This window comes from Nonomuraea sp. NPDC003560, assembly GCF_042878785.1.
GTDB lineage: Bacteria > Actinomycetota > Actinomycetes > Streptosporangiales > Streptosporangiaceae > Nonomuraea.
In genome coordinates this window covers 113,223-168,584 of record NZ_JBIAOF010000013.1, presented here as the reverse complement: position 1 = coordinate 168,584, position 55,362 = coordinate 113,223, and the positions used below count along the sequence as shown (strand labels likewise).

The 55,362-nt window shown below is 72.7% G+C and carries 56 protein-coding genes (2 of these 56 running past the window's edge); 27 read left to right on the top strand and 29 right to left on the bottom strand.

Going from position 1 to position 55,362, the window contains the following annotated elements:
* The 6 genes from ACFYUV_RS40325 to ACFYUV_RS40300 all read right to left on the bottom strand — a co-directional run.
* On the bottom strand, positions 1–57 hold the start of the coding sequence (locus tag ACFYUV_RS40325) for an FtsX-like permease family protein (RefSeq protein WP_387678734.1). 2,163 nt of this gene lie to the left of the window's left edge; only the first 57 of its 2,220 coding nucleotides appear in the window; the start codon lies at positions 55–57; its stop codon lies beyond the left edge, outside the window.
* Positions 54–734, bottom strand: a complete 681-nt coding sequence (locus ACFYUV_RS40320) for an ABC transporter ATP-binding protein (RefSeq protein WP_387678731.1) — start codon at positions 732–734, stop codon at positions 54–56. The genes ACFYUV_RS40325 and ACFYUV_RS40320 overlap by 4 nt, the downstream gene beginning before the upstream one ends.
* The gene (locus ACFYUV_RS40315; protein WP_352355886.1) at positions 731–1,261 is read right to left on the bottom strand and encodes a PadR family transcriptional regulator; all 531 of its coding nucleotides are present in this window, start codon (positions 1,259–1,261) and stop codon (positions 731–733) included. The genes ACFYUV_RS40320 and ACFYUV_RS40315 overlap by 4 nt, the downstream gene beginning before the upstream one ends.
* Positions 1,262–1,326: 65 nt before the next feature.
* Positions 1,327–1,974 carry a hypothetical protein gene (locus ACFYUV_RS40310; protein WP_387678728.1) on the bottom strand — a complete coding sequence of 216 codons (648 nt, stop codon included), beginning with the start codon at positions 1,972–1,974 and terminating at the stop codon, positions 1,327–1,329.
* 112 nt (positions 1,975–2,086) lie between these two features.
* Complete coding sequence (locus ACFYUV_RS40305; protein WP_387678726.1) at positions 2,087–4,324, bottom strand: immune inhibitor A domain-containing protein; 2,238 nt, start codon at positions 4,322–4,324, stop codon at positions 2,087–2,089.
* Between the two features lie 70 nt (positions 4,325–4,394).
* Positions 4,395–4,805, bottom strand: coding sequence for an organic hydroperoxide resistance protein (locus ACFYUV_RS40300; protein ID WP_387678723.1), 411 nt, complete (start codon positions 4,803–4,805; stop codon positions 4,395–4,397).
* A gap of 94 nt (positions 4,806–4,899) precedes the next feature.
* On the opposite strand from ACFYUV_RS40300, the gene ACFYUV_RS40295 reads away from it, so the two are divergent.
* The 4 genes from ACFYUV_RS40295 to ACFYUV_RS40280 all read left to right on the top strand — a co-directional run bounded on the left by ACFYUV_RS40295 (position 4,900) and on the right by ACFYUV_RS40280 (position 9,266).
* Complete coding sequence (locus tag ACFYUV_RS40295; RefSeq protein WP_387678720.1) at positions 4,900–5,472, top strand: TetR/AcrR family transcriptional regulator; 573 nt, start codon at positions 4,900–4,902, stop codon at positions 5,470–5,472.
* A 363-nt stretch (positions 5,473–5,835) separates the two neighbouring features.
* Entirely contained in the window at positions 5,836–7,401 is a 1,566-nt protein-coding gene (locus ACFYUV_RS40290; protein ID WP_387678718.1) for a sulfatase, read from the top strand.
* Positions 7,402–7,523: 122 nt separating this feature from the next.
* The gene (locus ACFYUV_RS40285) at positions 7,524–8,777 is read left to right on the top strand and encodes an alpha/beta hydrolase (protein WP_387678716.1); all 1,254 of its coding nucleotides are present in this window, start codon (positions 7,524–7,526) and stop codon (positions 8,775–8,777) included.
* 54 nt (positions 8,778–8,831) lie between these two features.
* Positions 8,832–9,266, top strand: a complete 435-nt coding sequence (locus ACFYUV_RS40280) for a hypothetical protein (protein WP_387678713.1) — start codon at positions 8,832–8,834, stop codon at positions 9,264–9,266.
* A gap of 24 nt (positions 9,267–9,290) precedes the next feature.
* On the opposite strand, the gene ACFYUV_RS40275 is transcribed toward ACFYUV_RS40280, so the two are convergent.
* Both ACFYUV_RS40275 and ACFYUV_RS40270 read right to left on the bottom strand, forming a co-directional pair.
* Positions 9,291–9,785: a hypothetical protein gene (locus tag ACFYUV_RS40275; RefSeq protein WP_387678710.1), complete on the bottom strand. Its 495-nt coding sequence runs from the start codon at positions 9,783–9,785 to the stop codon at positions 9,291–9,293.
* The gene (locus ACFYUV_RS40270; RefSeq protein ID WP_387678707.1) at positions 9,782–10,087 is read right to left on the bottom strand and encodes a hypothetical protein; all 306 of its coding nucleotides are present in this window, start codon (positions 10,085–10,087) and stop codon (positions 9,782–9,784) included. The genes ACFYUV_RS40275 and ACFYUV_RS40270 overlap by 4 nt, the downstream gene beginning before the upstream one ends.
* 350 nt (positions 10,088–10,437) lie before the next feature.
* Between ACFYUV_RS40270 and ACFYUV_RS40265 the strand changes: the two genes are divergently transcribed.
* A complete protein-coding gene (locus tag ACFYUV_RS40265; RefSeq protein ID WP_387678704.1) occupies positions 10,438–10,968 on the top strand; it encodes a hypothetical protein in 531 nt (176 codons plus the stop codon).
* 161 nt (positions 10,969–11,129) lie between these two features.
* A complete protein-coding gene (locus ACFYUV_RS40260; RefSeq protein ID WP_387678701.1) occupies positions 11,130–11,714 on the top strand; it encodes a phospholipase in 585 nt (194 codons plus the stop codon).
* Here ACFYUV_RS40260 and ACFYUV_RS40255 read toward each other — a convergent pair.
* Positions 11,634–12,299, bottom strand: coding sequence for a TetR/AcrR family transcriptional regulator (locus tag ACFYUV_RS40255; protein ID WP_387678698.1), 666 nt, complete (start codon positions 12,297–12,299; stop codon positions 11,634–11,636). The genes ACFYUV_RS40260 and ACFYUV_RS40255 overlap by 81 nt on opposite strands.
* Before the next feature lie 71 nt (positions 12,300–12,370).
* Positions 12,371–13,594 carry a cytochrome P450 gene (locus ACFYUV_RS40250; RefSeq protein ID WP_387678695.1) on the bottom strand — a complete coding sequence of 408 codons (1,224 nt, stop codon included), beginning with the start codon at positions 13,592–13,594 and terminating at the stop codon, positions 12,371–12,373.
* A 199-nt stretch (positions 13,595–13,793) separates the two neighbouring features.
* Here ACFYUV_RS40250 and ACFYUV_RS40245 point away from each other — a divergent pair, with 199 nt between their 5' ends.
* From ACFYUV_RS40245 to ACFYUV_RS40220, 6 genes are all read left to right on the top strand, one after another.
* On the top strand, positions 13,794–14,126 hold the full coding sequence (locus ACFYUV_RS40245; protein WP_387678692.1) for an ArsR/SmtB family transcription factor: 333 nt from the start codon (positions 13,794–13,796) through the stop codon (positions 14,124–14,126).
* Positions 14,127–14,245: 119 nt separating this feature from the next.
* Positions 14,246–15,148 (top strand): TIGR03620 family F420-dependent LLM class oxidoreductase, encoded by a 903-nt coding sequence (locus tag ACFYUV_RS40240; RefSeq protein WP_387678689.1) that lies wholly within the window; start codon positions 14,246–14,248, stop codon positions 15,146–15,148.
* A 76-nt stretch (positions 15,149–15,224) separates the two neighbouring features.
* Positions 15,225–15,590 carry an antibiotic biosynthesis monooxygenase family protein gene (locus tag ACFYUV_RS40235; protein WP_387678686.1) on the top strand — a complete coding sequence of 122 codons (366 nt, stop codon included), beginning with the start codon at positions 15,225–15,227 and terminating at the stop codon, positions 15,588–15,590.
* A gap of 96 nt (positions 15,591–15,686) precedes the next feature.
* The gene (locus ACFYUV_RS40230) at positions 15,687–17,687 is read left to right on the top strand and encodes a sensor histidine kinase (RefSeq protein ID WP_387678683.1); all 2,001 of its coding nucleotides are present in this window, start codon (positions 15,687–15,689) and stop codon (positions 17,685–17,687) included.
* Between the two features lie 81 nt (positions 17,688–17,768).
* On the top strand, positions 17,769–17,975 hold the full coding sequence (locus ACFYUV_RS40225; RefSeq protein ID WP_352355921.1) for a hypothetical protein: 207 nt from the start codon (positions 17,769–17,771) through the stop codon (positions 17,973–17,975).
* Between the two features lie 96 nt (positions 17,976–18,071).
* On the top strand, positions 18,072–18,689 hold the full coding sequence (locus tag ACFYUV_RS40220; RefSeq protein WP_387678680.1) for a MaoC family dehydratase N-terminal domain-containing protein: 618 nt from the start codon (positions 18,072–18,074) through the stop codon (positions 18,687–18,689).
* Positions 18,690–18,731: 42 nt separating this feature from the next.
* Here the strand turns inward: ACFYUV_RS40220 and ACFYUV_RS40215 are convergent, their stop codons facing one another.
* Positions 18,732–19,295 carry a TetR/AcrR family transcriptional regulator gene (locus tag ACFYUV_RS40215; protein ID WP_387678677.1) on the bottom strand — a complete coding sequence of 188 codons (564 nt, stop codon included), beginning with the start codon at positions 19,293–19,295 and terminating at the stop codon, positions 18,732–18,734.
* 90 nt (positions 19,296–19,385) lie between these two features.
* On the opposite strand from ACFYUV_RS40215, the gene ACFYUV_RS40210 reads away from it, so the two are divergent.
* On the top strand, positions 19,386–19,769 hold the full coding sequence (locus tag ACFYUV_RS40210) for a nuclear transport factor 2 family protein (protein ID WP_387678674.1): 384 nt from the start codon (positions 19,386–19,388) through the stop codon (positions 19,767–19,769).
* An 8-nt stretch (positions 19,770–19,777) separates the two neighbouring features.
* Positions 19,778–20,782 carry an NAD(P)-dependent alcohol dehydrogenase gene (locus ACFYUV_RS40205; RefSeq protein ID WP_387678671.1) on the top strand — a complete coding sequence of 335 codons (1,005 nt, stop codon included), beginning with the start codon at positions 19,778–19,780 and terminating at the stop codon, positions 20,780–20,782.
* A 76-nt stretch (positions 20,783–20,858) separates the two neighbouring features.
* Here ACFYUV_RS40205 and ACFYUV_RS40200 read toward each other — a convergent pair whose 3' ends face one another.
* Complete coding sequence (locus ACFYUV_RS40200; protein WP_387678668.1) at positions 20,859–21,089, bottom strand: DUF6289 family protein; 231 nt, start codon at positions 21,087–21,089, stop codon at positions 20,859–20,861.
* Positions 21,090–21,279: 190 nt separating this feature from the next.
* Between ACFYUV_RS40200 and ACFYUV_RS40195 the strand changes: the two genes are divergently transcribed.
* The gene (locus ACFYUV_RS40195; protein WP_387678666.1) at positions 21,280–23,568 is read left to right on the top strand and encodes a polysaccharide lyase 8 family protein; all 2,289 of its coding nucleotides are present in this window, start codon (positions 21,280–21,282) and stop codon (positions 23,566–23,568) included.
* A gap of 16 nt (positions 23,569–23,584) precedes the next feature.
* Here the strand turns inward: ACFYUV_RS40195 and ACFYUV_RS40190 are convergent, their stop codons facing one another.
* The 3 genes from ACFYUV_RS40190 to ACFYUV_RS40180 form a co-directional block, all read right to left on the bottom strand.
* Positions 23,585–24,844 carry an NAD(P)/FAD-dependent oxidoreductase gene (locus ACFYUV_RS40190; RefSeq protein WP_387678663.1) on the bottom strand — a complete coding sequence of 420 codons (1,260 nt, stop codon included), beginning with the start codon at positions 24,842–24,844 and terminating at the stop codon, positions 23,585–23,587.
* 71 nt (positions 24,845–24,915) lie between these two features.
* Complete coding sequence (locus ACFYUV_RS40185) at positions 24,916–26,526, bottom strand: multicopper oxidase family protein (RefSeq protein ID WP_387678660.1); 1,611 nt, start codon at positions 26,524–26,526, stop codon at positions 24,916–24,918.
* Positions 26,519–26,947, bottom strand: coding sequence for a hypothetical protein (locus tag ACFYUV_RS40180; RefSeq protein ID WP_358294998.1), 429 nt, complete (start codon positions 26,945–26,947; stop codon positions 26,519–26,521). Before ACFYUV_RS40180 ends, ACFYUV_RS40185 begins: the two co-directional genes overlap by 8 nt.
* 105 nt (positions 26,948–27,052) lie before the next feature.
* Here ACFYUV_RS40180 and ACFYUV_RS40175 point away from each other — a divergent pair, with 105 nt between their 5' ends.
* The 3 genes from ACFYUV_RS40175 to ACFYUV_RS40165 are packed head-to-tail and all read left to right on the top strand — an operon-like array spanning position 27,053 to position 31,001.
* Positions 27,053–27,952 carry a LysR family transcriptional regulator gene (locus ACFYUV_RS40175; protein ID WP_387678657.1) on the top strand — a complete coding sequence of 300 codons (900 nt, stop codon included), beginning with the start codon at positions 27,053–27,055 and terminating at the stop codon, positions 27,950–27,952.
* 59 nt (positions 27,953–28,011) lie between these two features.
* Positions 28,012–29,430, top strand: a complete 1,419-nt coding sequence (locus ACFYUV_RS40170; protein ID WP_387678654.1) for a hypothetical protein — start codon at positions 28,012–28,014, stop codon at positions 29,428–29,430.
* Between the two features lie 11 nt (positions 29,431–29,441).
* Positions 29,442–31,001 (top strand): hypothetical protein, encoded by a 1,560-nt coding sequence (locus ACFYUV_RS40165; RefSeq protein WP_387678651.1) that lies wholly within the window; start codon positions 29,442–29,444, stop codon positions 30,999–31,001.
* Positions 31,002–31,005: 4 nt separating this feature from the next.
* Here ACFYUV_RS40165 and ACFYUV_RS40160 read toward each other — a convergent pair whose 3' ends face one another.
* Positions 31,006–32,421 carry an SDR family NAD(P)-dependent oxidoreductase gene (locus ACFYUV_RS40160; protein WP_387678648.1) on the bottom strand — a complete coding sequence of 472 codons (1,416 nt, stop codon included), beginning with the start codon at positions 32,419–32,421 and terminating at the stop codon, positions 31,006–31,008.
* 59 nt (positions 32,422–32,480) lie between these two features.
* Between ACFYUV_RS40160 and ACFYUV_RS40155 the strand changes: the two genes are divergently transcribed.
* Positions 32,481–32,639: a hypothetical protein gene (locus tag ACFYUV_RS40155; RefSeq protein ID WP_387678645.1), complete on the top strand. Its 159-nt coding sequence runs from the start codon at positions 32,481–32,483 to the stop codon at positions 32,637–32,639.
* A 100-nt stretch (positions 32,640–32,739) separates the two neighbouring features.
* Here the strand turns inward: ACFYUV_RS40155 and ACFYUV_RS40150 are convergent, their stop codons facing one another.
* Positions 32,740–33,765, bottom strand: coding sequence for a threonine/serine dehydratase (locus tag ACFYUV_RS40150; RefSeq protein WP_387678642.1), 1,026 nt, complete (start codon positions 33,763–33,765; stop codon positions 32,740–32,742).
* Between the two features lie 155 nt (positions 33,766–33,920).
* On the opposite strand from ACFYUV_RS40150, the gene ACFYUV_RS40145 reads away from it, so the two are divergent.
* The 4 genes from ACFYUV_RS40145 (at position 33,921) to ACFYUV_RS40130 (ending at position 37,784) form a co-directional block, all read left to right on the top strand.
* Positions 33,921–35,105: a hypothetical protein gene (locus tag ACFYUV_RS40145; protein ID WP_387678639.1), complete on the top strand. Its 1,185-nt coding sequence runs from the start codon at positions 33,921–33,923 to the stop codon at positions 35,103–35,105.
* 48 nt (positions 35,106–35,153) lie between these two features.
* A complete protein-coding gene (locus tag ACFYUV_RS40140; protein WP_387678636.1) occupies positions 35,154–35,567 on the top strand; it encodes an SRPBCC family protein in 414 nt (137 codons plus the stop codon).
* Between the two features lie 195 nt (positions 35,568–35,762).
* Entirely contained in the window at positions 35,763–36,455 is a 693-nt protein-coding gene (locus tag ACFYUV_RS40135) for a GNAT family N-acetyltransferase (RefSeq protein ID WP_387678633.1), read from the top strand.
* A gap of 102 nt (positions 36,456–36,557) precedes the next feature.
* Positions 36,558–37,784, top strand: a complete 1,227-nt coding sequence (locus ACFYUV_RS40130) for an MFS transporter (protein WP_387678631.1) — start codon at positions 36,558–36,560, stop codon at positions 37,782–37,784.
* A gap of 14 nt (positions 37,785–37,798) precedes the next feature.
* On the opposite strand, the gene ACFYUV_RS40125 is transcribed toward ACFYUV_RS40130, so the two are convergent.
* Together ACFYUV_RS40125 and ACFYUV_RS40120 are read right to left on the bottom strand one after the other, a co-directional pair.
* Complete coding sequence (locus tag ACFYUV_RS40125; protein ID WP_387678628.1) at positions 37,799–38,128, bottom strand: DUF3140 domain-containing protein; 330 nt, start codon at positions 38,126–38,128, stop codon at positions 37,799–37,801.
* The gene (locus tag ACFYUV_RS40120) at positions 38,125–38,364 is read right to left on the bottom strand and encodes a DUF2945 domain-containing protein (RefSeq protein ID WP_358295020.1); all 240 of its coding nucleotides are present in this window, start codon (positions 38,362–38,364) and stop codon (positions 38,125–38,127) included. The genes ACFYUV_RS40125 and ACFYUV_RS40120 overlap by 4 nt, the downstream gene beginning before the upstream one ends.
* 168 nt (positions 38,365–38,532) lie before the next feature.
* On the opposite strand from ACFYUV_RS40120, the gene gdhA reads away from it, so the two are divergent.
* Positions 38,533–39,876 carry an NADP-specific glutamate dehydrogenase gene (gene gdhA, locus ACFYUV_RS40115; RefSeq protein WP_387678624.1) on the top strand — a complete coding sequence of 448 codons (1,344 nt, stop codon included), beginning with the start codon at positions 38,533–38,535 and terminating at the stop codon, positions 39,874–39,876.
* Between the two features lie 68 nt (positions 39,877–39,944).
* Here the strand turns inward: gdhA and ACFYUV_RS40110 are convergent, their stop codons facing one another.
* The 8 genes from ACFYUV_RS40110 to ACFYUV_RS40075 form a co-directional block, all read right to left on the bottom strand.
* Positions 39,945–40,358, bottom strand: coding sequence for a cytidine deaminase family protein (locus ACFYUV_RS40110; protein WP_387678621.1), 414 nt, complete (start codon positions 40,356–40,358; stop codon positions 39,945–39,947).
* 24 nt (positions 40,359–40,382) lie between these two features.
* Positions 40,383–41,129 (bottom strand): alpha/beta fold hydrolase, encoded by a 747-nt coding sequence (locus tag ACFYUV_RS40105; protein ID WP_387678618.1) that lies wholly within the window; start codon positions 41,127–41,129, stop codon positions 40,383–40,385.
* A 323-nt stretch (positions 41,130–41,452) separates the two neighbouring features.
* Positions 41,453–43,114, bottom strand: a complete 1,662-nt coding sequence (locus tag ACFYUV_RS40100) for a bifunctional metallophosphatase/5'-nucleotidase (RefSeq protein ID WP_387678615.1) — start codon at positions 43,112–43,114, stop codon at positions 41,453–41,455.
* Positions 43,115–43,247: 133 nt separating this feature from the next.
* Positions 43,248–44,057 carry a carbohydrate ABC transporter permease gene (locus ACFYUV_RS40095; RefSeq protein WP_387678612.1) on the bottom strand — a complete coding sequence of 270 codons (810 nt, stop codon included), beginning with the start codon at positions 44,055–44,057 and terminating at the stop codon, positions 43,248–43,250.
* Entirely contained in the window at positions 44,050–44,982 is a 933-nt protein-coding gene (locus ACFYUV_RS40090) for a carbohydrate ABC transporter permease (protein WP_387678609.1), read from the bottom strand. Before ACFYUV_RS40090 ends, ACFYUV_RS40095 begins: the two co-directional genes overlap by 8 nt.
* Positions 44,983–44,985: 3 nt before the next feature.
* Positions 44,986–46,233 (bottom strand): sugar ABC transporter substrate-binding protein, encoded by a 1,248-nt coding sequence (locus tag ACFYUV_RS40085; RefSeq protein WP_364336591.1) that lies wholly within the window; start codon positions 46,231–46,233, stop codon positions 44,986–44,988.
* Positions 46,234–46,302: 69 nt separating this feature from the next.
* Complete coding sequence (locus tag ACFYUV_RS40080; protein WP_387678606.1) at positions 46,303–48,675, bottom strand: phosphatidylserine/phosphatidylglycerophosphate/cardiolipin synthase family protein; 2,373 nt, start codon at positions 48,673–48,675, stop codon at positions 46,303–46,305.
* Complete coding sequence (locus ACFYUV_RS40075; protein WP_387678603.1) at positions 48,672–50,381, bottom strand: beta-N-acetylhexosaminidase; 1,710 nt, start codon at positions 50,379–50,381, stop codon at positions 48,672–48,674. The genes ACFYUV_RS40080 and ACFYUV_RS40075 overlap by 4 nt, the downstream gene beginning before the upstream one ends.
* 131 nt (positions 50,382–50,512) lie before the next feature.
* On the opposite strand from ACFYUV_RS40075, the gene ACFYUV_RS40070 reads away from it, so the two are divergent.
* Genes ACFYUV_RS40070 through ACFYUV_RS40060 form a run of 3 tightly spaced genes read left to right on the top strand, consistent with a single transcriptional unit; the run spans position 50,513 to position 53,441 of the window.
* Positions 50,513–51,688: an ROK family protein gene (locus tag ACFYUV_RS40070; protein ID WP_358295041.1), complete on the top strand. Its 1,176-nt coding sequence runs from the start codon at positions 50,513–50,515 to the stop codon at positions 51,686–51,688.
* Positions 51,689–51,736: 48 nt separating this feature from the next.
* Positions 51,737–52,195, top strand: a complete 459-nt coding sequence (locus tag ACFYUV_RS40065) for a MarR family winged helix-turn-helix transcriptional regulator (protein WP_387678599.1) — start codon at positions 51,737–51,739, stop codon at positions 52,193–52,195.
* A gap of 13 nt (positions 52,196–52,208) precedes the next feature.
* Positions 52,209–53,441, top strand: coding sequence for an epoxide hydrolase family protein (locus ACFYUV_RS40060; protein WP_387678596.1), 1,233 nt, complete (start codon positions 52,209–52,211; stop codon positions 53,439–53,441).
* Between the two features lie 179 nt (positions 53,442–53,620).
* Here ACFYUV_RS40060 and ACFYUV_RS40055 read toward each other — a convergent pair whose 3' ends face one another.
* Complete coding sequence (locus ACFYUV_RS40055; RefSeq protein WP_387678594.1) at positions 53,621–54,520, bottom strand: aminoglycoside phosphotransferase family protein; 900 nt, start codon at positions 54,518–54,520, stop codon at positions 53,621–53,623.
* A 179-nt stretch (positions 54,521–54,699) separates the two neighbouring features.
* Positions 54,700–55,362, bottom strand: the 3' portion of a protein-coding gene (locus ACFYUV_RS40050) for an oxygenase MpaB family protein (protein WP_387678592.1). It continues 561 nt past the right edge of the window; only the last 663 of its 1,224 coding nucleotides appear in the window; the start codon falls outside the window, past its right edge — the gene reads right to left on this strand; its stop codon occupies positions 54,700–54,702.

The following is a 55,362-nucleotide window of genomic DNA, read 5'->3' as shown; positions in this document are numbered from 1 at the left end:
CCGGGCGGCCGCCTCCCTGCCTCCGGCCAGCGACAGCCGCAGGCCGAGGGCGATCACCGTGCGACCTGACCGGCGAAGGGGTCGGTGAGCCGGCCGTCGCGGACGATGACCTCCCGGTCGGCGCAGGAGGCGACGCGGGCGTCGTGGGTCACCACGAGCACGGTCGTGCCCTCCTCGCGCGCCAGGCCGACCAGCAGTTCCATGACGTGCTCGCCGGTCAGCGAGTCGAGCGAGCCGGTCGGCTCGTCGGCGAACAGCACCCGCGGCCCGGTCGCCAGCGCCCTGGCGATCGCCACCCGCTGCGCCTGCCCGCCGGACAGCTCGCCGATGCGCCGCCCGCCCAGCTCGGCCAGCTCCAGCCGCTCCAGCCAGCCCGCCGCCCGCCGGTACGCCTCCTTGCGCCCGGTACGCGCGAGCAGCAGCGGCAGGGCGACGTTGTCGGCCGCGGTGAGCTCCGGCACGAGCTGCCCGAACTGGAACACGAAGCCGAACGCGGTGCGCCGCAGCCGGGTGCGCCGGTCGTCGCTCATGGTGTCCAGGCGGCTGCCGTCGAACCACACCTCGCCGCTGTCGGGGGTGAAGATCCCGGCCAGGCAGTGCAGCAGCGTCGACTTGCCCGAGCCGCTGGGGCCCATGACCGCCACGATCTCCCCCGCCGCCACCTCCAGGCTCGCCTCCCGCAGCGCCGGGGTGCGACCGAAGGAGCGGCTGACCCCGCGGGCCTCCAGGATCACGACGACCCCCGCACCAGCTCGGCCAGCGCGTCCAGCCGCGCCTGGGTGACGTCGATCCAGCGCAGGTCGGCTTCCAGGTGGAACATGCCGTGGTCGGCCAGCAGCGCGTCGGCCAGCGAGTCCCCCCGCTTGATCTGCGCGAACTCGCGCATGCGCCGCAGGTGGGTGGCGCGCTGGAGGTCGAGGTAGGCCGCCGCGTCGCGGCCCAGCATCAGCGCCAGCACGACCTTGGTGAACAGCACGGTCTGCAGGTACGGCTCGGCCGCGACCGGCTCGCTCAGCCACGCCTCGACCTCACGCGCGCCGATGGGGGTGATGGCGTAGCGCTTGCGCTCGGGGCCGTCGCCGGGCTCGCTCTCCCCGGCGGTGACCTTGCCGTCCCTGGCCAGCCGGCCGAGGGTGGAGTACACCTGGCCGAAGGGCAGTGACTTGCCGCGGCCGAAGTAGGTGTCGTAGTCGCGCTTCAGGTCGTAGCCGTGGCTCGGCTCCCGCTCAAGGAGGCCGAGCAGCGCAAGAGGGACGCTCATGCCCCCGCACTATATACCGAGGGTATATACGGGGGGCATAACCGCGTGAATTGGGCCGGCGTCCCTCAGGAGGTGGCGCTGGGTGACGGCGTCGGCTGGTGGTCGCCGTGCCGGGGGCCGCCCATGTCGCCATCCCTGTCGCCCCAGTGGTCGTCGCCGTGGGGGTGCCGGCCGCGGCCGTCGCGGGCGGTCACGTCGTGGACGGTGACGGCGGTGGCCGTGCCGCCGGTGACCTTGGCGCCGACCATGACCTTCTGGCCGCTCTTGATCGCGTCGATGCCCTGGTCGCGGTTGACCCGGGTGTCGGCGTTGACGGCGTACTGCTTGGTGTAGCCGTCCTCGCTCTTGACCGTGACGGAGTCCTGGCCGACGGCGGTGACCTCGCCGTACTGGGTGGCCACCGTCACGTACGCGCCCTGCCCGTCGGGGACGACGAACTCCCCGTGGACGGGCGGGCCGCCGAACCCGCGCCCCCAGCCGCGTCCCTTGTCGGACGGTGAGCCCGACGGGACGGCCGACGGGCTCGCGGCGGACGGTGGCGTCCCGGTGGGCGACGGCGCTGGCGAGAGCGCCGAGGCGGCGGCCACGCCGGCGCCGGTGGCCAGGACGACCGCGGTGGTCGCGGCGAGCAGTACGGAGCGCGGGAATCGGCGCCTGGGCGGTTCGTTCTCCAGGGTCTCCGCCTTGCCGAATCCGTCAGGCCCAGAGGTCATGATCTTTCCTCTCCATGGGAGACAACACCACAACCCTGCCCAGAACCACCTAAAACGGTCGTAAACGCCCATCGACCTGCGGCCCGCGCCCCCGCGCGGGCCGCAGGTGCCGCTAGGACGCCGAGACGCGCACCAGGGCGCGGTCCCCGTCACGCAGGACGGCGATCCGGGTGCCGGTGTCCGGCACCTTCACGCCGAGCTGCGGCAGATCGGGGTGCCAGTAGACGCCACGGTGGTCGTCGAACACCGGCACGCCCGGACGCGCCGGGAACACGGCGGGCACGCCCGCCGAGTGCAGCCGCAGCCGGTCCGTGCGCGCGTTGCCGAACGGCGCGTCGAACACCTGCAGCCGCGCCCCGGCCGCCGCCCCGCTGGCCCAGCGCAGCGGCTCGGGCCGGGCGTCGACGGGCAGGATCATGCCCTCGCCGGGGTGGTCGCGGGTGGTGTTGTCGCCGTACCAGGCGTCCCAGAGCCAGATGAGCACGCCCTGCTGGTACGGGTAGTGCTCGACCCGCTGGCTGCCGGTCCACCCGAAGTTGTACGGCCCGGTCCGCAGGTAGGCGTTGTACCCGGTGTAGCGCCGGTTCTCGGCGAGGTAGGCCCGGGAGAAGCGCTGCACGCCCACCTCGCCGCTGCGGGCGAAGCCCACCGCCGTCCACTCGCCCTCGCCCTGCTCGACGTCGTCGGCGAACACCCCGGGCACCTGGACGTCGTCCAGCCGGAAGCCTGACTCGGAGGTGTTGGAGTCGGTCGAGTAGCGGAAGCGGAACCAGATCCTGCCGCCCGCGTACGGGCTCAGGTCGTAGGCGATCTCCCGCCAGTCCGAGCCTCCGGTGAGCGGCTGCCCGACCGGCGTCCAGGCCGCGCCGTCGCGGGAGACCTCGGCGTACAGGAAGTCGTAGCCCTGCTCGATCGCGTAGGCCGCGTGCGCCTTGAGCGTCGGCTCCGTGGCCCGGGAGAGGTCGATCTGCCGGGTGAGCGTCTGCTCAAGGTTGTCGCCCTTGCCGCTCCACCACTGCCACTCCCCCTGGTACGGCCTGCCCAGCGGAGTGCTGATCTCGCGCGCCGGCAGGTCCACCACGAGCGCCTGCGGATCCCGGGTGTTGTAGGAGCCGACGCCGAGGGTGTGCGTGGAGGGAGTGGCCGCGCGCGCCCGGTCGTAGGCCAGCCAGCCGAGCTGGAGCTTGCTCCAGGCGTCCAGGTCGCCGGCGTACTCGCCGAGCGGGCCGGTCCGCGAGCTCAGGTAGGAGCCGGACGACATCAGCGACCAGAAGTTGACCGAGTTGTCCCCGCCGCCCGCGTACAGGTCCGGCAGGCCGAGGTCGTGGCCGAACTCGTGGGCGGTCAGGCCGACGCCGCTGTTCTCGCCGACCGTCAGGTAGTCGCCGACCCAGATGCCGGTGTCGCCGATCTGGGTGCCGCCGTTGCGGTTGCCCTCGGGGCCGGCCTGGCCGCGCTCGGGCCAGTAGGCGAAGTAGCGGTGGGCCCAGACGGCGTCCGCGCCCTGCGCGCCGCCGCCCCAGGTCTCGTCCACGCCGGCGTGCACGACCTGGTAGTGGTCCAGGTAGCCGTCGGGCTCGTCGAAGTCGCCGTCGTTGTCGTGGTCGTAGCGGTCCCAGACGTCATACTTGGCCAGTTCGGCGCGGATCTGCTCCACCGTCCTGCCCTTGGCCTTCTCGGCCTCGTACCAGGCGTTGGCCGAGTCGCGTACCAGGTCCCAGTTGTTCCAGCAGATGCCGCCCTCCTCGGGGGCGCACCGGTCGCTGCCGTAGCGGGCCTCGTTGTACGGCACGCGTACCCAGTCGCTGACGTAGCCGTCGAGGTCGTAGCGGCCGGAGGACTGGAGGCGGTAGTAGTCGCGCAGGGAGTTGCCGCCGGTCGCGAAGTAGGACTTCGCGTAGGAGGCGCGGTCGAAGTCCGGGCGCCAGAGGGTGTGGTTGTCGTCGGTGCCGCGCGGGTCGGGGATGGCGTTGTGGCGGGGGCCCGGCTGTCCGCCGTACTTGATCTGGCCGTCGATCTTCGTCTCGTTGTCCACCTTGTCGCCGAACTCGGCCAGGACGACGAAGACCTGGTCCTTGCGCTCCTGGGCGAGCTCGACGTAGCGGTGGCCGACCTTGGCCGAGCGGCCGGGCCGCGCCTTGGCCGCCGTCGCGTCCGGGGATAAGACGCCTTCGACGGCCTGCCTGCGCAGCGCCGCCTGCTCGCGTTGCTGCGGGCTGAGCGGGGAGATCTCCCTGCTCACCTTCTTCGCGGGCGGCGCCGCGGTCTCCGCCGCCGCTGCGGAGACGGAAGGGACGCCGAGCGCGGCGATCGCCAGGAGGGCGGCCGCCGCGGAGAGAGTGATTCGCATGGCATGTAACATGTCACACTCCAAGTCTCCCGTCTCTACCTCCGGCCGATCTTCCGGGACGCGGATCCCGTCACTCGACGATCAGGTTGACCGGGATGTTGCCGCGGGTGGCGTTGGAGTAGGGGCAGACCTGGTGGGTGGCCTCGACCAGCTCGCGGGCGACCTCGGGGGCGATCTCGTCGGGCAGCTCGACGCGGAGCGTGGCGTCGAGCTGGAAGCCGCCCGCGCCGTTGGACGACAGGCCGACCTCCGCCGTGACGGAGGCGTCGGAGACGTCGATCCGCTTCTGCCCGGCCACCAGCCGCATGGCCGAGGCGAAGCAGGCCGCGTAGCCGGCGGCGAAGAGCTGCTCGGGGTTGGTGCCCTCGCCGTCGCCGCCCAGCTCCTTCTGCAGGGCCAGCTTGACGTCCAGCCTGCCGTCGGAGGAGACCGCGCGCCCGTCGCGGCCCGCCGAGGTGGCGATGGCGGTGTACATGCTCATGACCGGTTGCCCTTCGTTGCGCTTCACCAGACAGACCTGTCTGTCTGGTTTGTCGAGCATGAGACTAGACAGGTCTGTCTGGTAGCGTCAAGGGGTGAGCGCAGAGACGGCGAAGGAGCCCCGCCCGAGCCCGGCCCGCACCCGGGTCCTGGAGACGGCGGCGCGGCTGTTCTACGCCGAGGGCGTGCACGCGGTGGGGATCGACCGGATCATCGCGGCGGCGGGCGTCGCGAAGGCGACCTTCTACCACCACTTCCCGAGCAAGGACGAGCTGGTCCGGGCGTACATCGCCGAGCAGGGCGCGGTGCAGCGGGCCATGGTGGACACGCTGCGCGCTGACTCACCCCGGCAGACGCTGGCGGCCGTCTTCGCGTTCATGTGCGAGTTCGGGTCCGGCTCCGGTTACCGCGGTTGCCCGTTCGTCAACACGGCGGCCGAGTACCCGGATCCGGCGCATCCCGTACGGCAGGCCATCGCCGAGCACCGGCGCTGGCACCGCGACCTGTACCGCGACCTGCTGGCCGCCGACGGCCACGCCGACGCCGAACGCACCGCCGACATCCTCCTCCTGGTCAGGGACGGCCTGGTGGTGGGCTTCGACCTGGACGACCCGGCCACCGTCCGCGCCACCGTCCAGGAAACCCTGACCCGCGTCCTCACCCCCTGACCCGCCCCACCCCGGAACGGCGACCACAGACCGCCCCTTCGCCTTCGGCGACCCGCAGCTTCCGCACCCTCTGCACCTTGCGAACCTTCCCCTCTTCGCCCCCTTTGCGCCCTCCGCACCCCTCGCACCCTCCGCGCCCCTAGCGCCCCTAGCGCCCCTAGCGCCCCTAGCGCCCCTAGCGCCTTCCCCCTCCCCCCTTCGCTCTTCGCGCCCGAGGCTGCTGAGCTGCGGTGATGGGTGGGGTGGGTGTGGGAGGTTTTGTGCTTTGTGGGTAGTTTGTCTGGTATTAGTGGGCAGCGCCGTTGCTCCCCTACCACCGCTTACGAGGCAGTCATGTCGTTGTCCCGAAATATCAGGAGAAGCTTGGCTGCGGCGGTGGCCGCGATCCTCGCTCTGCTCATCGCCTCCCCCGCGCCCCCGGCGTCCGCCGCCACCCCCACCCGGCCGAACATCATCTTCTTCCTGGTGGACGACCTGTCCGCCGACCTGCTGCCCTACATGGACACGGTCCGCGGGCTCGCCGAGGGCGGCACCACGTTCACCGACTACTACGTGTCCGACTCGCTCTGCTGCCCCTCCCGCGCCTCGATGTTCACCGGCCAATTCCCCCACAACACCGGCGTACGGACCAACCAGGGCTACGACCGCGGCGGCTACGAGGCGTTCGCCCGGCACGAGGGCCGCACCTACGCCGTCCCGCTCCACCAGGCCGGCTACCGCACGGGCTACCTGGGCAAATACATCAACGAGTACCCCGCCCGCCCCGGCTACCAGGTGCCGGACGGCTGGGACGAGTGGCACGTCTCCGCGGGCGGCGGCTACAACGAGTTCAGGTACCAGCTCACCCGCTACGTCACGGAGGAGTCGGGCGACCGGCGCCCGATCGCCCCCTCCAAGGGCGACTACCTGGTCGACGAGCTGGCCCAGCGGGCGACCGGCTTCATCGAGCGCTCCCGCGAGCACGCCCCCGGCCGGCCGTTCTTCCTCCAGGTCTCGCCCTTCTCCCCGCACAACCGGGTGGACGTCCGGCCCGGCGACACCGAGCCGCGTTTCCCGCCCGCGCCGCGCGACCGTCCGAAGGACCGCTTCCCGGACGGCGAGTTCCCGCACGGCGACTGCGGCGGCCCCGACTGCGCCGGCATCGACGTGACCACCCTGCCCTCCTACGACGAGGACACCGCCGACAAGCCGTCCTGGGTGCGCCGGGCCCCGATCGAGGCGAAGCGCGCCGAGGAGCTGCGCGAGGACTTCCGTGACCGGATCCGCATGGTCCAGTCGGTCGACGACATGGTGGGACGGGTGCTGTCCACGCTCACCGAGCCGGAGCGCCGCAACACCTACGTCGTGTTCGCCAGCGACAACGGCTTCCACCTCGGCCAGCACCGCCTGGTCCGCGGCAAGTCCACCGCCTACGACCACGACGTCCGGGTTCCGCTGCTGGTCAGGCGGCCGGTCACCGGCGAGCGCGAGCGGCTGGTGACCGGCGCCATCGCCCAGAACGTGGACCTGTTCGCGACCTTCCTCGACATGGCCGGCGTCGCCCCGGCGATCCGCGACAGCCGGGACGGCCGCAGCCTGCTCCCCCTCGTCCAGGGCCGGCAGGTCGCGGACTGGCGGCAGGCGGCGCTGGTCGAGCACGTCAAGCCCGACCCGCGGACGCCCGGCAGGCCCGACCCCGACGCCGACCGGCTGAGGCAGGGCAACGCGCAGCCGCCCACCTACAACGCCGTGCGGACCGCGGGAGAGCTGTACGTCGAGTACGAGAACGACCCGAAGCCCGAGTACTACAACACCGTCACCGACCCCCGCCAGGAGTCCAACGACCCCGGCAACGCCCGGACGGCGTCCCTGGCCGGGGTGCTGCGCGGGCTGACGACGTGCGGAAAACCCGGCGCGCCCGACTGCTGGACGGCCGCGCACCTGCACTGAGTCGTACGGCAGAAGCCGGGTCGTACGGCAGAAGTTGACCTCTTTCGGTCCGGCGGTTGACGCGCCGGCCGCCGGTCCCCCCGTAAGTTGGGGCGGTCGGGAGCCCGAACCGAAGGAGAGCGATGCGGTTCACCTCAGCCCTTGCCGGATTACTGGTGGTCGCAGGCACGTTCGCAGGCCCGGGGGTGGCGCAGGCGGCGCCCACACAGGCGGCCGGGTGCGCGGCCGTGCTGCCCCGGCCCGACGGCCATGGCATCACCTGCGTCGACGTACGACGTCGCCCGCAGAGCGACGGCTCGGAGCTGCGGGACGTCACGATGACCTCGACGGCGATCTTCCAGGCGTCCGGCGGCACCCCGGTCATCGACCCGCTGACGCGCCCGATCACCGTCCGCGTCTACCTGCCGAAGGACTACGACCCCTCGCGCGCCACCCCCTACCCGGCGCTCTACCTGCTCAACGGCGGCGGCGACAACTACGACTCGTGGACCGTCAAGGCCGACCTCGTCTCCCTCGTCCGTGACGCGGGCTCCTTCGACGGCATCGTGGTGATGCCGACCGGCGGGATGACCGGCTGGTACGCCGACTGGGCCGGCCGTACGGACGGATATTTCGCACCGAAGTGGGAGACGTACCACATCGACCAGCTCATCCCATGGATCGACAGCAACTTCAACACCGTCGCCGACCGGTCGGGACGCGGTCTGGCGGGCCTGTCCATGGGCGGCTACGGCACCCTGCGGTACGCGGCCGCGCACCCCGGCGTCTTCTCGGTGATCGGCGCCTTCTCGCCCGGCATCGACCTGCGCGCCAGGCCCGCCCAGCGCACGATCTCCGACTCCATGTGGCAGTCGGGCGCGGCGATCGAGCTGACCGACCTGGGCGAGTTCCGCGTCAACAAGTACGACAGCGGCAGCCCGCTGCCCGTCCTCGACCAGGAGGTGCAGCGCCGCTACCGCCTGGACACCCTGTTCGGCCCGCACACCACCACGGTCTTCCACGGCCGCACGGTCGACGACTGGCCCGCCGCCAACCCCGCCGACCTGGTCACCCAGGGCAGGTACGCCCCCTATGACGGACGGCTGGCCCTGTACGCCGGCGGCTGCGCGAGCCTCCCGAGCGTCCCGGACGGCGCCGAGCCCGCCCCCGCCGCGTGCGGCTACGACACCAGGGCGAGCGACGACGCCGCGAGCGTCAGCGAGCCCATCCTCGGCGCGTACGCGAGCGAGTTCGACGCCACGCTGACCGGCCTCGGCGTCGGCCACCGCTACTGCTACAGCAGGGGCGGCCACGACTGGAACGCCTGGTCGGCCTACCTGGTCGACTTCCTCCGGTACGCCTACGGCACCGCCCCCGCCCGCTGCCCCGCACTCTGACGCCGCAGCCCGCTTCCAAGTCGGCCACAAGTACCGGCCGGTAGTCCTGGACCGGTGACGAACCATTTTCCGACCCGCGTCCTGACCGCCCTGGGCGCCGCCGTCCTCACGCTGACCGCGCTGAGCACGGCGGCCGCCGCCGACACCGCCGCCGACCCCGCGAGCTGGAGGTGGGGCGCCCTGCACTCGACCGACGGCCTGGCGACCGCCCGGGGCAGGGTCGTGGTCGGCCAGTCGGGGCTGGCCGTGACCGGCACCCTCGACGACGACCGAGGCAAGGGCTGCTCGTGGGTCCTGATCAGGTACCAGAGCGCGAGCAACGGCCGCTGGCGCACGCACGGCGTCTACAACTGCCTGCCGGGCACCGGCTCCTTCCGCAAGAACGTCGGCGGCGCGCTGCAGATCCGGGCGCAGGTGTGCCGCGGCAACGGCGCGCGGCCCGTCGGCCGGTGCTCGCGGTGGCGGACGATCTACACCCAGGGCGGCTGACGCCCGTCCCGCCGTCCCCGGGCGTCAATCGGCGCGCTTCTTGCTGGCGATGATGTAGAGCACCAGCTCGCCGCAGGCGCGGCAGACCGTCCTGTCGCCGTCGGCGCCCAGGTGGGCGGGCACGGCCCGCGCGCCGCAGAACGCGCACGGCCGCTCCACCGGCTCCCGCTCGCCCCGCACCGCCCCGGCCGTCGCCAGCAGCGCGCATCCCAGGCAGATCGAGACCGACTTGCCGACGACGAGATCGGCGGGGTCGGGCGCCGAGCCGCAGAAACCGCACTGGAACACCGCCGTCACCCCGATCCAGTCGCTCGGGCGCGCGTGCTCGCCGGACAACACCATCCGCAGGACGCGCAGGCAGCGGCCGGCGACCTCGTCCGTGACGCCCGCCCCTTCGAGTTCGGCCCGGAGCTCCGCCCGCGCGCCGGGGTCCTCGGGCGGGAGCGCCTTCAGCAGGCCGAGCAGCGCCTCGTCGAGCGCGCGCAGGGCGTCGGCGGCGGAGGCGACGAGATCGCTCATGCCGCGCCGCCGATGAGCGGCGGGCCCGGAATGCCACGCGCTTCCTCGTACCCCCACTCGGCGCGGCCGGGCCATTTGCACTCGGGGCTTGTGCGTAATATCGCGATCCGCATCCGCCGCGCGTTATCACCGGCCGCGTCGGAAACGCTTCCCGGCGATGACCGTTCTAGAATTCTGCACCACCCCGAGTCAATGGACCGGGCCTCCGGGCCGAAGGGCATGAATTCATGCGCCCGGAAATCGACGGCGAACTCAGGCCGGCCGGCGCGCAGCAGCGCCGTGGCGCCGGGTGTGGGCTTCATCTGCTCAGCCCCTGCCACCACCCGCCAAGAACCCGCAGCTCACAGCCGCGTTCCGGCGCTCCGCGGGCACGCCGGCAGGCGTCCCGGGGTGTCGAGTATTCGCATCCTTAAGCAGGGTCACGCATTCCCTCATTTCCGGCGGAGGCGCGGGCGCCCCTTTCGCGGCCATCATCGCCCCGGCCCAATAAAGCGTCAACGGGCGGCGGCCCTACATTTTCCCTATATTGCGGCGTGGCGCCGTCTTGCGCGCCCCGGGTTGTCCCGGCACGCTGGCAGACGTGGCGGATAACCGTACTGGAAAGGGCCGCGCGCGAGCGGCGCGCAGATGGTCGGCCGCGCCGCGCAGCCAAATGTTCAGCCTTCCGGAAATCCTCGCCAAGCTCGCCGACCCCGACCCCGACCGCGAGGCGCCCGGCGATCCGGAGCTGCGTGACTTGTTCGACCGCGACCAGGACGACCGGCGCGACGGCGTGCCCGGCGACGGCGGCGAGCGCGGCCTGGCCCGGCGGGCGCGCTGCATGGAGAAGTTCGCGGCCGGAGAGGTGCGCTCGCCGGGCGACTACTACCACCTGGCCGCGGTGATGCAGCACGGCGGGCTGGCCGAGCACTACCACCTGGCCTTCGAGCTGGCGCGGCGGGCGGCCGACGCCGGTTGCCGGCCCGCCCGCAGGCTGGCGGCCTCGGCCCTCGACCGGTGGCTGATGCAGATGGGCCTGCCCCAGCGGTACGGCACCCAGTACGTCGACATCGGCGGCCGCTGGTCCCTCTACCGCGTCGACCCCGTCACCACGGACGCCGAACGCACGGTCTGGGACGTCCCGCCCCTGGCCGAGGCGCTGGCCCAGGCCGAGGAGATGAACCACGCCGACGGTCTGGGCTGACGCCCGCGCCTGAACGCCGGACGGGCCGCCGGCGGCGTCCCTCGTCGGAAACCGGACACGACCTTTGCCACGGGTTTTCCCGGAACTCCCAGGTCGCGGCGGGCCGGCGGGCGAACCTGGCCATGACATGTTCCCGTCCCGGTCGAAACAGGCAGGTTCCCATGGTCAGACGGGCTCTCGGGGCGCCGGTCCCGCTCGCTCTCTCGCTGGTCGCCGTTCTCGCGGTCGCGCCGCCGGCCCAGGCGGTGACGCTGGAGGAGAAGCTCGCCGCGCTCTCGGGGTTCACGCAACCCACCGCGTCCAGCGCCGCGGCCTGGCGGGACGCCTGGGCCGACCGGGGGTCGTGGTCCGACTTCGACTTCGACTGGTCGAGCGACGGCTGTACGAGCAGCCCCGACCAGCCGCTCGGCTTCGACTTCTCGATCCCGTGCCGGCGGCACGACTTCGGCTACCGGAACTACCAGGCCGTCGGCGACTTCCCGGCGAACAAGGAGCGCATCGACAAGGCGTTCTTCTTCGACCTCAAGCAGGTGTGCACCCAGTACTCGATCTTCCGTCAGCCGAGCTGCAACGCGCTGGCCAAGCTGTACTACCAGGCGGTCCGCCACTACGGCGCCCCTCGCGGCAGCGGCGGGGAGATCGTGCGCGTACCGGACAGGGACGCTCTAAGGCAGCAGGGCGCCGCTGAGTCCGCAGACGGCGGTGACAAGATGTTCGCCCAGAGCCCGCCAGGATTCTTCGACTGAACCGGCGGCGGCGTGGCCGGCCGCCAGGTCGGCCTCCAGCTCGGCGCTCATGTGCACGACGAGCAGCCGGACCATCGCCGCCTGCCGCTCGGACAGCTCGTGCTCCCGGTCGCGCATCGACGGCGGGCGCAGCAGCTCCAGCCGGCGGAACGAGGGCGTGCTCAACGTGGCCCGCGCCGCGTACTCGCGCAGGGACGGCTCCACGACGGCCTGGGCCAGGAACCGCCCGTACCAGGACGGGGTGCCCAGCTCGATGTGGTGCTCGATGCTCGGCGCGATCGCGCACGTGATCCAGTCGCGCAGCGACACCTCGCCCGAGGTCTCCAGCGCGGCCACCATCGGCAGGCGGTGCCGGTCGACGGCGGCCGCGTGACGGGACAGGATCGCGTGGATCAGCTCGTCACGGGTGCTGAAGTGGTATTGGACGGCGGACTTGTTCCGCTGGCCCGCGGCCTCGCGGATCATCCTGATCGACACGTGCGCGAAGCCGTGCTCGGCGTAGAGCCGCTCCGCGGTCTGCATGATCCTGTCCTTGGCCCGGATCGAGCGGGGAGACGGCGCGGCGACCGCCGTACTGACGTCCATGACCGGTCCTCGATCTCGTTTCCACCACCGTCCCCGAACGCTATCCCATGCCGCCGGCTGAGGTCAGCGGGTCACCAGGTGACCCACACGTCCTGGAGGCCGCCGGACAGGCCGCCCGTGCGCAGCCGCAGCTCGCGGGGGTCGTCGCGGAGCCGCAGGCCGGGCAGCCGCCGCGCCAGCAGGCCCAGGACGACCTGCAGCTCCACCCTGGCCAGCGGCTGGCCGAGGCAGTAGTGGCGGCCGGCGCCGAAGGTGAGGTGCTGGCTGCTGTTCTCCCGGCGCGGGTCGAACCGGTCGGGGTCGGCGAACTTGGCCGGGTCGCGGTTGGCCGCCGGGATGTTGGGGATCAGCGTGCTGCCGGCGGGCACGGTGATCTCGCTCAGCTCGACGTCCTCGGTGATGAACCGGGGCACGCCGCCGATGGCCGACAACGTGCTGTCCAGCCGCAGGACCTCCTCCACGGTGCCCGGGATCAGGTCGGGGTCGTCGATCACGGCCTCGTAGCGCTGCCGGTCGGACAGCAGCATCGCCGTCATGATGGCGATCATGTTGGACGTGGTCTCGTGACCGGCCAGCAGCAGCCCGCGCACGGTGGCGATGAGCTCGTCCTGGCTGAGCCTGCCGTCCTCGGCGTCGGTGATCTGGGTCAGCTCGCTGAGCAGGTCGTCGCCGGGGTCGGCGCGGTTGCGGTCGATCAGGTCCGACACGTACGCGTTGAACTCCCGGTAGGCCGTGTCCACCTCCTCCTGCGTGTTGCGCGTCAGGGTGAGCATCGTGCGCGACCAGTGCGCGAACTTGTCCTGGTCCGAGCTCGGCGCGCCGACCAGCGCGCAGATGACCCGTACCGGCAGGGGCAGGGCCAGGCCGGACGACAGGTTGCCCGGGGAGCCCTTGGCCAGCATGGAGTCGAGGAGTTCCTCGGCCATGGCCTGGACCCGGGGGCGCCAGACCTCCATCTTGCGGGCCGTGAACCAGCGGCTCAGCAGGCGTCGCCACCGCATGTGGCCCTCGCCCTCGCCGATGTCGCCGGCGCCGTCCTTGCGGCGGTTGAACAGGCCGCCGTCCTCGGTGGTGGACAGCCGGGCGGCGCCCTCGCGGGCGAGGTTGCGGCTGAAGCGGGGGTCGGCCATGACGGAACGGGCGTCGTCGTACCTGGTCACCAGGGCCGCCACGTCGCCGCTGGGCAGGCGTACGTGGGCCACAGGGCATTTCTCGCGCAGGTCGGCGAGTTGTGGCGGCGGTTCCAGCGCCGTGGGGCGGTCGAAGGGGAAATCGGGGATCGCGTCAGCGGTCATGCGTCCTCCAGCTTGAAAGCCCGACACTTTGGAATATAAGGCGATCGACTTATTTGAGGCAATCGTCTTGACTGGATGGATTACTTCGGAGTGCGGGAAATCTACCGAGGCGTTGCCTCCCCTTGGGGACCCGCGCGGGCGCCGAGCTGGCACGCATCGAAATACCCGGATACGACGATGGCTCACTATGCTGGCATCCATGGCGGAAGCTCCACTGATGACCGATTCCGAGCTGTCCGACGCGTTGCGGGCGCTGGCGAACCCGACCCGGCTGCAACTGCTGGCCTGGTTGCGGGAGCCGGAGCGCCACTTCTCGCTGGAGGGGGCGATCGCCGACCCGGCGGAGGTCGGGGTGTGCGTGACGCACATCCAGGCCAGGGTGGGGCTGGCGCAGTCCACGGTGTCGGCGTACCTGAGCGAGCTGCAGCGCGCGGGGCTGGTACGCGCCACGCGCGTGGGCAAGTGGACGCACTACAAGCGCGACGAGCGGCGCATCGCCCAGCTCGTCGCCACCCTCGGCCGCACGCTGTAGAGACAGCACGCCGCAGAGACAGCACGCCGTAGAGGCGGCACCCTCCCGCGAGAGAGGCCGGCCGGTTTCCATATATCGACATTTTGCGATATGTCTATGTTCCTGAGGATCGACACACGATGAGGGGACGTCCCATGGGCAGCATCGACGGCCTGGATCTCGGCACGTTCGGGATCTACACGTTCGACTTCGAGCACGTGCCGGCCGCGCGGATGCGCGAGTCGATCCAGGAGCTGGAGGAGCAGGGGTGGCGGGCGTTCTGGATGCCCGAGCTGCTCGGGCGCGAAGCGCTCACGCACGCCGGCTTCCTGCTGTCGTGCACGCGGCGGATGCACATCGTGAACGGCATCGCCCAGATCTGGGCCCGCGAGGCCAGGTGGACGTACGGCGCCGCCCTGCTGCTGGCCGACGCCTACCCCGACCGGCACGTCCTCGGCCTGGGTTTCGGCGGCGCCCCCCGCCCCGGCACGACCCCGCTGACCGCCATGCGGACCTACCTTGACGAGCTGGACGAGCTGGAGACCGTCAACCCGGCTCCGAAGTCAGGCGTGCGCCGCCTGCTGGCCGCGTACGGGCCCAAGATGCTCGAACTGGCCCGCGACCGCGCGGCGGGCGCCCAGACCTACCACGTCAACGTCGCGCACACCGCCGAGTCACGGCAGCTCCTCGGCCCGGACGCGTTCCTGGCCGTCGAGCATCCGGTGCTGTTCGAGACCGACCCCGCCACGGCCCGCGCCGCCGCCCGCGAGCACCTGCGCCCCTACCTGAGCACGCCGTACAACGTGGCGAAGTTCCGGCGGCTCGGGTACGCGGAGGACGAGATCACCGGCGGCGGCAGCGACCGCCTGGTGGACGACTTCGTCTTCTGGGGCGATCTGGACACCGTCGTCGGCAAGCTGCGCGCCCACGTGGACGCCGGCGCCGACCACGTCGCCGTGCAGGTGATCGGGATCGAGCCGGGCCGGACGGCGATGCCCCACTGGCGCGAGCTGGCCGCCGCCCTCTCCCCCGGTCGCGATTGACCGCCCCCAGATATGCAAACGATCGGTCGTTAATATAGTTTGACGGCATGACCTCCGAGTCCGGCCGGTGCGCCGCATGCTGACCTCACGCTGGATCCCCGGCCCCGAGGGCGACCGGCCGGGGCCGCTGGTCGCCGCCCTGACGGACTTCCGCCCGCGGCGGCTGCTCGACCTGCCCGGCATCGCCCGGCACGGCCGGTCCCTGAGCCGCCACTGGCCCGGCCTGCCGGGCGCGGTGGGCATGTGGCTCTGGGCGGACCTCGCCGGCCGCCGGGTCGGCTCGCTGTCGGTGTGGCGGAGCGAGGAGGACCTGCGGGGGTTCGTCCGGTTGCCCGAACACGTCGCCATCATGCGCGCCTACCGCGACCGGGGCACCCTGCGCTCCCGCACGTGGCCCGTGGACGCCCTCGACCGCGAAGCCCTGCTGCGGTCGCTGCGCTGACCCGCCGGTCGATCCGGCCGGCCGGCCCGCTCATGGCGGACCGTTCCGCGGGCACGCTAGGGTCGGGCGGGAACGGCAGCCGGAAGGCGGGGACGGATGGCGTGGGCAGCCCGGGTGGTCGCCGTCGTCCTGGCCGTGGTCTCGCCGGTGCTGGTGCTCGCGGCGGTCCTGATGTACGCGGCGCTGCCGCCGGAGTGGCGGCTGCCGGAGATCTTCAGCCCGCTGGCCGCGGCCGGGGTCACGTTTCCGGCCTTCAGCGCGTTCCTCATCGTGCACCGGCCGCGGCTCAGGCTGGCGTGGCTGATGTGCGCGGGCGGTCTCGGCGGCGCGGTCAACACGTTCTGCCAGTCGGCGATGCTGGCCGCCGCGGCGGGCGGGGATCTCCCGCTGGCGGGATTGCTGAGGTTCCCCGCGCAGGTCGGCTGGGCGGTGTCCGGGCTGCTGCTGGAGATGTTGCTGCCGCTGTACTCCCCCGACGGCAGGCTGCCGTCGCGGCGCTGGCGTCCGGTGGTGCTGCTCGGCGCGGTGTCGACCGCGGTGGAGCTGGCCCACATGTTCCTGCGTCCCGACCCGCCGGCCGAGGGCTATCCGCTGCCCGCGGTCATCCCCAACCCGTTACAGGTCCCGGAGCTGGCGCCGATCTGGCCGGTGGTCACGGTGGTGGCCTGGACCGGGATCCTCTCGACGCTGCCGCTGGCGGCGTGGTCGATGGTGCTGCGCTTCCGCCGGGCCGACCCGGTCGTGCGGCGGCAGATCGGCTGGCCGCTGTTCTCCTTCGGCGGGTACATCGTCTTCATGCTCGCCGGCGTCGTCGTGCCGGAGCTGTACTGGTTGTCGATCGGGTGGGCGGCGGTCATCCCCGTGTCGATGGTGATCTCGGTGACCCGCTACCGGCTCTACGGCATCGACACCGTCGTCAGCCGGACGTTCGTCGCCGCCGGGCTGCTGGCCGTGGTCGGCGGGGTCTACTTCGGGGTGGCCACGCTGTCGAGCCTGCTGGTGTCGGGGTACCACCAGGTCGCCGGGCTCGCCTCCGCGCTGCTCACGGGCGCGTTCTTCCAGCCGTTGCGGCGGGCGCTGCAACGCGCGGTCGACCGCCTGCTCTACGGACCGGTGGGCGATCCGCGCGTCCTGGCCGAGCGGCTGGCGCAGGAGGTGCGCCGGGGCGATCCGGCGCAGGCGCTGGCGGCGGTGATCGGCGTGCTGCGCGAGGGCCTGGCGGTACGCGGCGTCGCCGTGGAGGTGACCAGCGGCGAGCCGGGCCATCCGGTCAGCGTGGCAAGCACGGACTGCGGGCAGGTCGGCGACTCCCCGCGCGAGGTGCCCCTGATCTGGCACGGCGAATGGGTGGGCCGGCTGCTGGTCGGCCCGCCCGCCGCGCGCCGCTTCCCCGCCGCGCACGACGAGCGGGTGCTGGACACGCTGGTCCCGTACGCGGCCGACGTGGCCCACGCGGTCCGCCTGGCCGCCGACCTGCAACGTTCTCGCGAACGCATGCTGGCCGCCCGCGAGGAGGAGCGCCGCCGGCTGCGCCGGGACCTGCACGACGGCCTCGGCCAGACGCTCAGCGGGCTGGCGATGACCGTCAACATGGCCCGTCTCAGCCTCAAGAGCTCGCCGGAGGCGGCCGACGGGCTGCTGCGCGAGCTGCGTACCGGCATGGACGCCGTCACCGGCGACCTGCGGCAGCTCGTCTACGGCCTGCGCCCGCCCGCCCTGGACGACCTGGGCCTGGCCGCCGCCGTGCGGGCGCTGGCCGCGCCGGACGGTCCCGCCGCGGAGGTGATCGCCGAGGGTGACCTGACCGGCCTGCCCGCCGCCGTCGAGGTGGCCGTCTACCGGATCGCACAGGAGGCGCTGACGAACGTGCGGCGGCACGCGCGGGCCACCCGCGTCCGGGTCGAGCTGCGCCGCGAGCCCGGCGCGCTGCGCCTGCTGGTCGCCGACGACGGCCGCGGCCTGCCGCCCGAGCACCGTTCCGGCGTCGGCCTGACCTCGATGCGCGAGCGCACGGCCGAACTGGGTGGCATCTGCCTGGTCAGCGGCGCGCCGGGGACGGGCACCACGGTGGAGGTCATGCTCCCCGTCCAGCCCTGACCGTGCGCCTTACCGGCCGGACACCCTCCTGTCACGTAGAGTGCTGGACGATCACTCTCGGTAACTCCCATGGAGGTGTCCATGAAGCTCATGGGCCGTATCACCTGCGCCGTGGCCGGTGGCGCGCTGCTGACCGTCGCGCTCACCACTCCGGCAGCGGCCGACTCGCTGGCCGCCGGCGGGCCCGTCGGCGCGCTGCTCCAGCCGGTGCTGGACGTGTTCAACATGGTCAACGACACGTCCACCCTCGGCGCCCTGCTGCCCGGCGGCATCATCTCCGCCCGCTGACGCCCGCCCTCCCCCCGGGGCGACCGCGCACTGCCTTGCGGGCCCGGCCGGGGCGTACCGTGGTTCGCGGCGGTCACGGCGGAGGGCGGGAGCAACGTGCAGGGGTGGGAGCCGTCCACTGTCGTCAGTGACGAACTGGTCGACCCGACGCCGGTCGCCGCGCTCGCGGCCCTGTTCGACGACGGTGTGCCGGCGCCGGGGCCGGGCTCGGAGCTGCCGCCGCTGTGGCATTGGGCGGCGCTGGCGCGCTGGCCCGTCTCGTCCGTGCTGGGGGGCGACGGGCATCCCGTACGCGGCTCGTTCCTGCCGCCCGTCGGCCTGCCGCGACGGATGTTCGCCGGGGGTGAGGTCGTGTTCCACGGGCCGCTGCGGGTCGGCGAGACCGTACGCAGGCAGAGCACGGTCGAGTCGGTCACCGAGAAGTCCGGGCGGTCGGGACGGCTGGTCTGGCCGTACGCCACCCGCGTGGAGGGCTATCCCGGCCTGGTGGTGCACGGGCCGCTGATGACCCTCGCCCTGGCCGAGACGCTGCGGCTGGAGGGGCGTCCCGAGCGGGTGACGCGCATCGCGCATCGCAACAACCGGCCGCTGTTCTGCGGACAGCGGGCCCGGCTGCTCGGCCGCAGGACGGCGGACGGCTTCGCGCTCGACCTGACCGGCCCCGAAGGCGCGACGACCGGCCCGCACACCACCCTGACCGCGACAGCCCGATAGGCGCTGCCCCCGATCCCCCGGGCGTCGGCCCGCGCGGGCCCGTCAGGGGGTGATGACGTGTTCGGCGAGTTCGCGGGCGGCGGCGGCCGGGTTCGTGCCGGGGCGGGTCGCGCCGACGGCGAGGGTGCCGTCGATGAGGATGAGGAGCTGGTCGGCGGCGTGGTCGGGGTGCGGGTGGCCGAGCGCGGTCAGCTCGCGCGCCAGCAGCGCGTGCACCTGCCGGCGGTAGTCGCGGGTGATCTCGTGCGCGGGATGGGCGGGGTCGGTCAGGCCGAGGTCGGCGGCCAGGTAGCGGCAGCCGTGGAAGCCGGGCATGGCGACGATCTCGCCGATGCGGTCGAAGACGGCCAGCAGGCGCTCGCGCGGGTCCTGGCCGGCGGCGTCCATGGTGCGGTGGTAGTCGGCGGCGTCGGAGTCGGCGGCCGACCTGAGCACCTCGACGATCAGGCCGTCCTTGCCGCCGAAGTGCTCGTACAACGAGCGCCGGGCCACGTTGGCCGCCTTGAGCAGCGCGTCGACGCCGACATTGACGCCCTGGCTGTAGATCAGCTGGTCAGCGGCGGTCAGCAGGCGCTCCCGGGGGCCCGGACCCGTACGAACAGTCATGGATTCAGGTTGCCACGGGTTGACGAGTAGATCAACCGGTCGATATACATAGATAGACCGATCGATCTACCCGCTTCCTCTGGAGGAACCGTGTCCTTCCGAACCACCGCCGACGTCATGGAGCGCTTCAACCGGGCCTTCGTCGAGCGTGACCGCCACCTGCTCGACGACCTGGTCGCCGAGGACTGCGTGATGGAGTCCGTGCAGCCGGCCCCCACCGGCGAGCGCGTCACCGGCCGCCAGGCGTGCCTGGACTGGTGGGGCGCGCTCGTGGACGACCTGACCAGCGCGTTCGAGCCGCAGGAGGTCATCGTCGCGGGTGACCGCGCCACCATCCACTGGCACTACCGCTACGGCACCGGCCCGTCCGACTGGGTCAGCGGCGTCAACCTCATGCGCGTCCGCGACGGGCGGATCGTCGAGGCGCTCGGCTTCAGCAAGACCGCCGGCGAAGTTCCCCTGGCGACCGCCTGATGAACGTCATGCGCAGCTACCACGTCGACAGCGGAGCCGGCATCGAGGGCCTGTCGATCAAGGAACACCCCGTCCCTGCTCCCGGCCCGGGGCAGGTGGTGGTCGCGGTACGGGCCACCTCCCTCAGCTTCCGCGAGTTGATGATCCTGCGCGGCGACTACGTGCTCCCGGTCAAGCCGGACGTGGTGCCGGTCTCCGACGGCGCCGGCGAGGTCGTCGCGACCGGCCCCGGCGTCGAGTCGGTCGGCGTCGGCGACCGGGTCACCGCCACCCTGTTCCCGAGCTGGCAGGACGGCCCGTTCGCGCTGCGGCACCTGCCGCAGCTCGGCGGCTCGCTGGACGGCATGCTCACCGAGTACGCGCTGCTCGACGAGCACGCGCTCGTGCCGATCCCGGCCCACCTGTCCTACGAGGAGGCCGCGACGCTCCCCTGCGCCGCGGTCACCGCCTGGAACGCCCTGACCGGCGACGGCACCGGCCCGCTGCCCGGCCGGACCGTCGTCACCCAGGGCACCGGCGGGGTGTCGCTGTTCGCGCTGCAGTTCGCCAAGGCGCTGGGCGCCCGGGTGATCGCCACGACCAGCAGCCCGGCCAAGGCCGAACGCCTGTACGCGCTCGGCGCCGACGAGGTCGTCGACTACCGGGCCACCCCCGACTGGCCGGCCCGGGTGCGCGAGCTGACCGACGGCGAGGGCGCGGAACACGTCATCGACGTCGCCGGCGACCTCGGGCGGTCGCTGGCGGCCACCGCGATCGGGGGCCAGGTGGCCAGTGTCGGGTTCGTCCTCGGCGACCCGCCGCCCCTCGACGCGCGGGCGGTCTTCAGCGCGGGAGCCACGCTGCGCGGCATCGCCGTCGGCAGCCGCGCGCAGTTCCTGGCCATGAACCGGCTCATCGAGGCCCACCGGCTGCGCCCGGTCATCGACCGCGTCTTCCCCTTCGACCAGGCGCCCGACGCCTACCGCCACTACACGTCGGGCGGGCCGTTCGGCAAGGTCGTGATCGCCGTGTGAGCCGGTCGGCCCCGGGCGCCGGCCGGACGCGGCGGGCGAGGCGTGCCCGCGGAACACCTCGCCGAGCCGGCCCCCCTTAGCAGGGGGTCTCGTGGAACTCCGGGTACGAGCCGCGGGTGCCCACCCACGTCACGTCGCCCACGCAGTTCTCGTACTTGACGCCGACCACCGTGGTCCGGGTGGAGTCGCTGTAGTAGTACGTCTCGCAGTGGTAGTCGATCTGGCAGGCGCGGGCCTGGGCGGGCGCGCCGACGACGGTGAGCGTGCCGAGGGCGAGCAGGACGGCGAGCGATGCGCGACGAATCATGGAGATCCTCTCTGACGCGAGGAAGCGCTACTGCCCCTGATGATCGATCGCCGGAGCGAACAGTTCAATACGGTTCATCACAGTTCAATGCACCTGATGCCGGGTACCCGTCGCGAAGGCGAAATGATCGCCCCTGTCACCGACATAGGATCTTTTCATCTGGTAGATGGCCGATTGTCGAAAGGCTTCCATGACCCGCCCCCTCAGCCGCCGGTCCGCCCTGCTGGGGGCCGCGGCCGTGGCCGGAATCGCCCTGTGGGAGAAGCCGGCCGAGGCGACCGGCGCCGCCGCGTTCGACGCGGCCCGGGAGCGATGGGTGAGCCTGCTGGCCGGCGCCACGTACGACCCGGCGTACCTGGACAAGACGCAGGCCGTCGAGGGTTCGGCCAACGCGGTGCTGCGCAAGATGGACCCCGCTCCCGGCCGGCCGAGCCTGTGGCCCGACCTGCCGCTCGACGACCCCCGTACGGGCAACTTCAACCGCGCCTACAACCGCATGCGCACGCTGGCGCTCGGCTGGGCCACGCCGGGCACCGACATGCACCGGGACCAGCGGGTCGCCGAGACCGCGGCCAGAGCCCTGGACTTCCTGTACGAGCACGCCTACCGCGAGGGCCTCGACCGCCGCGGCAGCAACTGGTACTGGTGGGAGATCGGCGTCCCGCGCGCGCTGACCGACACCTGCGCCCTGCTCTACGACGGCCTGCCCAAGGACGACCTGCGCCGCTGGCTGCGCCCGCTGCGCCACTGGTGCCCCGACCCCGAACGCCGCGTCAGCCACCCCGGCGTCGTCGAGACCGGCGCCAACCGGGCGAGCAAGGCCATGGCGGTGGCGATGCGCGGGCTGCTCACCCACGACGCCCGCCTGCTCAAACGGGCCAGGAAGGCCGTCTCCGACCTGCTGCGCCGCACCGGCGGGCCGGGCGACGGCTTCTACCGCGACGGCTCCTTCATCCAGCACGGCGTGTTCCCCTACAACGGCAGCTACGGCGTGGACTACCTGGAGAGCGTGGCCAAGCTGATCGCCATGCTGGCCAGGTCACCGTGGGAGATCCGCGACGTCGGGAACGTCTACGACATCGTCGACCGCTCGTTCACGCCGTTCATCTTCGACGGGCTGATGATGGACTGCGTGCGCGGCCGGCAGATCTCGGTGCAGGGCCACCGCGACCACCACTCCGGGCAGAAGGCGGTCGAAGCCATCCTGACGCTGCTGGAGACGGCGCCCGAGCGCCACGCCCGGCGCTGGCGGCCGATGGTCAAGGGCTGGCTCACCCGCAACCAGGCCGTCCCGTACGCCGCGGTCGCCCCGCTGGCGAGCGTCGCGCGGGCGGAGGCGCTGCTGGCGGACGCGTCCGTGCCGGTCGGCCCCCGCACGACCGGCACGTACGTCTTCGCCGACATGGACCGGGTCGTGCACCGGCGTCCCACCTGGGCGTACGCGATCGCGATGAGCTCGGAGCGCATCGGCGCGGCCGAGGGCATGAACCAGGAGAACCTGCACGGCTGGTACACCGGCGACGGCATGACGTACCTCTACACCGCCGACCTGACCCACTGGAACGACGACCTGTGGCCGACGATCGACCCGTACCGGCTGCCGGGCACCACGGTCGACACCCGCGGGCGCGCCGACCTCCCGCACGGCGCGCGCCGCCTGCCGCCCACCCCGTGGGCGGGCGGCGCGGCGCTCGACGGCGAGTACGGCGTGGCGGCGATGAGGCTGATCGCCGACGGCTCCTCGCTGCGGGCCGGGAAGGCGTGGTTCCTGCTCGACGACGGCGTGATCGCCCTCGGAGCCGGCATCACCGCCTCCGACGGCCGCCGCGTCGAGACCGTCGTGGAGAACCGCAACACCCACGGCGCCCACCCCCCGCTGACCCGCGGCGACGGCTGGATCCACCTGTCCGGCGTGGCCGGGTACGCGCTGCTCGACGGCGCCGAGGCCAAGGTGATCCGCGAGCGGCGCACCGGGCGCTGGCGCGACATCGACACCGGCGCCACCACCGGCGGCGACCGGACCCCCGTCACCAGGCACTACACGACGATCCTGGTGGACCACGGCGTCGATCCGCGCCGGGCCCGCTACGCCTACGCCGTGCTGCCCGACGCCACCGCCGAGCAGACCGCGGCCTACCGCGGGCGGGTCGAGATCCTGGCCAACTCCCGCACGGTGCAGGCCGTCAGCCGGGACGATTTGATCGCCGCCGTGTTCTGGCGCGCGGGGGCCGTCGAGACCCCGCACGGGCCGCTGGCCGCCGACGGGCCGTGCGCCGTGCTGCTGCGCCACGACCGTCACCGGGTCCGGCTGGCCGTCGCGGACCCGTCCAGGACCGCCGACGAGGTGCGGATCAAGCTGCCGTGGCCGGTCCGGTCGGTCAAGGAGGGCGATCGGGGGGTGCGCCGGTCCAAGCGGGCGGTCAAGGTCGAGGTCGGCGGCAGCCGCGGGCACACCCGTCAGGCGGTCCTGCGCGTCTGAGCCGGGGCGCCGCCGTTCAGGAGACGCCGGTGGGGGCGTGCGGCAGAAGCTCCGCCATCGGGACGCCGGGGTCGGCCAGCCGGCGCGGATCGGCGGTGTGCCCGGCGGCGACCAGGGCCCGGAGGTGGCCGGCGGCGTCCTGGCCGTCCATCTGGCCGTCCATGGTCAGGGCGGCCACCGGGACGCCGCGGTCGAGCCAGAAGGCGGTGAACCCGGGCTCCCCCGGCTCGCCCCTGGTGACGACGCGGTCGGAGGTGGTGGGCAGGCCGACGTATTCGAGGGTGGACCCGTACTGCGTGGAGAAGAAGTACGGGACGTGGTCGATGGTGACCGGCTCGCCCACCAGCGTCGCCGCCGCGGCGGTCCCGTGGACGACGGCGTTGTCCCAGTGCTCGATCCGGACCGGTTTGAGGTAGCGCGGGTGCCGGTGGCGGGCGACGTCGCCGGCGGCCAGCGCGGCCGGGTGCGAGGTGCGCAGATGGCCGTCGGTGACGATGCCGCCGTCGACGCGCAGCCCCGCCGCCTCGGCCAGCTCGGTGCGGGGGACGGCGCCCACGGCGACCACGACGAGGTCGGCCGGGACGCGCCGCCCGGCGACCGTGCGCACCGCCTCGACCGAGCGCGTCCCGAGCACGGCCTCGACGCCGTCGCCGGTGAGCAGCTCGACGCCGTGGTCGAGGTGCCGGCGGGCGACGGCGCCGCCGATCCGGTCGCCCAGCACGTGGTAGAGCGGCGTGGGCAGCGGGTCGACGACGGTCGTGCGCACGCCGAGCGCGCGGGCGGCGGCGGCGACCTCGCAGCCGAGCCAGCCGGCCCCGACCACGACGACGGCGGAGGCCGCGCGCAGGGCCGCGCCGAGGCGTTCGCTGTCCTCGCGGTCGCGCAGGTGGTGGACGCCGTCGAGGTCGGCGCCCGGCACCCGGAGGCGGCGCGGGCGGGCGCCGGTGGCGATCAGCACCTGGCCGAACGGCAGCTCCACGTTGCGCCCCAGCTTCACCCGCCGGCCGTCGAGGTCGAGCAGGGTGGCGGGGGCGCCGAGGGCGTGGGCGACGTCCTGGGCGGCGTAGAACCGCGGGTCCAGGACGTCGAGCTCGGTGGCCTCGGTGGTGCCCAGCAGGTAGCCCTTGGACAGCGCGGGACGCTGGTAGGGCAGGTGGTGCTCGTCGCCGACGAGCGTGAGCGGCCCGTCGTAGCCGTGGTCGAGCCGCAGGGCCCGCGCGGCCTGGGCGCCGGCGAGGCTGGCGCCGATGATGACGATGCCGGGATCGGCGGGCATGGGGACGCTCCTTGTGAACGGGACCGGGGTGGCGCGCGGGGTCAAACGACCTGGAGGCCGGCGCGGGGGTGTCAGACGACCTGGAGGTTGGCCATCATGGCCATGTCCTCGTGCTCGGCGTTGTGGCAGTGGAAGAGGTAGCGGCCGCGGTAGCCGTCGAACCGGGTGATGATCTCCACCGACTCGCCCGGACGCAGGGACACGGTGTCCTTCAGCCCCGCGTCATGGGGCAACGGCGGCCGGCCGCTGCGCGAGAGCACCCGGAAGCCGACCAGGTGCAGGTGGACGGGGTGGTGGACGTCGGCGACCATCCGCCACACCTCGACGTCGCCGAGGCCCACGGTGACGTCGGACCGGGCGGGGTCGAACGGCAGCCCGCCGATCAGCCAGCCGCGGCCGTCGTGCATCCGGCCGGCGCGGAAGGACAGCTCGCGCACCCGTACGGCGTCCGCCCGCCGCCACTCCGGCAGGTCGGTGGACAACACGCGCGGGACCCGGCTGTCGTCGGCCGCGGCGCGCGCGACCCGGAAGGCCATCACGTCCCGGGTGCGGCCCGAGCCGAGCCGGTTGACGATCCGGACCCGCCCGCCGACCGGGACGCGGGCGAAGTCCACGACCACGTCGTAGCGCTCGGCCGGCGCGATCGGCAGGACCTGGTGGGTGACGGGGGCCGCGAGCAGCCCCTGGTCGGCGCCGATCTGCACGAGGTCGAGCCGCCGCCCGTCGTCCAGCACGGCTTCGAGCTCGTAGTGGCGGGCGTTGGAGGCGTTCAGCAGGCGCAGCCGGTAGCGGGCCGCGTCCACCTCGTGGACGGGCCAGGGGGCGCCGTTGACCAGGATCACGTCGCCGAGCACCCCGGCCAGGTACGGTTCGAGCACGCCAGGCCGTTCCCGCAGGGTGGGGTCGAGGGCGGGGTAGGCGAGCTCGCCCTCGGCGGTGAACGCCCGGTCGGCGATCATGAGCGGCAGCTCGCGCGGCCCCGCGGGCAGGCCGAGCGCCTGCTCGGCGTCGTCGCGGACGATCTGCAGCCCGGCCAGGCCGCGCCAGATCGCGGGGGCGGTGAAGTCCATCCGGTGGTCGTGGTACCACAGCAGCGTCGGCCGCTGGTCAAGCGGGAAGGTGTAGTCCCTGGTCCGCCTGCTCAGCACGGCCCGGGGGTCGCGCATGTTCCCCATGCCGGAGCCGTGCGCCATGTGCATGGTGGGCTCCGTCCAGCCCTCGGGCAGCACGAGGTCGGTCGGGTAGCCGTCGGAGGCGGCCGGGGTGCGCCCGCCGTGCAGGTGGACGACGGTCGGCACGGGCAGGTCGTTGCGGTGCGTCACGGTGATCGGCCGGCCCCGGCGGGCCTCGATGGTCGGCCCGGGGAAGGTGCCCCCGTACGTCCAGGCCCGGGTGCGCACGCCGGGCAGGATCTCCAGGGTCGTCTCGCGCTGGACGATCTCGTAACGGTCGGCGCCGCCCGCGGTGCCGGACGGCGCCAGCACGGCGGGGATCGGCAGCGGCACCTGGAACGGCGGCGGCAGCGGCAGGTCGCTGCGCAGCTCGGCGCCGGTGATCGAGGGCCGCCGGGCCATCGCGGCCGAGGCGCCCAGCCCGGTGGCCGCCATCAGCCCGAGCGCGCCGCCGATGCCGAGCGCCTGCCGCCTGGTCACGCCGCGCGCCGGCCGGTCGAGCTCAGGCATCGCGGGCCGCCCGACGCGGGAAGGGGCGCCGCCAGACGTCGATGAACTGCACCGTGAGCGCGGCGACGGTCGCCACCCCCAGCGGGATGTGCAGCCACAAAGCGCCGTCGAGCCCGGCGAAGTACTGCGCCGTCTCGGCCGCCACCACCGCCGCCGTGGCCAGGAACGGCCCGCTGCGGCGCAGGCGCGCCCACACCACGATCGTCACGATCAGCTGCAGGTAGCCGATGGAGGTGACCACGTCGGCGCCGAGGGAGTGCCAGCGCAGGCTGTCGTAGTCGCCGGTCAGGTAGACGCCGGCGAACACCGGCTGTCCGGCGATCGCCACCATGTGGGCGCTGACCGTCGCCCGCAACGTCCAGCCCACGGGTGCCGTGCGGCGCGTGGCATCGGCTCGCGGTCCGTCGACCACGCTGAGCATCGAGGGTCCTCCTCATGTCCGTCCTGGTGGAACGGCTCCGACGCTATGGCTCCTGAGTTATCTTGTCCAAGATCTATATTGCTATGGTGTTATGCGTTGGGAGGCATGATGGATCTGAACGCCCTCCGCCAGTTCCTGGTGGTGGCCCGGCTCGAACACCTCAGCGCCGCCGCAGAGGAGCTGCGCGTCGCGCAGCCGTCCCTGAGCCGGACGATCGCCCGCCTGGAGGGCGAGCTGGGCACGCCGCTGTTCGACCGCGGCGGCCGGCTCCGCCTGAACGGCGCGGGCACGCTGTTCCGCGGCTTCGTCGAACGGGCGCTCGGCGAGCTCGACGCCGGACGGCGAGCCGTCGCCGAGGCCGCCGAGGGGTTCGGCACCGTACGCCTGGCCTCGGAGACCTTCCTGACCCTCACCGGGCCGCTCGCGGCCTACAAGCGCGCCCATCCCGCCGCCGAGATCGAGCTCCACTGGGCCCCCGCCGACGACATGACCCGCCGCCTGCGCGCCCAGGAGTTCGACCTGTGCGTCGCCTCCCAGCCGATCCACGCCGACGGGCTGGAGGCGGCCGAGCTGCTGGACGAGCCGGTCGGGCTGGCCACCGCGCTCGACCACCCGCTGGCCGGCCGCACGTCGGTGACCATCGACGACCTGGCCGACCAGCCCTTCGTCACCGCCCGCAAGGGACACTGGCAGCGCCGGCTGCTCGACCGGCTCTTCGCCGCCAGGGGCCGCACGCCGCGGATCGTCTGCGAGGGCGACGAGTCCAGCGCCATCGCCGACCTGATCAGCACGGGGCTCGGCATCGGGCTCGTCCCGTCCCTCGCCCGCCGCTCCACCACCCGCGCCCCGCTGGCCTGGGTGGACGTCGACGACACCGACTGCCGCCGCACGCTCACCCTGTTCTGGGGCGCCGACAGCCACCTGTCCACCGCCGCCCGCCTGATGCGCACCACCATCACCAGCTGGGACTGGCTGGCCGGCGAGCCCCAGGAGAAACGCTCCTGACCGGCTCGGCGTGATCCGGCCGGTTGGCCACCCGTGCCCGGTTCCGCCACGCTGGGCACGTGGTGTACGGGAAACGGGCCAGGATCAGGCTCCCGGTGGTGGAGCTGGGCGACCGCCGGGCCCTGGAACGATGGCGGCCGGCCGACGAGGACACGGTGGCGCGGGCCCGGCGGCTGAAGGAGCAGGCGCTGCTCGATCTCGGCATGACGCACAGCGCGATCGCGTCCTGGATCTACAGCAAGTGCTCGCACCAGATCCCGACCACGGCCGTGGACACCGCGGCCGTGCTCGCCTCCGGCGACGGCACCTGCCTGCTGCTCTACAACCCGGGCTTCTTCGTCGCCCTGGGGCTGGAGGGCGTGCGCTTCGTGCTGTTCCACGAGGCCCGGCATCTGGTGCAGCGGCATCTCTTCGCCGATCCCGTCCTGCGCGACGACCCGGTCTTCACGCTGGCCTGCGAGGTGACGATCAACCACGTCGCCATGGTCCGGCTGCGCCAGACCGGGCTGCCGGAGATCGGCGGCCAGCCGGTGGGCGTCGATCCCGCGCTGATCCACCGCGCCTATCGCGACGACCTGACCGCGCAGGGGCTCGACTGGCTGCCCTACGACGACTTCGTGGCCACGGACATGGACGTCTACCGGGAGCTGCGCCGGATGCGGCACCCGCCCGTACCCGGGCTGCTCTGCGTGCACCTGCTGCTGGAGGGCGCCGGGCTCGACCAGGAGACGGTGGACAGGATCAGCTCCGACGTGCTGCGCAGCGTGCTGATCGCGGCCAGGCGCGGCGGCGCGCTCGCCCGCGGCGAACTGCTCGACCTGCTCGACCGCACCCGGGGCGGCGGCGATCGCGCCGACCGGATCTGGGGCGACCTCGGCGCGCACGCCCTGCGCGGCCGGACCGTCGCCACCCGCCGGGTGCACTGGTGGCAACAGTGGCTGGTGGACGTGCTGGCCGCCAAGCTCCGTCCCGGCGAGCGGCTGGTCTACCCGAAGAAGCGCGGAGCGCTGCTGGCCGCGCTCGGCCACGATCCCGTCCTCGCGCGGCGTGGCCCTGAGCGGGTGAAGAGGCTGGTCATCGCCCTGGACACGTCGGGGTCGATGCCGGACCCGGTGGTGCGCTGGGTGACCGACCTGGTCGGACAGGTGGACGGCGTGGAGGCGCGCTGGCTGAGCTTCGACGGCGCGATCATGCCGTTCCGTCCCGGCGAGCGCGTGCACGGAGGCGGCGGGACGGACTTCGGCCTGGTCCGCGACTACGTCGAAGGCCGGCACGCGGTGAACGGCGAACGGGTCGAGGAACCTCCCGACGCGGTGATCGTGCTCACCGACGGCCACGCCCCGCCGATCACGCCCGCCGAGCCCGACAAGTGGATCTGGCTGATCACGCCGGGCGGCGACGACTGGCCGGACCGGCACCGGCCGCCGATGGCCTGCCACCGCGTACGCCCGTTGGCGCCGGAAGATCGCAGCCCCTAGCGTGTCGGATCGTGAATGCCACGACCGTCACCTCCGTCAGGGCCCTCGACATCCACGGGTGCGCCGCCGGTCTGCTGCGCTTCGCGGCCCCGTACGAGGTGGACTCCCTCCTTGGCGATCCGCTCACGCAGGGCGCCTTCGTCAGCCACGGCATGCTCAACCGGGTCGTCGCCGAGGCGCTGCTGCGCCGTCCCGGCCCGAAGCGGCTCCCGCCCGCGGAGGTGCTCCTCGACCCCGGGACGTGCCTGCCCGGCCGGCTGCTCGACCTGGACGATCCCCAGGTCAACGGCCGGCTGTTCCTCTCCCCCGGGATGCCGCGCAACCTCCTCAGGCAGCTCGCGCACCAGACCTCCCGCCACGACGGCCGCACCCCGCTGCCGTTTCCCCAGGACGTGCTGGAGGCGGCGGTCACCCAGAGGCACCAGTCGTTCCTGCTGCACGCCGCCGACCCCGGCATCGCGGCCCGTGCCCTGCGGACCCTGGGCAGGGGCGCGGACCCGCACGGCGCGATCCAGGCCTGCCGCACCCTGCTGGACGCCGGGCGCACCGCCGAGCTCGCCGAGCTGGTGAAGCACGACCTGCTGCCCGATGTCCGCTGGGGCGCCGAGGAGGCGGAGCCGAGCGTGAGCGCGTACGCGCGGGCCGCGCTGACCAGCGAGGAGGGCGCGGCGCGGCTGCGCGAGGCGAGCGAGCGCCTGCGGCGTCCCGAACGGCTGCGCTCGGCCGCCGAGCTGGCCGACGCCGCCGCCCGCGCGCCCTACGGCGACGCGCGGGCCCGGCCGGTCGTCCACCGGCGGCACCCGTCGATCCCCCGGGTGGACTGGGCCGCCGTGCTCGACGGCGAGCCGGAGCGACGGCGACGCGAAGGCCCGCTGCCCTACCGCGCGGCCAGGCTCATGGCGCAGCGCGCGGACGTCCCCGAGGAACTGCTGCTCCTGGCCGTCGCCGACCATCCCGAGCTGGCGCCGCTCGTCCCCAGCCCGTCACCCGCGCTGCTCGCCCTGGTCCGCGACCGTCTCCCGGCGGTCGGCGCGGGCGCGGTGGCGAAGGTCGCCGGGAACGGCTACGTCGCCGGCACGCTGACCGCCGAGGAGATCGTCGCCGGCCTGCCGCCCGAGGCGCTCGACCGGTACGCGGAGTCGCTGTGGCTGCCCGGCCTGCGCGGCACGGCGGCGGTCCGCACGCTGCTCGGCCGGGACGGCGACGTGCCGCTGCGCCCGTTCGTCGTGGACGAGACCGGTTCCGGCCCGCGCCGCCGCCTGCGGACGCCCGGCGTACGGGCCCACTGGGACGCCGAGACCCTCTACGGCCAGCTGGCCGCCGCCGAGCTGCGGCGGCTCGGCGAGCTGAGCGCCGACGAGGTGCTGTCCATGGTCAGGCCAGAAGCGGTGCTCGCGCCCCCGCCCGGCGTGCTGCCGGACCCGCGCGTGCTGCGCCGGCTGGCCGAGCTGGTCCACCGGCACCTCGGCGGCAGTCCCGAGGCGTGGATGGTGGCGCTGCGGCTGCTCACGGAGGGCTTCGTCGGCACCCTGCCCGAGCTGCTGGCCACGGCGGGCGCGGTCGCCGGCTGACACCTCACCAGGGCGCGACCCGGTAGTCCTTCAGCAGGCATCCGTACGGCGGGTCGCCGGCCTCGCCGCGCACGATCGGGTCGTACACGCGGGCGGCGGCGTCCACCGCGTCCAGCGGCGGGCGGAACCCGGCGGCGGCCCGGCGGCGCCGGTCCGGGTCCGGCTGCTGGTCGGAGAACCAGCCCGGGTCCACGCTGGTGACGTAGACCCCCGCGGCGGCCAGCTCGGCGGCGCTGGTGAGGGTCAGCATGTTCAGCGCGGCCTTGGCCATGTTGGTGTGCGGGTGCTCGGGCCCCTTGTACATCCGGCCGAACTGCCCCTCGGCGGCCGAGACGTTCACCACGTACCTGCGCGGGCGCGGCGAGCCCACGAGCAGCGGGCGCAGCCTGCCGATCAGCAGGAAGGGCGCGGTCACGTTGATGAGCTGCACCTCCAGCAGCTCCACCGGGTCGACCTCGTGCACCAGCCGGGTCCAGGAGTTGTCCGGCGCGGGGTCGGGAAGCAGTCCCGCGACGTCCACGGCGACGCTCACCGCGGTGTCCGGCGCGCCCTTCTCCGGCGGAGGCGTCTGCCCGGCGGTCAGCTCGGCCGTGTGCTCGCCCGCGAGCAGCGCCTCGTAGGAGGCGGCGGGCGGGCGCACGGTCTGGGCGGCCAGGTTCACCAGGATGTCCAGCGGCTCTCCCGCGGCCACCTGCTCGTCGCACCACCGCACCACCGCCGGGACGTCCCGCAGGTCCATGCCGGTGACCGTGAGCCGGTCGGCCCACTCCTCGTGATCCGGCACGGCGGCGAAGCGGCGGCGCGCGTCCTGCGGGAACCGGGTCAGCGCGGTCACCGCGGCCCCGTCCCGCAGCAGCTTGAGCACCAGCTCGAACCCGGCCTTCACCCGGCCGCCGGTGACGACGGCACGCCTGCCGGTGAGGTTTGTGCGGGCCGTGCGCCGCCGCGCGTTCTTCTCGGCGCACCCCGGGCAGAGCCGTTCGTACCGCTTGTCGGCCGTACGGAAATGGGCCTTGCAGACGTAACACCTGGTCAGGCCGTCGATGCGCGAGGACGGCTCGGCCGCGCGGGCGACGGCCCCGGCGGCCGGGCCGGGAACGCCGGTCGTGACGGCCGAAGCGGGAACGCCGGTCGTGACGGCCGAAGCGGGAACGCCGGTCGTGACGGCCGAAGCGGGGGCGCCGGTCGTGACGGCCGAAGCGGGGGCGCCGGTCGTGACGGCCGAAGCGGGGGCGCCGGCGAGCGCGGCCGCGTCCCGCTCGGCGAGCCGCCGCCGCTTCCCGGCCCGCTCGTGGCGCCGCGTCCGGCCGAGGAAGGCTCGGGCCGCCTCCCGGACGCGGACGCGATCGGGGTCATCCTCGGGCGCCTCGGCCAGCTCGGAGAGCACTCTCAGGCACGCCTGCAGGTCGTCGTCGCGCACAAATCAGATGATATTGCTGGGTCTGTCCCGCTCTACTGAGATCCATGGGAGGAACACGGGTGACGTCGAAGCTGGCCGACTTCATCGACGCGATGATCGATCTGGGCATGACCGGCCAGGTCTTCGGCGCGCACGGCATCGGCAAGACCTCGACGTTCTTCTCCCACCTCAGGGCGCGCCAGCGCTTCTGGATCGACGTCTTCACCGGCCGGCCCTGACCCCGAGGCGCCGTCCGCGCCGTTCGCGCCGTCCGCGCCGTCCGCGCCGTCCGCGCCGTCCACGCCCTCCGCGCCGTTCGCGCTGGGAAGCGGTCGTGGTCTACGGCGGGGGTGCGCCGATCCAGCGGCGGTAGGCGTCCATGTCGACGTTGGCGCCGCAGACGATGGTGATCACGTGCCGGCCGGCGAAGCGGTCGCGGTCTTCGAGGATCGCCGCGACGCCCAGCGCGGCCGACGGCTCCACCACCAGGCCGGCGTGGTCGAGGAGCAGCCGCATGCCGGCCACGATCGACTCCTCCCGCACCAGGACGGCGTCGTCGGCGACCACGAGAAGGTCGTCCAGGACGGCCGGGATCGGACACCGGCCCGCGACGCCGTCGGCGATGGTGCGGGTCGGGCCGGTGGCGACGACGCGCCGCCGTCGCCACGAGAGGGTCATCGCGGGCGCGCCCAGCGGCTGGACGCAGATCACCTCGACGCCGGGCGCGAGCTCCTTCAGCACGTGCCCCACGCCGCTGGCCAGCGCCCCGCCGCCGAGCGCGATCAACACAGCGTCGTACGACGGCACAGCGTCGTACGACGGCACGGCCTCGTACGGCGGCACGGCCTCGTACGGCGGCACGGCTCCGGCCAGTTCCAAGCCGATGGTCGCGGCGCCCTCGCAGGTCTCGATGTCGAGGCTGTCCTCGACCAGCCGGATGCCGTGGTGCCGGGCCATGACCGCCGCCCGCTCGCGGGCCAGGTCGAAGTCGCCGTCCACGAGCTCCAGCCCGGCGTCCAGGGCGCGGATGCGGTCGAGCTTGGCGGCGGGCGCGGAGCGGGGTGCCACGACGGTGACGTCGAGGCCCCGCCGGCGGCCGGACCAGGCGAGGGCCTGGCCGAGGTTGCCCGCGCTGGCGCACACCACGGCCCGCGCGCCGCCGTCGGCGAGCAGGCTCGCGACCAGCTCCGTGCCGCGGGCCTTGAAGCTGCGCACCGGGTTCGCCGTCTCCAGCTTGACGCTCACCGCGCACCCGAGGTGGGGCTCCAGCGCCGGGCAGGGGAACAGCGGCGTGTCGAGGAACATGGGGTCGATCATCGGGCGTGCCGCCCGGATCCGAGCAGTGTCGAGCCGCGTCTCCCGCACGGCACAGGAGCGTAGCAACGGCTCCCGCACGGCACAGGAGCGTAGCAACGGCTGGGCCGCGAGAACCCGGACACGCGGCGCGACCGTCCGTACACTTTCTGTCGCTGGTCTGCGTGGCCTTACGGCCCGGTCAAGAGAGGGCGGGGTGGGGAGCGATGAGCGAGGTCCACGGCGGCGGGCCGCCGCCGGGCGCCGCGGAGGCCGCCGGGCCGGAGTCGGTGACCTGTCACGAGGATCTGGTGAGGCTGCTGGCCGAGCAGTTCGCCCGGGCCGACGTGTCGCTGCGGGAGTTGCAGGCGCGGGCCGACAGGTCGGGCGGCGCCCGGTTGCCGCGCAGCACGTGCGCGGACATGCTGGCCGGTCGGCGTTTCCCCAAGAAGGCGGTCATGGTGGCGTTCCTGCGGGGGTGCCGCGTGCCCGAGCACCAGCTGCCCGCGTGGGAGCGGGCCTGGGATCGGGTGCGGATCAGCCGGCTGCCCGCCGGCGTCTGGGACGACCGCGGCTCGCCGGCGTCCGACGGCCTGCATACGTTCGGCAGCCCACGGGCATCCGACGGTCCGCAGACGTCCGACGGCCCGCAGACGTCCAGCGGCCCGCAGACGGCTGGCAGCCCGCAGGCGTCCAGTGGCATGCTGTCGGCCGCGGTCGGCTCGGCGGGGCCGGTGCTGCCGGGCGGGGCGGCGGCGGTCGTGGGCGGTGGCGGGCTGCGGCGGGCCGTCCTGTTCGCCGGGATCGCCGTGCCGGTGGCCGCCGCGCTGGTCCTGGCCGTCGTCGTTGTCCTGCGGCTGACGGGACGGCCCGAGCCGCGACCCGAAGGCGCGTCCGGCCAGACCGTGGACTCCGGCCAGACCGTGGACTCCGGCCAGATCGTCACCGACGACGGCCGCGCGTTCCCTCGCGGCGGGTCGAGCCGGTTCACCGTGAGCGTCAGCCCGGCCAACACCGGCGTACGGCTGATCCGCCGGCTCGACGCCGGCGTCGGCCTGCAGGACGCGACCATCACCGTGGACGGCGTCCCCGCGGCGAGGTGGCGGCCGCTGCTGGAGGACGCCGTCCACAAGTGGCGGAACCAGATCGTCGATCTTCCGCCGGGGCTGACGGCGGGGCGGCGGGCGCTCACCGTCGTCAACACGTGCGTGTCCGAGACGGGGTTCAACGAGTTCCTCTACACCGTGGAGCACCGGATCAACGGCGTCTGGTCGGTCGCCGACCGGGTCGACGTGGGCCCCGACCACCCCGCCAGCGAGGCGGCGCACGACTACCGCGTCGTGCGCGGCGACTGGGCCCACCACCAGACCTTCGCCTACCCGCCACGAAAGGAGGACTGGGACGTTCGCTAACATAACGAAGTACTTCATAATGAAGTACGTAAACAAAGGGGATCCCCCATGGCCTCCATCCGGCACGAAGTCGTCATCGACGCCTCCCCCGACCACATCTGGGACGTCCTGCGTGACGTCGGAGCCGTGCACGAACGGCTGCTCCCGGGCCGCGTCGAGGACACCAGGCTGGACGGCGACCAGCGGTTCCTGACGTTCCCCGACGGGCATGTGATCCGCGAGCTGATCGTGGCGATCGACGACGACGCCCGCCGTCTGGCCTACGCGGTCGTGGAGGGCGCGAGGCCGCCGCTGGCCCACCATCACGCCTCCTTCGAGGTCCGTCCGGAGGGCGAGGGGGCCGGTCGGCTGATCTGGATCACCGACGTGCTGCCCGATGCGCGAGCCGCCGAGGTCGGCCTGCGGATGCGGTACGGCGCGGCCGAGATGAAGCAGGCGATCGAAACCACGTCCCGCCACTAACCCGTTCCCCACCCGCCGCCGCCCCACCGCGACCCGCCGCTGCGCCGCCACAAAGGCCCGGCACAGGGGCGGGCACAGGGGCGGGTAGAAGGCCCGGCACAGAGCATCGCGGCGAGGTCACTAGGATGACCGGCGCCGGATGCCCCCCGTCCCTCCAGCCGGCTCCCCCGCACCACCCGAGAGGCGCACACCACGATGGCGGACCGCGACGCCACCCCGCTCGACGACCCGGTAGGCGCGTCACTGCGCGGCCGTCACGCGCACCTCGCCCGGCGGCTCGGCGCGGCGGTCACGTACCAGGCGGAGGTGGCGACCTTCTCCTCGGTCCCGGCCGAGCCGGACGAGCGGGCGTGGGCCGACCTGGCCCGGCTGCTCGGGCCGGGCGAGCTCGCCGACCTGTTCAGCTCCCCGGCGACCCCGCCGCCCGGCTGGGAGCCGGTGTTCGCCCTCGACGGCCGCCAGCTGATCTGGGACGGCGGCGACCGCGTCCCCGCCGCGCCCGGCGACGTCACCGAGCTGGGCGCGGACGACGTCCCGCAGATGCTCGACCTCGTCGCCAGGACGCGACCGGGGCCGTTCTGGGCGCGTACCCGTGAAATGGGCGCCTACCTCGGCGTCTTCGACGGCGGGAAGCTGGTCGCGATGGCGGGCGAGCGGCTGCGACCGCCGGGCTGGACCGAGATCAGCGCCGTGTGCACCGCGCCCGAGGCGCGCGGCCAGGGGCACGCGGGCCGCCTGGTCGGCGCGCTCGTCTCGCGGATCCTGGCCCGCGGCGAACGCCCGTTCCTGCACGTGGCCGAGGCCAACACCGGCGCGATCGCCCTCTACGAGCGACTCGGCTTCCGAACCCGCCGAACCGTGACCTTCCGAGGCTTCCGCACCCCCTGACGCCCCCGGTTCCCGCCCCCCGTACGGCCCGGGGCGGGCGCTCGGGTCCTGGTGGAAAACGCGTTGCCTCGGGTGCTCGGTGAAACGTATGGTTTTGCGCTCGTGGTCACAGTCGTGGAACGGGTCCTGCCGGCCCGGTTGGGGACAGGGTTCCGATGGTTGCTGGCGTCGAGCTGGCTGACGAATCTCGGTGACGGGATCGCGGCCGCCGCCGGCCCGCTGCTGATCGCGACGCTGACCCGCGACCCGCTGATGATCTCGCTGTCCGCCCTGGTGAGCTGGGCGCCGCCGCTGGCGTTCAGCCTGTACGCCGGCGTCCTGTCCGACCGGTACGACCGTCGCAGGATCGTGCTGGTCGCGAACGCCGTGCGGGCCGTGGTGCTGGCGGCGCTCGTCGTGCTCATGGCGACCGGCACCGTGACCGTGGCGACGGCGCTGGCGGCGCTCACGCTCCGGTCCATCGCCGAGGTGTTCGCCGACAACGCGACGTCCACGCTGACGCCGATGATGGTCTCCAGGGACGACCTGATCGTCGCCAACGCCCGCCTCGGCACCGGGTTCATCACGCTCAACCAGCTCGCCGGACCGCCGATCGGCGCGGCGCTGTTCGGATTGGGCCTGACCTGGCCGTTCGCGAGCCAGCTGCTCCTGGTGCTGGCGGGGATGGTCCTGGTCTCCCGCATCGCGCTGCCGCCGCGGGTCCGGCCGGACGACGCGCCGCGTCCGAACACCGTGCGCGAGCTCGTCGCCGGGTTCAGCTGGACCGTGCGGCACCCGGCGGTCCGCACGCTGGCGCTCACCATCCTGATCTTCAACTTCACCTTCGGCGCGGCCTGGTCGGTGCTCGTCCTCTACACCCAGGAGCAGCTCGGCCTCGGCGCGATGGGGTTCGGCCTGATGACCACCATCGGCGGGATCGGCGGCCTGATCGGCACCGGCCTGTACGGGACCATCACCCGCAGGGTCAGCCTCGGCGCCCTGATGCGGATCGGGCTCATCATCGAGACGTTCACCCACCTGGGCCTGGCCCTGACCCGTTCGCCGTGGGTCGCCGGAGCCATCTTCCTGGTCTTCGGCGCGCACGCCTTCATCTGGGGCACCACCTCGGGCACCGTCCGCCAGCGCGCGGTGCCGCAGGAGCTGCAGGGACGGGTGGGCAGCGTCAACACCGTCTGCGTCTACGCCGGCCTGGTGGTCGGCTCGCTGATCGGCGGTGTGCTGGCCACCCGGTTCGGCGTCGCGGCGCCCTTCTGGTTCGCCTTCGCCGGTTCGGCGGTGTTCGTGGTGCTGCTGTGGCGGCAGCTCATGCTCATCGCCCACGACGACTGAGCAGCGAGCGCCGCTCACTTGAGCGGGTCGTGCCCCCAGTTCATCAGCGAGTAGCGCCACCGGGTCTCCCGGACGTCACCGGACGGGCGTTGCGCCAGGTGCCGGTGGATGTAGCCGATCACCTTGGTCATGTGCTCGTAGTCGTGGCCGGTCCAGGAGGACCTGCCCTTGCGCAGGAGCCGCACGATCTCGCGGCCGAAGGCGTGGCCGGTCGACTCGCCGCCGCCGTCCTGCTTCTGGCCGACCTCCTTCGACTCCTCGGTGTCCAGCCAGCGTTCCAGCTCGTGCGCGGTCATGTTGACGGCCTGGCCGAACTCGGCCGCCACGTCCCGGTCGTCGCTCACTTCGCGCCCTTGCCCTTGTCCTTGCGCAGGGCGGACGGCTTGTGCACGGCCTCGCGCCCGCTCTTGTCGCTGCGCACGACGTACTGCGGGTCGTCGGGCGAGGCCGCCACGGTACGGCCGGCCTCCTTCGTCCTCTTGGTGATCTTCTTCTCCACCTTGCCGCGGGCCGTGGACCCGTGGCTCTTCCAGGAGACCTCGTCACCCACGGACGGATCGTCCTTGCGCTTGCCGGTCATAGGATCCGCGCTACCCCACCGCCCTCCCGCACTCGGTCAGGCGGGCAAACCTTCCTTTACCGGCGCCGTCCCGGGTCCGGCGACGGCGTCCTCGGGGCGGGGCGGCTGCTGCTCACGCGTGGCCGAATCGTAAAGTGAGCAGGATCGCACCAGTGATGTAGGGAGCCCTTGTTGCACGAGAAACTGTCGTCGACCTACGACAACGTCCTGCGCCGGAACCCCGGCGAGGTCGAGTTCCACCAGGCCGTGCGCGAGGTGCTCGAAAGCATCGGCCCAGTTCTCGGCAAGCATCCCGAGTACGCCGAATCGAAGATCATCGAGCGGATCTGCGAGCCCGAGCGGCAGATCATCTTCCGCGTGCCGTGGCTGGACGACCGGGGCGAGGTGCAGATCAACCGCGGCTTCCGGGTGGAGTTCAACAGCGCGCTCGGGCCGTACAAGGGCGGGCTGCGCTTCCACCCGTCGGTCTACCTGGGCATCGTGAAGTTCCTCGGGTTCGAGCAGATCTTCAAGAACGGCCTGACCGGCCTGCCCATCGGCGGCGGCAAGGGCGGCTCGGACTTCGACCCCAAGGGCCGCTCCGACCGCGAGGTGATGAGCTTCTGCCAGAGCTTCATGACCGAGCTCTACCGGCACATCGGCGAGTACACCGACGTCCCGGCCGGTGACATCGGCGTCGGCGGGCGCGAGATCGGCTACCTGTTCGGCCAGTACAAGCGCATCACCAACCGCTACGAATCCGGCGTGATCACCGGCAAGGGCCTGGTCTACGGCGGCGCCCAGGTACGCACCGAGGCCACCGGCTACGGCTGCACGTTCTTCGTGGACGAGATGCTCAAGGCCCGCGGCACGTCGTTCGACGGCAAGCGGGTCGTCGTGTCGGGCTCCGGCAACGTGGCCGTCTACACGATCGAGAAGATCGAGCAGCTCGGCGGCGTCGTGGTGGCCTGCTCCGACTCCTCCGGCTACGTGCTCGACGAGAAGGGCATCGACCTCGACCTGCTCAAGCAGGTCAAGCAGGTCGAGCGGGGCCGTCTGGAGACGTACGCCGAGCGCCGGGGCGAGCAGGCCGTCTTCGTCCCGGACCGCAGCGTGTGGGAGGTGCCCTGCGAGGTGGCGATGCCGTCCGCCACGCAGAACGAGATCACCGGCCGGGACGCCGCGTTCCTGGTGGACAACGGCCTGGTCGCGGTCGGCGAGGGGGCCAACATGCCGACCACGCCGGAGGGCATCAAGGTGTTCCTGGAGGCGGGCGTCGCGTTCGGGCCGGGCAAGGCGGCCAACGCGGGCGGGGTGGCGACCAGCGCGCTGGAGATGCAGCAGAACGCCAGCCGCGACTCCTGGACGTTCGAGTTCTCCGAGCGCCGCCTCCAGGAGATCATGCAGGACATCCACGGCCGCTGCCTGCAGACCGCCGACGAGTACGGCATGCCGGGCAACTACGTGGCCGGCGCCAACATCGACGGCTTCCGCCGGGTCGCCGACGCCATGCTCGCGCTGGGCCTCATCTGACCGCGCCGGCGCCTCGGCCTGCCCTCCCGCCCCGGCCCGCCCTCGCCGGCGCGGCATGCGCGAGAGGGTCAGGCCGGGGCGCCGGGAGGCAGCTGGTGGTCGGCCCAGACGTAGGTCTCGGGCAGCAGGTCGGTGACGGGGACCGTACGGAGACGGTCGCCGTCGCCCACGATGACCTGGAGGGCCGGGAAGTAGTCCAGCAACACCTGGCGGCAACGGCCGCACGGCGGGACGACCCCGCGCTCCCGGTCCCCCACCGCGACGATCGTGTCCAGCTCGTACGCGCCCTGGGCGGCCGCCGTGCCGATGAGGACCAGCTCGGCGCAGGGCCCGCCGGTGAAGTGGTAGGCGTTCACCGCCGTGACGATCCGGCCGTCGCGGGTGCGCGCGGCGGCCGCCATGGTGTGGTTGTCACCCCGGCAGCGAGTGCGGGCGACCTCCGTGGCGGCCTGGACGAGTTCGCGGTCGACGTGCGGGCTCACTGCTCCTCCTCGTGACCTGGCGCGTCAGGCGCGGGTCTGCTCGCGCAGGAACCCGACGATCAGTTCGGTGACCTCGTCCGGCCGTTCCATGCTCGCCAGGTGGGCCGCCCAGGGCAGCTCGACGTTGCGGGCGGCGGGCAGGTCGGCCTCGGTGTGCCGGAAGTCGGCGACGTCGTGCGCGCCCGACACGGCCAGGCACGGCATCGTCACGGCCGCCGGGTCCACCTGGACCTTGACCGGGCCGACGACCCCCTCGGCGAGCTGGAGCTCGTAGGCGCGCAGCTGCATCTCGTGCACGGCCCGCCCGGCCTTCTCGTCGGCGTCGGGGCCCAGCCAGCGGTCGACCATCAGCTGCGCGGCGCCCGCCAGGTCGCCGGCCTCGACCAGCGCGTCCTCGCGCTCGCCGACCGCGCGCAGCTCTGCGCTCGGCTCCCGCCACGGCAGGGCGGCGGAGAGCAGGATCAGCGCCTCCACCCGCTCGGGGCTGCTCGCGGCCACCTCCAGCGCCACCTTCCCGCCGTAGGAGCAGCCGGCCAGGAAGAACCGGTCGATGCCCAGGCTGTCGAGGAGGCCCAGCACGTCGCCGGAGTTGCTGTACGGCTCGGTGGGCAGCGGGCTCTGCCCGAAGCCGCGCAGGTCGCACCGGACCACCCGGAAGCCGGCGGCGATCAGGGGCTCCCACTGGGGGTCCCACATGCGCCGGTCGCAGACCCCCGCGTGCAGGAGGAGCAGGGCCGGTCCGTCGCCTGCCACGTCATAAGAAATCGTCATCGCGCAGACGTTACCAGTCATTCACTGACCGGTTTGTCCCACGCGAGACGGCGCCGGGGCTTTTCCGGCGACCCTGGCCATCCAGGCCGTCACGCCCAGCACCACGGCCGCCAGCACCCCCGGCAACACCGTTCCAGGGACGTCACAACGGCCTCCCAGGCCCGGCGAACGCCACGGACGGCCCGCCGAACGCCCCCGGCAGGCCGCGCGGCCGGGCCGTGGCCGTGTCGGCGTTGTGCCGCAACCGCTCCGCCTCGGCCGCGAGCCGGAGCTCGCCGCACTCCGGGGCGCGGAGGGCCGTGCGGCCCCCCGCGCCCGGAGCACTACGGCAGGGCCACCGCGCGGTCCAGGGCGGGCGGGGTCAGCGGGCCCTGGCGCAGGTAGGCCCGCATGGCCTCGTAGTCGCGGCTGCCGCGCACCGCGTCGGTGTACCCGGCGAAGGCGGTGTAGCCGTCGGCGCCGAGCAGCGTGTACGCCAGCGCCGCGAGCCGGTAGGTCCGGCCGGTGTCGAGCGGCTGGCCGTTGATGACCACGTCGGCGGGGTTGATCCGGTCGCCCACGGGCCGGTTCGGGGAGTAGGAGAAGCGCACGTTCTTCGACACGGCCAGCGGGGCGAACTTCACGGTGCCGTCGGCCTGCGTCTGCCACTGCTGCTCCAGGGCCTGCTCAAGCTGCGAGCCCTTGACCGACACCGTGACCACCGGGTTGGCGTAACCCCAGGCGGCCCACGACTCGCCCATGAGCACCTTGCCGTCGGCGTCGGCGGCGTTGGCGCCCTTGGCGAACCTCAGGTCGCCGCGCAGCGAGTTCGAGCCCTTGGTCGGCGCCACGGCCACCATGGCCAGGTCGGCCTTGCCGCCCTCGGTCTGCTGGGAGTCGAAGTACTCCACGTCGGCCACGGTGTTGCCGAGCGTGCTCTGCCCGGTCACGTCGCGAGTCCTGGTGAGGTCGCCGGTGATGGTCCCGTACGGCTTGGCGTAGGTCTCCTTCTGCATGGCGTTCCAGTGGTCGACCAGCTTCACCATGGCGGGGTCGGGCGCGATGTCGCGGGTCACCGGGTGGTTGGCCGCGGTGGTCGCGGTCCTGATGACGTCGCGGGTGCGGCGGTCGAGCTTGAGGTTGATCTCGCTGATGAGGCGGCCGTGGTTGGCGGCCTCGACGACCGGGCGGGGGTTGCCCGCGGGGTCGGGGATCGAGCAGTTGAAGTACCAGTGCCAGTGGCCCGTGACGATGGCGTCGATGTCGGGCGAGGCGTTCTTGGCGAAGTCCCAGATGGGTCCGGCCTTCTGGTCCGCGCAGCCGCTGTAGTCCTCGCCGGCCTTGCCGCCCTCGTGCACGTTGGCGACGATGGCCTTGACGCCGCGGCGCTTGAGGATCTCGGCGTACTTGTTGGCCGTCTCCACCAGCGGCAGGTTGTCCAGCGACGGCTGGTAGGAGGTGGAGCCGTCCACGGTGGTGGGCGTGGTCAGGTTGATGAACCCGACGGGGATGCCCTGGAACCGCTTGATCACGTACGGCGGGAGCACCGGGCGGGTGTCGCCCTTCATGGTGATGTTGGCCGTGGAGATGTCGAAGTCGGCGCCCTGGAAGGGCTGCCCGTCGGAGTCGGTGAAGCAACTGTCGAGCCCGACCTCGCCGAAGCACTCCCCCTTGCCCATGTGGTCGCGCAGGAACTCCAGGGACCGGTCCAGCTCGTGGTTCCCGACCGTGGTGAACTCCACCTTGATCTTGTTCAGGAACTCGATCGTGGGCTCGTCGGCGTGGTAGGACACCTCGGTGGGCCAGCCGCTGAAGTTGTCGCCGCTGGAGAAGGTGACCGTGTTCTCGTGCCCCTGCCGGAGCCGGTCGAGATGCGCCGCCAGGTACGGCGCGCCGCCCACCACCAGCGTGTTCCCCTGCGGATCCTTGATCGTGCCGTCGGCGGCGTTGCTCTGCGGGGTGATGTAGCCGTGGAAGTCGGTGAGCGACAGCAACTGCACGTCCACGGGCTTGGGCGCGGCCAGTGCCGGTGAGGCGGACGAGGCCAGAGTGACGCCTAAGGCGACAATAATCCACTTACGGAACGAAGACACGCAGACTCCTAAATAAGGGGATATAGCGGGAGAAAAGACTTGCGGATCAGCCCTTCGAGCCGGTGAACGCGATCCCGGCGATCAGCTGCCGTTGCATGACCACGAAGAGAACGATCACCGGCAGCGAGGCCACGACGGACCCGGCGAAGAGGATGGGGTAGTTCGTCAGGTACTGGCCGCGCAGCGAGGCCAGCCCGGCGGAGAGCGTCATCATCTCCGGATCGGTGTTGACCACCAGCGGCCACAGCAGGCTGCTCCAGGACCACATGACGGTCAGCAGCCCGAGCGCCAGCAGGCCGGGCCGGACCAGCGGCAACATGATCCACCAGTAGATCTGCAGCGGGTTGGCGCCGTCCAGCCGCGCCGCCTCGTCCAGCTCCCTGGGCAGGGTCTTGAAGAACTGCCGCAGCAGGAACGTGCCGAAGGCGCCGAAGACGCCGGGGGCGATGAGCGCCTGGAGGGTGTTGAGCCAGCCGAGGCCCTGCATGATCTCGTACCGGGGCAGCAGGAACAGCTCCCCCGGCACCATCAGCACGGCCAGGAACAGCATGAAGATCGGCCCGCGCCCGGGGAAGTCCAGCCGCGCGAAGGCGAAGGCCGCCAGCGAGCACAGCAGCAGCTGCCCGGCCGTCACCGCGGCCGTCACGACCACCGTGTTGAGGAACTGCCGCCCGAGCGGCACGGTCCGGAACACGTCGGCGAAGTTGTGCCACTGCCAGGAGGGGACCGCCGTGGGCGGCACCCGCATCGACTCGGTCATGGTCTGCAGCGAGACCACGAGCTGCCAGACGAACGGCATGACCATGATCAGACCGCCGATGAGCAGGACCGCGTGCACGATCCAGCGCCTACTCATAGTGGACCCACCGCCTCTGCAGCCGGAACTGGACGGCGGTCAGCATGAGGATCAGGGCCAGCAGCACGACCGCGATCGCGGCGGCGTAGCCGCGGCTGTTCTGCACGAAGCCCTGCTCGTAGAAGAGGTAGACCATCGTGCGGCTGCCCGCCAGCGCCGGGCTCTTGGTGTCGATCATGAGGTAGACCAGGTCGAAGACCTGCAGCGTGTTGATCAGCGTGATCACCACGACGAAGAACGTGGTGGGCGTGAGCAGCGGCAGCGTGATGCGGAAGAACTGCCGCACCCGGCCCGCGCCGTCGATCGAGGCGGCCTCGTAGTAGTGCTTGGGGATGCCCTGCAACCCGGCCAGGAACAACACCGCGTTGTACCCGAGCGAGGTCCAGATCCCGACCACCGCGACCGCGTAGATCGCGAACTCGGGGTCGGACACCCAGTACGGCCCGTCGATCCCGACCAGGCCGAGCAGGTAGTTGATCGGCCCGAAGTCGCCGTTGTACAGGTAGCGCCAGGTCAGGCCGACGGCCGCGGGCATGGTGACCACCGGCAGGAAGTACAGCGTGCGGTAGAAGCCCAGCCCGCGCAGCCCCGGCACGTTCAGCAGCGCCGCGATCACGATCGACAGCGGCACCCCGACCAGCACGAGCACGGAGTAGAGCAGCGTGTTGCGCAGCGCGCCGGCCATCTCCTCGTCGCCGAGGAGGGCGATGAAGTTGTCCAGGCCCACCCACGTCTGCCCGCCGAACACGCCCGACTCGGTGAAGCTGAGGTAGAGCGTCTGGACGATCGGCCACAGGTAGAACACGGCCAGCCCGAGGGCCATGGGCGCGATCAGCCCGTAACCCCACAGCCAGTCGCGTCGCGACCGCCGCCCCGGCGGGGCCGCCGCCTTGACGGCGGCGGCCCGTTCCTCGGTCAGCACCATCGGCTACTCCTTGGCCAGGATCTCGTTCATCTGCGCGGCGATCTCCTTGGCCGCCTCCGCGGTCGGCCGCTTGCCCGCCCACGCCTCGGCCAGGAGCTTGTTCTGCACGTCCTGCCACTTGGCGGTGTTGAGCGAGACGGGGTACGGCACGCCGTTCGGGATCGAGGCGTCGAAGGTCTCCTTCAGGTGGTAGTCCGGGAAGGCGGCGAACCAGCCGTCCTGGGTGCCGGCCCGCGAGGAGACCGAGGCGCCGCCGGAGTCGCTGAGGATCTTCTCGGCCTCGTCGGAGGACAGGAACGTGGCGAACTGCGCGGCCTCGGCCGGGTGCTCGCTCTTGGCCGAGACGGAGTTGGCCAGGCCGAGCAGGATGACGGCCTCCTGCGCCGGCCCCTTGGGCAGGGGCGCCACGTCGACCTTGCCGCCGCGCTCGGTGTTGGTCTTGAACGTGCTGGCCAGCCACGAGCCGCCGTAGTACATGGCGTACTTGCCGGTCATGAACAGCTGCACGGGGCTGGTGTCGGTGGTCGCCTGGGCGGGCGGGGCCACCTTGTCCTTGTTGATCATGTCGGTCCAGAACTCCAGGCCCTGGATGGAGCCGGGCTCGTCGAAGCCCGACTTCTTGCCGTCGGCGGAGATGACGTGGCCGCCGGCCTGGATCATCGTGGGGTAGAAGCCGCCCTGGTCCCACAGGGGGGCCAGCAGGCCGTACTGCTTCTTGGCCGGGTCGGTCAGCTTCTTGGCGGCGGCCTTGAGGTCGTCCCAGGTCCAGTCGGCGGTCGGGTAGGCGACGCCGCCCTTGTCGAACAGCTCCTTGTCGTACCAGAGCACGGGGACGCCGACGTCGCGCGGCATGCCGTACAGCTTGCCGTCGTAGCGGTAGCCGTCCACGATGGCCTGCGGGAAGGCGCTGACGTCGGCGTTCTCGAAGGGGGCGATGACGCCGCCCTTGGCGTACATGCGCACGTTGAGGCTGTTCATCCAGAAGACGTCGGGGGCCGCGCCGCCGGTGGCCGCGGTCTGGAGCTTGGTCCAGTACTGGTCCCACGGGGTGATCTCAAGCTTGACGGTGACGTCGGGGTGCTGCTTCTGGAAGGCGTCGATGATCTTCTGGGTGCTGGGCTGGTCGTTCTTCTCCCAGATCGCGTAGCTGATCGTGACTTTTCCTGGCTTGGTGGCGGTGGTGTCGGAGCCGGAGCCACAACCGGCCAGTGTCATCGCCAGGGCGGCGGCGAGTGCCATACGCAGGCGCACGGGCAGTTCCTTTTCTCTAGAAGGCGTGGGGGATGGTGATCAGGGTCTCGGTCGCGGCGGGCGGCGGGCTCAGAGTCCGGTGTTGGTGAAGCCGGTCCTGGCCACGACGTCGCCGTATCCGTTGGCGTCGAAGTCCTCGACGTAGAAGAGGTGGAACCCGCTGCCGTCGGCGGCGACGGCGGTGCCCGACTGGTCGCCGGCGGTGTTCGGGTTCATGCGCTCGCAGGGGAAGCGGCCGGTCGTCGTCCCGTCGGCGTTGAACCCGCGGGCGTACACCTCGTGGGAGCGGCCGGCGTTCCACAGGTCGGACTCGGTCCAGCCGACCACGAACCGCCCGGTGTCGTCGACGGCCACGGACGGCGACCCCTGGACGGCGCACCGGTAGGTCTGGTCCATCTTTCCGCAGAGCGGCGGGTACTCCTTGCCGCCGTCGGAGGGCGTGTTCGGCGCGTACCTGCCGAACGCGACGGGGAGCTCCGCGAACCTCTGTCCCAGGGCAGGCGTCAGGCCGCGCGTCCGCACCCGCCAGACGGTCGTCACGTCGCCGCCGGTGACCGCCACGTTGTCGCTCCAGGCCACGACGCTGTCGCCGCCGGGGGTCGTCGCCACGGCGGGGGCCAGGTGCTGGGTGGCGGCGTTGGTGTTGATCCGGGTGGCGGCGGCGACGGTCGCGCCGGTCGCCGAGATCCGCCTGCCGTACACGTCGGGCGCCTGCTGCCAGACCACGGTCGCGGTGCCCGCGCCGTCGACGGCCACGTCGGGCCGGTCGCCCGTGCCCACCTGGAGCGGCGCGAAGGAACGGGCGGTCAGCGAGGCGTAGCCGGCCGCGCGGACGGTCCCGGTCGGCCCGTCCTCCCAGGCCACCGTGAACCCGCCGGCGCCGCGGACCGCGATCCTCGGCCGGGTCTGGTCGCCGCTCCACTGCGGGTCGTTGGCCCAGATCGTCGCGCTCAGCGTGCCCGACGGCGACAGCCTGCGCACCGCGATGTTGTGCTCGCCCCGGCAGTCGCCGTCCTCGGCCCAGGCGACGTAGGCGTTGCCCGCGTCGTCGACGCCGGCCGACGGCTGCACGTGGTTCCAGCCGGCGGCGCAGCCGACGCCGCCCATCGAGACCTTGACGGGGCCGGTCACCGGCTGCCCGCCGCGGTAGATGCGCGCGTAGACCTCGGCGCCCTCCACCGAGGCGCGGTCGCGGTCGTCCTCCCAGGCCACGGCCGTGTAGCCGGACCGCATGGCGGCGGCCCTGGGCGCGCGCTGGTCGTCGGGGCCGTTGGCGGTCATCTGGAGTCCGGCCCCGGGGAAGGCCCTGGGGACGATCTTGACGACCTCGTCCTTCATGGCGGCGAAGTCGGCGTCGTACGCCGCGTAGACGGCCGGGTCGTCGACGCGGACGAAGGAGTCGTCCGAGGCGGTCAGGGAGCCGCCGTTGAGATTGTGGGAGCCGGTGTAGACGTAGCTGCGCCGCGCGCCGCCCGCCGCCGCCGACGGCCCGTCCACCAGGATGATCTTGGAGTGGACGCTGTCCGGCGCGCAGGTGTCGCCGATCGGGTAGTGGCAGCCGCCGGGCCGGAAGGTGTGCACCACGATCCCGCCCTTGGCCAGCTCGGCGGCGGTCGCGGCCGTCTGGTTGCCCTCGGCCACGAGCACCTGGACGTCGCAGCCCTGCTGCTTCTTGGCCTTGAGCTCGGCGATGACCAGCGGCCGGTCCGTGGCGAACTGCGACTGCACCACGCGGATCGAGCCGGGGCAGCCCACGTCCCGGATCATGGCCGCGACCAGGTCGGCGCTGCCGTAGGCGCTCTGGTCGTAGGCGGTGTCGCGGGGCTCCATCCAGACCGTGACCTTGCCGCTGGTGGCGGTGAACGGCGCCCGCCAGGAGGTGCGCACCTGGGAGACCAGCGTGTCGAACACCTGCCGGTAGCCGTCGGCCAGCGCGGCGTCGCCCGAGCTGATCAGCATGTTCTGGTGCAGGCCGGTGTCGGGGGCGAGGTTCTGCGAGCTCTGCACGACCACGTCGGTCCTGCCGTCCGTGAGCCGGCTGAACACGAGGAACTTGTGGTGGCTGATGTCGGTGTCCGGCCCGTTGCAGCCCCTGTCGCAGAGCGTGACGGGCACGCCGGCCGCGGCCAGCTCGTCCAGGAGCGCGTTGTGCCCCGATCCCTCGGACACCACCCGCACGTCCACCCCCCGGGCGTGCGCCGCCACCAGCGCGTCCTTGACGGCCTTGATCTCCAGCACGAAGGTCGCCACGCGCAGCGTGGAGTCCGGGGCGGCCAGCCCGATCAGCTCCAGCACCTTCGCGGGCAGGGGGTCGGCGAGCGTGCCGTCCACGCTCGGCCTGCTGAAGTACGCCGACAGCTCCGGAGCCGCCGCCTGGGCCGGGGTGACCAGCCCGAGCAAGCAGGACAGGCCGACGAGGACGACGGACAGACGCTTGATCATGCTCGCTTCCCTTCGCTGAGGTTCCGCCGCAGGCCGCGGGTCCAGGCCGCCACCTCGGCCTCGGTCTCCGCCCGCTCCTTGGGCCGGCCGCGGACGTCCGGCCGGGTCTGCCACGGCTCGGGGCCGGTCTCCTTGCGGTACTCCACGCCCAGCGCGGCCAGCCGGCGCTCGTGGTGGCGCAACCGCGCCAGGAAGTCGTCGAAGTCGCCGCCGGCGGGGCTCCACACGACCTCGGCGAAGGCCGACAGCCGCGGGAAGGCCATGTAGTCGAGCCCGCGGGGCGAGTCGATGTGCTCGGTCCAGAGGTTGGCCTGCGCGCCGAGGACCCGGGCGGCCTCGGCCTCGGTCAGTTCCGGTGGCACCGGCTCGAAGCCGTGGACGTCGCGCAGCGAGATCACGTTGCCGATCGGGACCGGCTCGTCGGGCCGGTCGGACTGCCGGAAGTCCAGGTAGAGCTCGGTGAAGGGGCAGGTGACCACGTCGTGCCCGGCCCGCGCCGCCGCGACCGCGCCGTACGTCCCGCGCCAGGACGCCACCGTCGCCCCCGGCGGCAGGCCGCCCTCGATGATCTCGTCCCAGCCGAGCAGGCGACGGCCGCGCGCCGCCAGGTGGTCGGAGAACTGGCCGATGAACCAGCTCTGCAGCTCCTCCTCGTCGCGCAGGCCGAGCTCGGCGATGCGGCGCTGGGCCGACGGGCTCTGCCGCCACTGCTCCTTGGGGCACTCGTCGCCGCCCACGCAGACGTACTCGCCGGGGAAGATCTCCATGACCTGGTCGAGCACGTCCCGGTAGAAGGCGAGCGTGGCGTCCTCGACGTTGAGCACGTTGGGCGAGACGCCCCACCCGGTGGCGACCTCCAGCCGTTCGTCGAGGTTGCCCAGCTCCGGATAGGCCGCGATGGCCGCCTGCGAGTGGCCGGGCAGCTCGATCTCCGGCACCACGGTGACGAACCGGTCGGCCGCGTACGAGACGATCTCGCGCAGGTCGTCCTGGGTGTAGAAGCCGCCGTGCGGGCGGCCGTCGAACACGCCGTGCCGGCGGTCGCCGAGCGGGCTCTCCCTGCGCCAGGCGCCGACCTCGGTGAGCTTCGGATACCCCTTGACCTCCAGCCGCCAGCCCTGGTCGTCGGTGAGGTGCAGATGCAGCACGTTGAGCTTGTGGGCGGCCAGCAGGTCGATGTACCGCAGCAGGTCGGGCTTCGGCAGGAAGTGCCTGGCCACGTCGATCAGGCAGCCGCGCCACCGGAAGCGCGGCCGGTCGGCGACGGTGACCGGGGCGAGCAGCCAGTCCTGCTCGCCGACCGCGCCCCTGCGGAAGGCCGCGGGCGGGAGGAGCTGGCGCAGGGTCTGCGCGCCGTAGAACGCCCCGGCCGCGTCGCCCGCCTCGACGCGCACCCCGTCGGGACGCACGGTCAGGCGGTAACCCTCCGGGCCGAGCCCGGCGGTCAGGGCGAACTCGATCGCCCCCGGCCCCGGCGCTCCGGCGGGCAGCGGCAGGCCGGTCGCGGGCGACAACGCGGCCCGCAGCCAGCCCTCCACCCGCGACAGGCCGGGAGGAGCGGCGATCACTGTGGTCGCGGTGAGGGCGAAGGGTTCCCCGCCGTCTGGGGTCACATGGACGGGTCGTGGCAGCAGCAAGACAGGTCCCTGGGGGGTTCGGGGGCGGGATCGTCGGTCGGTGACAGGGCGGGCGGCGGGTCGTAGCATGGCGCTCGGCTTCCGGTCGCCGCGAGCCGCCCGCGGCCATGCCCGTGATCTGGCCTCTTTTTTCTGGGTGAGCGCCTCGATCAGGATTTATGATGGAGCTCACCATTAAGATTCGTCAAGAAGGGTCATCAGTGACGCTCTCCGTGACCGGCGGCGACCTCCAGCGGCTCCGGCGGCTCAACGCGCTCGCCGCGCTCTCGGCCCTGCGCGCCGGCGGGCCGGCGACGCTGACCCAGCTCGCCGAGCGCGCCGACCTGGCCAGGGCCACCATCAAGGTGGTGGTCAAGGACCTCATGGAGCTGGGCTGGGTGGTCCAGATGGATCCGAGCGGCGGCGAGAAGGGCAGGCCCGCGCGCCGCTACCGGTTCCACGCGGAGACGGGCCGGGTGCTCGGCCTCGACATAGGGGCGCACAAGGTGCTCGCGGTCGTGGCCGACCTCGACGGCAACGTCCTGCACACCACGCGCGAGCCGGTCACTCCCGAGCAGCCGCGCGGCGAGCGGCTGGCCGCCGTCGACCGGGCCATCGACGGCTGCCTGACCGGCTCGGGCACCGCCGCCGCCGACGTCTGGCTCGCGGTCGCGGGCAGCACGGGCTACGTCGACCTGCAGGGGCGCGTCGTGCTCTCGCGGGCCATCCAGGACTGGTCGGACGTGCCGCTGGCCGACCACCTCGGCGACCGGCTGCGCTGCCCCGTCCTGGTGGAGAACGACAGCAGGCTCGCCGCGCTGGCCGAGTGCCGCAGGGGCATCGCCCGCGACGCGCGGAACCTGATCTTCCTGCACGTCGGACGCCGGGCCGGCGCCGCCGTCGTGCTCGACGGGGTCCCCCTGCGCGGCAGCGGCGGCGCCGCCGGGGAGATCGGCGTGCATCCGCTGTTCAACCTCGGTCACGTGGGCGAGCTGCTGCAGGCCGTCCCGTCGGTCGAGCCTGGCACGCCGCCGGAGGCGGTCGCGGGGGCGGTGTTCGAGGCCGCCAGGCAGGGTGACGTCGAGGCGCGCCGGGCTGTCCTGCGCTACGTCAAGGTGCTCGCGCTGGCCACCACCGCGATGGCCCTCACCGTCGATCCCGACCTGGTGGTGCTCGGCGGGGGGTTCTCGCGCTCGGCCGACGTGCTCATGGAGCCGCTGCGGATCGAGCTGGAGACGATGTGCCTGCGCACGCCCGAGCTGCGGGCCTCCGTGCTCGGCGACGAGTGCGTGGCCATCGGGGCCGTGTGCCACGGCGTCGAGCATCTGGCCAAGGTGCTCTTCGACCCGGAGATCGACCTGTCGGTCGCGGCGCCTCCGTCGTCATTAATGGTGTAGCTCACCGAATGTAGTGCATTTACATCGAACTTCGATATAAATGGGCGCGTGGCATCCTCTCAGGCGGACCCCGGCCCCGATCTCGACCTCGACGCGCTCGTCGGCGCGATCGAGGACTTCAACGCGCACTTCATCCGGCTGCCCTCGGTGCGGCGGCTCAGCTTCTCGACCCTGTCCGTGCTGCACACGCTGGCGGGCAAGGGTCCGATGCGGCTCACCGACCTGACGGCGACGGAACAGCTCAAGCAGCCCGCGCTCACCAGCCTGGTCGCCCGGCTCGAACGGGACGGGCTGGTCGCGCGCCGCCCCGACCCGCGCGACGGCCGCGCCGTCCTGCTGAGCCTCACCGAGGAGGGCAGGGACATCGTCCGCTCCCGGCGCGCCGACCGGGTGGCGCGGGTCGCCCGCCTGGTGGCGCACCTGAGCGAGGACGAGCGCGCGGAGCTGGCCCGGTACGCGGGCGTCCTCGGCCGCCTGACCGAGATCGCCGCGCGTGTCGAAGACTAGGAGGACGGTTCCCTTGACTCGCTCGACTCCCTTCCCGTTGCGCCCCGAACCGCTGCACGTACCGGACGAAGTGCTCGACGACCTGCGCCGCAGGCTCACCATGACCCGATGGGCGCCGTCCGCCGGGAACGACGACGGCTTCTACGGCGTGCGCGGCGAGTACCTGCGCCAGCTGGTCGCCTACTGGGCCGACGGCTTCGACTGGCGGGCGGCGGAACGGGCGATCAACGCCTACGAGCACTACGGGGTGGACGTCGGCGGCGTGCCGGTGCACTTCATGCGCAGGCCCGGCGTCGGCCCCGCCCCCGTGCCGCTGATCCTCAGCCACGGCTGGCCCTGGACGTTCTGGCACTGGTCGAAGGTCATCGACCCGCTCGCCGACCCCGGCGCCCACGGCGGGGATCCGGCGGAGGCGTTCGACGTGATCGTGCCCTCACTGCCGGGTTTCGGGTTCTCGGCCCCGCTGGACGGCCGGCCGGACATGAACTTCTGGAAGATCGCCGACGTGTGGCACGAGCTGATGACCGGCGTCCTCGGCCATGACCGGTACGCCGCCGCCGGATGCGACGTCGGGGCGCTGGTCACCGGGCAGCTCGGCCACAAGTACGCCGACGAGCTGTACGCGATCCACATCGGCTCGGCGCAGAAGCTCACCTTCTTCAACGGCGACCGCGCCTGGGACCTGAGCGGCGGCATGCCCATCCCGGAGGGCCTGCCCGCCGACGTGCACGCCCGGTTCGTCGAGCTGGACCGGCGGTTCGCGGTGCATCTGGCGGCGCACATGCTCGCGCCGTCCACGCTCGGCCACGGCCTGGCCGACTCCCCCGCCGGCATGCTGGCCTGGATCCTGGAACGCTGGACGAAGTGGTCCGACAACCACGGCGACGTCGAGAACGTCTTCACCAAGGACGACCTGCTCACCCACGCGACGATCTTCTGGGCGGGAAACACGATCGACAGCTCGATCCGCACCTACGCCAACAACAACCGCTACCCCTGGACGCCGTCGCACGACCGGTGGCCGGTCGTCGAGGCGCCCACGGGCATCACATTCGTCGACTTCGAGAACCCGCCCGGCGTCACGACCGGCGACCAGCGGATCCGCGGCTTCCTCGACGGCGACCGGGCCGCCTGGTACAACCACGCCGGCATCACCTGCCACGCTCGCGGCGGGCACTTCATCCCATGGGAGATCCCCGACGAATGGGTCGCAGACCTCCGCCGCACCTTCCGCCCCCACCGCTGACGCGCCCTTCCCGCTGATCCCGCCGAATCCGACGACCGGCCCGGCCCGGACCTGGCCGGACCGGCGTCTCGGTGGGGCGTGATCAGGGTTTTCCTTCGGTCGCGGATGAGTCGTTCGTAGAACATGTGGTCCGCAGGACGGTTTTCTTACATCCCGGTTCGTATTTCCGGCGAACCGGGCTAGCCGGCGAGGGCCTGGGTGATCTGCCGGGTGGTCTGCGCGGCGACCCTCGGGCTGACCGCGGCGTAGGCGGTGTACGCGTTCAGGCCGGTGGCCAGGGCCCAGCCGCGGCCCCGGGTCCAGGTGGCCTCGTCCACGCCGAGCGCGGCGCGGAAGGCGGCCCGGCTGCCGGCCGACATCAGGGTGAAGGCGATCATCAGGTCGGCGGCCGGGTCGCCGATGCCGAGCCCGCCGAAGTCGATGACCGCGCTGACGCGGCCGCCGACGGTCAGCACGTTGCCGGTGTGGAAGTCGCCGTGGAACCAGACCGGCGCGCGGTCCCAGCCGGGGGCGCTCATGGCCGCGTCCCACAGCCCGGTCATGGCGGCGCGGTCGAACACGCCGCCGAGCGCCGCGATGGCGGCCCGCGTCGCGCGATCCCGGCCCGCCAGCGGCTGCTGGGCGAGGTCGGGACGGGTCTGCAGGGACGGGACGGACTCGGGCGCGAACCGCTGCAGCGCGACCAGGAACTCCGCCAGCCTCTCGGCGGCCACGGACGAGCCGGCCAGCGTCTCGACGGTGGCCACCTCGCCCGCCAGCCAGCGGGACACCGCCCACCGCCACGGATAGCCGAAGCCGGGCTCGCCCACTTCCACCGGCACCGGTACGGCCAGCGGCAGCCTCGGCGCGAGCCTGGGCAGCCACTCGTGTTCCTTGTCGGCCTGCCCGACGGCGTCGGCGTGGCGGGGCAGCCGGACGGACAATTCGTCGCCCAGCCGGTAGATCACGTGGTCGGAGCCCGCCGGGTCGAGCAGCCGCAGCGGCAACGCGGCCCACTGCGGGAACTGCGTGTCGACCAGCCTCCTGACCAGGGCGGCGTCGATCGTGGGGCGGACGGGCGCGGTTCCCGGGACTGCCAAGGACGACTCCAGTGACGGGCCCGCACCGTGCGGCGGGCGGCCGGACCATCACAGTGCACCGCGAGCCCGCGTGTCGACCCGATTATCGAAGACCCGCGGCGGGCCCGTGGGGCAGGTTGCGCCTGCCCCACGGGTGTCGCCCGCGTCCGGTACGCGTTCCCAGGGCGGAGCCGCCGGGGTCAGCCGGGGCGGTTGCCGGTCGGAATCACGATCTTGGTCTGCGCGCCCTTGGTCAGGTAGAACGTGGTCCACTTCTTGATCATCTCGTCGAGCAGCCAGGCCGCGGCCGGCACCAGCGGCAGCCCGATCACCCCTTCCCTGAACGCCACCAGCAGCGGCCAGGCGGTCCTGACGACCGGGTCCCACAGCGGCTCGCGCGGGATGCCGTTCCAGTCGGCCGCCTGGTTGCCGGTGAGATACCTGGAGAACGCGTTGACCAGCGGCTTGTCGATGCTGCCCGGACTGGTCAGCTCCGCGAGCATGTCGCGCAGGATGTCGTTCAGCTCCACGCCCTCCGGCGTCGGCCCCATGTTCCTGGGCAGGACGATGTCCGACTGGGCGTAGGAGGTGTCCCAGGTGGCGGGGATGAACTCGTCCCTGATGCCGAGCATGTGCGCCAGCAGCTGCAACGAGTGCAGGTACGCCGCGGACTCGGCAGCGGAGATGCGCACCTTCCACTCGCGCATCCCGCGCATGGAGTAGGTCGCCAGGGTGTGCCACGTGACCAGCATGTCCTCCTGGCTGATCGGGATGGGCCCCGGCCAGTGGGGGGACGACTTGAGCAGGTGCCGCACGGCCGCGTGCACCAGCCGGGTCTTGACGGCCTCGACCACGGCCGTCCC

Bases quoted from the DNA above. Each gene is read 5' to 3' on its own strand.
- ACFYUV_RS40315 (WP_352355886.1), bottom strand. From the start codon at position 1,261: ATGAGCGTCCCTCTTGCGCTGCTCGGCCTCCTTGAGCGGGAGCCGAGC.
- ACFYUV_RS40310 (WP_387678728.1), bottom strand. From the start codon at position 1,974: ATGACCTCTGGGCCTGACGGATTCGGCAAGGCGGAGACCCTGGAGAAC.
- ACFYUV_RS40305 (WP_387678726.1), bottom strand. From the start codon at position 4,324: ATGCGAATCACTCTCTCCGCGGCGGCCGCCCTCCTGGCGATCGCCGCG.
- ACFYUV_RS40300 (WP_387678723.1), bottom strand. From the start codon at position 4,805: ATGAGCATGTACACCGCCATCGCCACCTCGGCGGGCCGCGACGGGCGC.
- ACFYUV_RS40285 (WP_387678716.1), top strand. From the start codon at position 7,524: ATGCGGTTCACCTCAGCCCTTGCCGGATTACTGGTGGTCGCAGGCACG.
- ACFYUV_RS40275 (WP_387678710.1), bottom strand. From the start codon at position 9,785: ATGAGCGATCTCGTCGCCTCCGCCGCCGACGCCCTGCGCGCGCTCGAC.
- ACFYUV_RS40270 (WP_387678707.1), bottom strand. From the start codon at position 10,087: ATGAAGCCCACACCCGGCGCCACGGCGCTGCTGCGCGCCGGCCGGCCT.
- ACFYUV_RS40265 (WP_387678704.1), top strand. From the start codon at position 10,438: ATGTTCAGCCTTCCGGAAATCCTCGCCAAGCTCGCCGACCCCGACCCC.
- ACFYUV_RS40260 (WP_387678701.1), top strand. From the start codon at position 11,130: ATGGTCAGACGGGCTCTCGGGGCGCCGGTCCCGCTCGCTCTCTCGCTG.
- ACFYUV_RS40255 (WP_387678698.1), bottom strand. From the start codon at position 12,299: ATGGACGTCAGTACGGCGGTCGCCGCGCCGTCTCCCCGCTCGATCCGG.
- ACFYUV_RS40250 (WP_387678695.1), bottom strand. From the start codon at position 13,594: ATGACCGCTGACGCGATCCCCGATTTCCCCTTCGACCGCCCCACGGCG.
- ACFYUV_RS40245 (WP_387678692.1), top strand. From the start codon at position 13,794: ATGGCGGAAGCTCCACTGATGACCGATTCCGAGCTGTCCGACGCGTTG.
- ACFYUV_RS40240 (WP_387678689.1), top strand. From the start codon at position 14,246: ATGAGGGGACGTCCCATGGGCAGCATCGACGGCCTGGATCTCGGCACG.
- ACFYUV_RS40235 (WP_387678686.1), top strand. From the start codon at position 15,225: ATGCTGACCTCACGCTGGATCCCCGGCCCCGAGGGCGACCGGCCGGGG.
- ACFYUV_RS40230 (WP_387678683.1), top strand. From the start codon at position 15,687: ATGGCGTGGGCAGCCCGGGTGGTCGCCGTCGTCCTGGCCGTGGTCTCG.
- ACFYUV_RS40225 (WP_352355921.1), top strand. From the start codon at position 17,769: ATGAAGCTCATGGGCCGTATCACCTGCGCCGTGGCCGGTGGCGCGCTG.
- ACFYUV_RS40215 (WP_387678677.1), bottom strand. From the start codon at position 19,295: ATGACTGTTCGTACGGGTCCGGGCCCCCGGGAGCGCCTGCTGACCGCC.
- ACFYUV_RS40205 (WP_387678671.1), top strand. From the start codon at position 19,778: ATGCGCAGCTACCACGTCGACAGCGGAGCCGGCATCGAGGGCCTGTCG.
- ACFYUV_RS40200 (WP_387678668.1), bottom strand. From the start codon at position 21,089: ATGATTCGTCGCGCATCGCTCGCCGTCCTGCTCGCCCTCGGCACGCTC.
- ACFYUV_RS40195 (WP_387678666.1), top strand. From the start codon at position 21,280: ATGACCCGCCCCCTCAGCCGCCGGTCCGCCCTGCTGGGGGCCGCGGCC.
- ACFYUV_RS40190 (WP_387678663.1), bottom strand. From the start codon at position 24,844: ATGCCCGCCGATCCCGGCATCGTCATCATCGGCGCCAGCCTCGCCGGC.
- ACFYUV_RS40185 (WP_387678660.1), bottom strand. From the start codon at position 26,526: ATGCCTGAGCTCGACCGGCCGGCGCGCGGCGTGACCAGGCGGCAGGCG.
- ACFYUV_RS40180 (WP_358294998.1), bottom strand. From the start codon at position 26,947: ATGCTCAGCGTGGTCGACGGACCGCGAGCCGATGCCACGCGCCGCACG.
- ACFYUV_RS40175 (WP_387678657.1), top strand. From the start codon at position 27,053: ATGATGGATCTGAACGCCCTCCGCCAGTTCCTGGTGGTGGCCCGGCTC.
- ACFYUV_RS40145 (WP_387678639.1), top strand. From the start codon at position 33,921: ATGAGCGAGGTCCACGGCGGCGGGCCGCCGCCGGGCGCCGCGGAGGCC.
- ACFYUV_RS40140 (WP_387678636.1), top strand. From the start codon at position 35,154: ATGGCCTCCATCCGGCACGAAGTCGTCATCGACGCCTCCCCCGACCAC.
- ACFYUV_RS40135 (WP_387678633.1), top strand. From the start codon at position 35,763: ATGGCGGACCGCGACGCCACCCCGCTCGACGACCCGGTAGGCGCGTCA.
- ACFYUV_RS40120 (WP_358295020.1), bottom strand. From the start codon at position 38,364: ATGACCGGCAAGCGCAAGGACGATCCGTCCGTGGGTGACGAGGTCTCC.
- ACFYUV_RS40105 (WP_387678618.1), bottom strand. From the start codon at position 41,129: ATGACGATTTCTTATGACGTGGCAGGCGACGGACCGGCCCTGCTCCTC.
- ACFYUV_RS40095 (WP_387678612.1), bottom strand. From the start codon at position 44,057: ATGAGTAGGCGCTGGATCGTGCACGCGGTCCTGCTCATCGGCGGTCTG.
- ACFYUV_RS40090 (WP_387678609.1), bottom strand. From the start codon at position 44,982: ATGGTGCTGACCGAGGAACGGGCCGCCGCCGTCAAGGCGGCGGCCCCG.
- ACFYUV_RS40080 (WP_387678606.1), bottom strand. From the start codon at position 48,675: ATGATCAAGCGTCTGTCCGTCGTCCTCGTCGGCCTGTCCTGCTTGCTC.
- ACFYUV_RS40075 (WP_387678603.1), bottom strand. From the start codon at position 50,381: ATGCTACGACCCGCCGCCCGCCCTGTCACCGACCGACGATCCCGCCCC.